43 protein-coding genes and 1 tRNA gene (2 of these 44 only partly in view) are annotated in these 57,671 nt (G+C 66.0%); 25 read left to right on the forward strand and 19 right to left on the reverse strand.

Going from position 1 to position 57,671, the window contains the following annotated elements; genetic code table 11:
• Window positions 1-453 carry the 3' portion of an efflux RND transporter permease subunit gene (locus tag HS053_RS15205; protein ID WP_174212116.1) on the forward strand. It extends 2,625 nt beyond the left edge of the window, so 453 of the gene's 3,078 nt are visible here — the last part of the coding sequence; its start codon lies off the left edge, out of view; it ends in the stop codon at window positions 451-453.
• 51 nt (window positions 454-504) lie between these two features.
• Here HS053_RS15205 and HS053_RS15210 read toward each other — a convergent pair whose 3' ends face one another.
• From HS053_RS15210 to HS053_RS15235, 6 genes are all read right to left on the reverse strand, one after another.
• The gene (locus HS053_RS15210) at window positions 505-2,703 is read right to left on the reverse strand and encodes a M10 family metallopeptidase C-terminal domain-containing protein (protein ID WP_174212117.1); all 2,199 of its coding nucleotides are present in this window, start codon (window positions 2,701-2,703) and stop codon (window positions 505-507) included.
• 43 nt (window positions 2,704-2,746) lie between these two features.
• Complete coding sequence (locus HS053_RS15215) at window positions 2,747-3,172, reverse strand: hypothetical protein (RefSeq protein ID WP_174212118.1); 426 nt, start codon at window positions 3,170-3,172, stop codon at window positions 2,747-2,749.
• Between the two features lie 90 nt (window positions 3,173-3,262).
• Window positions 3,263-6,046 (reverse strand): beta strand repeat-containing protein, encoded by a 2,784-nt coding sequence (locus tag HS053_RS15220; RefSeq protein ID WP_174212119.1) that lies wholly within the window; start codon window positions 6,044-6,046, stop codon window positions 3,263-3,265.
• A 75-nt stretch (window positions 6,047-6,121) separates the two neighbouring features.
• Window positions 6,122-7,234 (reverse strand): hypothetical protein, encoded by a 1,113-nt coding sequence (locus HS053_RS15225; protein WP_174212120.1) that lies wholly within the window; start codon window positions 7,232-7,234, stop codon window positions 6,122-6,124.
• Window positions 7,231-8,214, reverse strand: a complete 984-nt coding sequence (locus HS053_RS15230; RefSeq protein ID WP_174212121.1) for a hypothetical protein — start codon at window positions 8,212-8,214, stop codon at window positions 7,231-7,233. Before HS053_RS15230 ends, HS053_RS15225 begins: the two co-directional genes overlap by 4 nt.
• A 54-nt stretch (window positions 8,215-8,268) precedes the next feature.
• On the reverse strand, window positions 8,269-9,393 hold the full coding sequence (locus tag HS053_RS15235; protein WP_174212122.1) for a rhamnan synthesis F family protein: 1,125 nt from the start codon (window positions 9,391-9,393) through the stop codon (window positions 8,269-8,271).
• A gap of 349 nt (window positions 9,394-9,742) precedes the next feature.
• Here HS053_RS15235 and HS053_RS15240 point away from each other — a divergent pair, with 349 nt between their 5' ends.
• Together HS053_RS15240 and HS053_RS15245 are read left to right on the forward strand one after the other, a co-directional pair.
• Window positions 9,743-12,658, forward strand: coding sequence for a glycosyltransferase (locus HS053_RS15240; RefSeq protein WP_174212123.1), 2,916 nt, complete (start codon window positions 9,743-9,745; stop codon window positions 12,656-12,658).
• Window positions 12,659-12,749: 91 nt separating this feature from the next.
• Complete coding sequence (locus HS053_RS15245; RefSeq protein ID WP_174212124.1) at window positions 12,750-14,609, forward strand: coiled-coil domain-containing protein; 1,860 nt, start codon at window positions 12,750-12,752, stop codon at window positions 14,607-14,609.
• Window positions 14,610-14,640: 31 nt separating this feature from the next.
• On the opposite strand, the gene HS053_RS15250 is transcribed toward HS053_RS15245, so the two are convergent.
• Window positions 14,641-19,086, reverse strand: a complete 4,446-nt coding sequence (locus tag HS053_RS15250; protein ID WP_174212125.1) for a heparin lyase I family protein — start codon at window positions 19,084-19,086, stop codon at window positions 14,641-14,643.
• Window positions 19,087-19,419: 333 nt separating this feature from the next.
• Here HS053_RS15250 and HS053_RS15255 point away from each other — a divergent pair, with 333 nt between their 5' ends.
• Window positions 19,420-20,529, forward strand: coding sequence for a polysaccharide biosynthesis/export family protein (locus HS053_RS15255; protein ID WP_241699885.1), 1,110 nt, complete (start codon window positions 19,420-19,422; stop codon window positions 20,527-20,529).
• Between the two features lie 54 nt (window positions 20,530-20,583).
• Here HS053_RS15255 and HS053_RS15260 read toward each other — a convergent pair whose 3' ends face one another.
• The 4 genes from HS053_RS15260 to HS053_RS15275 are packed head-to-tail and all read right to left on the reverse strand — an operon-like array spanning window position 20,584 to window position 25,580.
• Window positions 20,584-21,249, reverse strand: a complete 666-nt coding sequence (locus HS053_RS15260) for a class I SAM-dependent methyltransferase (protein WP_174212126.1) — start codon at window positions 21,247-21,249, stop codon at window positions 20,584-20,586.
• Between the two features lie 10 nt (window positions 21,250-21,259).
• Window positions 21,260-23,410, reverse strand: coding sequence for a glycosyltransferase family 4 protein (locus HS053_RS15265; RefSeq protein ID WP_174212127.1), 2,151 nt, complete (start codon window positions 23,408-23,410; stop codon window positions 21,260-21,262).
• The gene (locus HS053_RS15270) at window positions 23,407-25,143 is read right to left on the reverse strand and encodes a glycosyltransferase (protein ID WP_174212128.1); all 1,737 of its coding nucleotides are present in this window, start codon (window positions 25,141-25,143) and stop codon (window positions 23,407-23,409) included. Before HS053_RS15270 ends, HS053_RS15265 begins: the two co-directional genes overlap by 4 nt.
• Window positions 25,140-25,580 carry a hypothetical protein gene (locus HS053_RS15275; RefSeq protein ID WP_174212129.1) on the reverse strand — a complete coding sequence of 147 codons (441 nt, stop codon included), beginning with the start codon at window positions 25,578-25,580 and terminating at the stop codon, window positions 25,140-25,142. Before HS053_RS15275 ends, HS053_RS15270 begins: the two co-directional genes overlap by 4 nt.
• A gap of 275 nt (window positions 25,581-25,855) precedes the next feature.
• Here HS053_RS15275 and HS053_RS15280 point away from each other — a divergent pair, with 275 nt between their 5' ends.
• The 10 genes from HS053_RS15280 to galE all read left to right on the forward strand — a co-directional run bounded on the left by HS053_RS15280 (window position 25,856) and on the right by galE (window position 37,337).
• A complete protein-coding gene (locus HS053_RS15280; RefSeq protein WP_174212130.1) occupies window positions 25,856-27,298 on the forward strand; it encodes a glycosyltransferase family 2 protein in 1,443 nt (480 codons plus the stop codon).
• On the forward strand, window positions 27,295-28,734 hold the full coding sequence (locus HS053_RS15285; protein ID WP_174212131.1) for a glycosyltransferase family 4 protein: 1,440 nt from the start codon (window positions 27,295-27,297) through the stop codon (window positions 28,732-28,734). Before HS053_RS15280 ends, HS053_RS15285 begins: the two co-directional genes overlap by 4 nt.
• A 91-nt stretch (window positions 28,735-28,825) precedes the next feature.
• Window positions 28,826-29,953 carry a non-hydrolyzing UDP-N-acetylglucosamine 2-epimerase gene (wecB, locus tag HS053_RS15290; protein WP_347233336.1) on the forward strand — a complete coding sequence of 376 codons (1,128 nt, stop codon included), beginning with the start codon at window positions 28,826-28,828 and terminating at the stop codon, window positions 29,951-29,953.
• Between the two features lie 12 nt (window positions 29,954-29,965).
• Window positions 29,966-31,225 carry a UDP-N-acetyl-D-mannosamine dehydrogenase gene (wecC, locus tag HS053_RS15295; protein WP_347233337.1) on the forward strand — a complete coding sequence of 420 codons (1,260 nt, stop codon included), beginning with the start codon at window positions 29,966-29,968 and terminating at the stop codon, window positions 31,223-31,225.
• Between the two features lie 198 nt (window positions 31,226-31,423).
• Window positions 31,424-31,987 carry a dTDP-4-dehydrorhamnose 3,5-epimerase gene (gene rfbC, locus HS053_RS15300; protein WP_174212133.1) on the forward strand — a complete coding sequence of 188 codons (564 nt, stop codon included), beginning with the start codon at window positions 31,424-31,426 and terminating at the stop codon, window positions 31,985-31,987.
• Between the two features lie 3 nt (window positions 31,988-31,990).
• Window positions 31,991-33,040: a dTDP-glucose 4,6-dehydratase gene (gene rfbB / locus HS053_RS15305; protein WP_174212134.1), complete on the forward strand. Its 1,050-nt coding sequence runs from the start codon at window positions 31,991-31,993 to the stop codon at window positions 33,038-33,040.
• Window positions 33,037-33,891 (forward strand): dTDP-4-dehydrorhamnose reductase, encoded by an 855-nt coding sequence (gene rfbD / locus HS053_RS15310; RefSeq protein WP_174212135.1) that lies wholly within the window; start codon window positions 33,037-33,039, stop codon window positions 33,889-33,891. The genes rfbB and rfbD overlap by 4 nt, the downstream gene beginning before the upstream one ends.
• Window positions 33,888-34,766: a glucose-1-phosphate thymidylyltransferase RfbA gene (gene rfbA / locus HS053_RS15315; RefSeq protein ID WP_174212136.1), complete on the forward strand. Its 879-nt coding sequence runs from the start codon at window positions 33,888-33,890 to the stop codon at window positions 34,764-34,766. The genes rfbD and rfbA overlap by 4 nt, the downstream gene beginning before the upstream one ends.
• Before the next feature lie 147 nt (window positions 34,767-34,913).
• Window positions 34,914-36,332: a mannose-1-phosphate guanylyltransferase/mannose-6-phosphate isomerase gene (locus HS053_RS15320; protein WP_174212137.1), complete on the forward strand. Its 1,419-nt coding sequence runs from the start codon at window positions 34,914-34,916 to the stop codon at window positions 36,330-36,332.
• A 21-nt stretch (window positions 36,333-36,353) separates the two neighbouring features.
• The gene (gene galE, locus HS053_RS15325; RefSeq protein WP_174212138.1) at window positions 36,354-37,337 is read left to right on the forward strand and encodes a UDP-glucose 4-epimerase GalE; all 984 of its coding nucleotides are present in this window, start codon (window positions 36,354-36,356) and stop codon (window positions 37,335-37,337) included.
• On the opposite strand, the gene HS053_RS15330 is transcribed toward galE, so the two are convergent.
• The 6 genes from HS053_RS15330 to HS053_RS15355 all read right to left on the reverse strand — a co-directional run bounded on the left by HS053_RS15330 (window position 37,325) and on the right by HS053_RS15355 (window position 43,162).
• Complete coding sequence (locus HS053_RS15330; RefSeq protein WP_174212139.1) at window positions 37,325-38,920, reverse strand: hypothetical protein; 1,596 nt, start codon at window positions 38,918-38,920, stop codon at window positions 37,325-37,327. The genes galE and HS053_RS15330 overlap by 13 nt on opposite strands.
• 84 nt (window positions 38,921-39,004) lie before the next feature.
• On the reverse strand, window positions 39,005-39,943 hold the full coding sequence (locus HS053_RS15335) for a glycosyltransferase family 2 protein (protein WP_347233338.1): 939 nt from the start codon (window positions 39,941-39,943) through the stop codon (window positions 39,005-39,007).
• Window positions 39,944-40,107: 164 nt separating this feature from the next.
• Window positions 40,108-40,365 (reverse strand): hypothetical protein, encoded by a 258-nt coding sequence (locus HS053_RS15340; protein WP_174212140.1) that lies wholly within the window; start codon window positions 40,363-40,365, stop codon window positions 40,108-40,110.
• Window positions 40,352-40,678, reverse strand: a complete 327-nt coding sequence (locus HS053_RS15345) for a hypothetical protein (RefSeq protein ID WP_174212141.1) — start codon at window positions 40,676-40,678, stop codon at window positions 40,352-40,354. The genes HS053_RS15340 and HS053_RS15345 overlap by 14 nt, the downstream gene beginning before the upstream one ends.
• Window positions 40,679-40,689: 11 nt before the next feature.
• Window positions 40,690-42,279 carry a DUF2793 domain-containing protein gene (locus HS053_RS15350; RefSeq protein ID WP_174212142.1) on the reverse strand — a complete coding sequence of 530 codons (1,590 nt, stop codon included), beginning with the start codon at window positions 42,277-42,279 and terminating at the stop codon, window positions 40,690-40,692.
• Window positions 42,280-42,391: 112 nt separating this feature from the next.
• Complete coding sequence (locus tag HS053_RS15355; protein ID WP_347233339.1) at window positions 42,392-43,162, reverse strand: ABC transporter permease; 771 nt, start codon at window positions 43,160-43,162, stop codon at window positions 42,392-42,394.
• Between the two features lie 238 nt (window positions 43,163-43,400).
• Here HS053_RS15355 and HS053_RS15360 point away from each other — a divergent pair, with 238 nt between their 5' ends.
• From HS053_RS15360 to HS053_RS15380, 5 genes are all read left to right on the forward strand, one after another.
• A complete protein-coding gene (locus HS053_RS15360; protein ID WP_347233340.1) occupies window positions 43,401-44,534 on the forward strand; it encodes a sugar transporter in 1,134 nt (377 codons plus the stop codon).
• A 33-nt stretch (window positions 44,535-44,567) separates the two neighbouring features.
• On the forward strand, window positions 44,568-45,239 hold the full coding sequence (locus tag HS053_RS15365; RefSeq protein ID WP_174212144.1) for an ABC transporter ATP-binding protein: 672 nt from the start codon (window positions 44,568-44,570) through the stop codon (window positions 45,237-45,239).
• A gap of 145 nt (window positions 45,240-45,384) precedes the next feature.
• Complete coding sequence (gene cysD / locus HS053_RS15370) at window positions 45,385-46,311, forward strand: sulfate adenylyltransferase subunit CysD (protein WP_174212145.1); 927 nt, start codon at window positions 45,385-45,387, stop codon at window positions 46,309-46,311.
• The gene (gene cysN, locus HS053_RS15375; RefSeq protein ID WP_174212146.1) at window positions 46,311-48,227 is read left to right on the forward strand and encodes a sulfate adenylyltransferase subunit CysN; all 1,917 of its coding nucleotides are present in this window, start codon (window positions 46,311-46,313) and stop codon (window positions 48,225-48,227) included. The genes cysD and cysN overlap by 1 nt, the downstream gene beginning before the upstream one ends.
• A gap of 61 nt (window positions 48,228-48,288) precedes the next feature.
• The gene (locus HS053_RS15380; protein ID WP_174212147.1) at window positions 48,289-49,677 is read left to right on the forward strand and encodes a phosphohexomutase domain-containing protein; all 1,389 of its coding nucleotides are present in this window, start codon (window positions 48,289-48,291) and stop codon (window positions 49,675-49,677) included.
• Between the two features lie 28 nt (window positions 49,678-49,705).
• On the opposite strand, the gene HS053_RS15385 is transcribed toward HS053_RS15380, so the two are convergent.
• Both HS053_RS15385 and HS053_RS15390 read right to left on the reverse strand, forming a co-directional pair.
• Window positions 49,706-49,782, reverse strand: a tRNA-Met gene (locus HS053_RS15385).
• A gap of 251 nt (window positions 49,783-50,033) precedes the next feature.
• Entirely contained in the window at window positions 50,034-50,996 is a 963-nt protein-coding gene (locus HS053_RS15390) for a helix-turn-helix domain-containing protein (protein WP_174212148.1), read from the reverse strand.
• Between the two features lie 165 nt (window positions 50,997-51,161).
• Between HS053_RS15390 and HS053_RS15395 the strand changes: the two genes are divergently transcribed.
• The 6 genes in view from HS053_RS15395 to HS053_RS15420 are tightly spaced (at most 52 nt apart) and all read left to right on the forward strand, a layout consistent with a single transcriptional unit that may run on beyond the window.
• Window positions 51,162-52,568 (forward strand): aldehyde dehydrogenase family protein, encoded by a 1,407-nt coding sequence (locus HS053_RS15395; protein WP_174212149.1) that lies wholly within the window; start codon window positions 51,162-51,164, stop codon window positions 52,566-52,568.
• Between the two features lie 12 nt (window positions 52,569-52,580).
• A complete protein-coding gene (locus tag HS053_RS15400; protein WP_174212150.1) occupies window positions 52,581-54,182 on the forward strand; it encodes a GMC family oxidoreductase in 1,602 nt (533 codons plus the stop codon).
• Window positions 54,183-54,219: 37 nt separating this feature from the next.
• Window positions 54,220-55,470 (forward strand): ABC transporter substrate-binding protein, encoded by a 1,251-nt coding sequence (locus tag HS053_RS15405; RefSeq protein ID WP_174212151.1) that lies wholly within the window; start codon window positions 54,220-54,222, stop codon window positions 55,468-55,470.
• Between the two features lie 52 nt (window positions 55,471-55,522).
• On the forward strand, window positions 55,523-56,476 hold the full coding sequence (locus tag HS053_RS15410) for a branched-chain amino acid ABC transporter permease (protein WP_174212152.1): 954 nt from the start codon (window positions 55,523-55,525) through the stop codon (window positions 56,474-56,476).
• Complete coding sequence (locus tag HS053_RS15415; protein ID WP_174212153.1) at window positions 56,476-57,441, forward strand: branched-chain amino acid ABC transporter permease; 966 nt, start codon at window positions 56,476-56,478, stop codon at window positions 57,439-57,441. The genes HS053_RS15410 and HS053_RS15415 overlap by 1 nt, the downstream gene beginning before the upstream one ends.
• Window positions 57,428-57,671, forward strand: the 5' end (the start) of a protein-coding gene (locus tag HS053_RS15420; RefSeq protein ID WP_174212154.1) for an ABC transporter ATP-binding protein. 470 nt of this gene lie beyond the right edge of the window; 244 of the gene's 714 nt are visible here — the first part of the coding sequence; its start codon is at window positions 57,428-57,430; its stop codon lies beyond the right edge, outside the window. The genes HS053_RS15415 and HS053_RS15420 overlap by 14 nt, the downstream gene beginning before the upstream one ends.

Raw genomic sequence — 57,671 nt, forward strand, 5'->3', positions numbered from 1 at the left:
ATCATGATGTCGGTGCCGCTGTCGATCTTTGGCGCCATGCTGCCCTTGTATCTGGGGGCCAGCACGCTGAACATCTACACGCAAGTCGGGCTGATCACGCTGATCGGGCTGATCACCAAGCACGGCATCCTGATGGTGGAGTTTGCCAATCAGCAGCGCGACGACCGCGGCTTGTCCCGGCGCGAGGCCATCGTGGCCGCCGCCAAGACCCGCCTGCGCCCGATCCTGATGACCACTGCCGCCATGGCGCTGGCCGTGGTGCCGCTGATCATCGCCGAGGGCGCCGGGGCCGCCGCGCGGCAGGCGATGGGTCTGGTGATCTTTACCGGGCTGATCATCGGCACGATCTTCACGCTTTTCGTGGTGCCGATGTTCTACACGCTGATCTCGCGCAGCGACAGTTCCTATGTCCTGCACCGCCGTCAGGTGGAAAAGACCTTCGGCGCAAGCTGATCTGGGCTTGAAGCCCCCCGGCGGCCCCCCTCGCGGGGGCCGCAGCCATGGTCAGAGGTAAATCCGGCCGTCCGCGAATTCCAGCACTTCGACATTCAACACGATGTCGAGACCATCCGGCCCGGCCGAAAGGTTCAGCACGCTGAACCGGCCATCGGCCAGATTGGTGACGGTATATTGCGCCCGCGTGCCAGTATAGAGCGCGGTATCCCAGCCCGCCCCGCCGTCGATCGTGTCATTGCCGCGCCCGCCGATGATGCGGTCATTGCCCAGACCGCCGTCGATGCTGTCACGCCCGGCGCCGCCGTCGATCGTATCGGCACCGTTCAGGCCGAAGATGAAATCATCCCCCGCCAGGCCGCGCAGGATATTGGCGGCATTGTTGCCGGTCAGCCGGTCCACATAGCTGGAGCCGGTCAGGTTCTCGACGTCGATATAGCTGTCGCCCGTCGCCTGCCCGCCGGTGCCGGTGCCTGCCAGCAGGCTGGCGATCACCCCCGAGGCGGCCGAGGAATAGGCGACGGTATCGCGCCCGGTCCCCCCCTCGAACGTGTCATTGCCGCCCGAGCCGACCAGCCAGTCATAATCGCCCAGCGCGCGGATGCGGTTGGCGCCGCCGTCGCCGGTGATCAGGTCGCCGTAAATGGTGCCGGTCACATTCTCGATGCCGGAAAGGCTGTCGGTCTCGCCCAGAATGGTCGCGGTTCCGGCGACAAGGTCCAGAACCACCCGGGCCCGCGCATCGACGTAAGACACCATATCGGTGCCGGTGCCGCCGACCACGCTGTCAACCCCCGCCCCCGGCGTCAGCCAGTCGCCGCCCGCGCCGCCGTCAATCGTGTCATTGCCCGCGCCGCCGTCGATATTGTCGCCGCCGTTGTTGCCGAGAATGCGGTTAGCGGCATCGTTGCCCGTCAGCGTGTCATTGCCGCTGCCTGCCAGCAGCCCCTCGATCACGGTGCCACGCGCGATGCTCAGGGTGCCAAGATCGCCATAGACATCGGAAACCGAGCCGGGCCGCAGATCAATCCGCTGATTTGCGCTGTCCGAGCGGAAGTCGAGCGTGTCATTCCCACCCTGATCGACGATGGTCATGGCAAGCGTGATGTCGTCGGTCCGGTTGGCATTATAGGTCGAGAACATCGCATAATTGGCACCGGCATTGGAGTTTTCGCCATAGGTCGTGTCGCCGGTGCGCAGCGTCGCCACTGTGCCATAGAGATTGGCGATGGCGATGACATCGGCCATCATCGGGGTGATGGTATAGGCGTAAGTATCACTGATATAAGTATTTTCGCTTTGGCTGAAATAGGACATGACAGAAATCTGCCAACTGTCGTTGCGCGCATCGTTGCTGGTGCCGTAGATCGCGGTGCCGTTGTAATTGCCCGCATGACCCAGACCCAGCGCATGGCCGATTTCATGGATGAAGGTCTGATAGCCATAGCTGGTCAGGGTGCTGCCCTCGCTGTCCAGCCATTCCTGATCAATGTTCACGGTCGAGCTGAGGATATTGCCATCACCGTCCACGATGCTGTCGGCATAAGCCTCGCCGCCGGTCCGTTCGCTCAGACGGGTAAAGGTGATATCGGCGCTGCCGTTCACCTGCCGGAACGTCAGGCCGGTGGCATCGGTCCAGGCACTCAGCGCGCGCAGGGCCAGGGTGCGCATGGTATCGGTCAGGGCGGTGAGGTTGACGGTGAGTTCCCCGCCCGCCGCAATGTCAAAGCTGCGCCGTTCCCGGTCGCTGCGTTCCCAGTAGCCATCGGTCAGTTGCTCGGCCATCTCGTCAACGGTCCAGACCGGTGCGGGGGCCAAGGCGGCATAGGTCAGCGTATAGCTCCCGGTCGGCCCGGAACCGCCTTCGTTCACCTCATACCGCGTTGCGCCGATGTAATAGGTGCCGGTCGTCTCCACGGAATAGGTGATCTGCGAGTCGGTGCTGCCGCTGTCGTCGTTCCAGGCAATCAGGCCACCCGCCGCGTTGAACAGGTAAAGGTAGGTGTCGGCGGCCTGTGACTGCAGGCTGAAGCGATAGGTTTCGCCGGCGGTCAGTTGCACCCGGACCCAATCGACATCCGTCCCGGTGCCATACTGGCCGTTGAACGTATCGCCCGCTCCCAAGGAATAGGTGGTGGCCGCACTGGCCACGGCATCGGTGGTTTCCGTCAGCACCGCGTTTTCGCGGGCGGCATCAGTCAGGTCATAGTCGCAGTCGGTGGACCACGGGCGCAGCGAAGAGCAGATCATGCACAAGGAGACATCTCCTGAAAATACGGATGGAGGCGAGGGGTCAGGGTGCGGGCATCAGCCCCGCAAAAGGTTCGGCATCAATCAGATGGTCGGCCAGCCGGGCAATGGCCGACGGGGCCAGACTGGCCCGGTCGCTTTGTTGCAATTCAAGGGGCGCGCCGGCCTGATCCACCCCGTTCGCCCGCAGCACAAGCTGCGCCGACAGGCGGGTCGGGCCAACGTCGATCACATTGACCAGCAGCTGCGCCTGATCCTGCGCCAGCCGCTGCGACAGGGCCGGTCGCGCCGCAACCGCGCGGCTGAGGTCGGCGCAGAGGCGGGCAACACTCTCCGGCAGGTCCGCCTCTGCCTGAAGGGCCGGCGTAGCGGGGTCGGAAAATTCCAGCCGACAGGCCGGATCGGCCGCGGCCTGCGCCAACCCGGTTCCAATCGCCAAAAATCCACAGGTCACAGCAATCACTTTCATGCCGCCACTTTGACCGAACTGCCCTGCGGCGTCAAAGTTTTCGTCACGTTTGCCGCGCAGGGGCACCACAGCCAGGCCCTTGGTCTGAAATCACAAAAGCAAGGTGCCATCGGCAAAGACCAGCACTTCGATCCCGAGAAGCAGGTCAAGCCCGTCGCCGCCGGCGGCAAGGGCCTGCACGGTTGCCCGGGTGGAATTTCCGGTGATGCTGTAATCCGCCTGATTGCCGGAAAAGACCGCATAGTCCCAGCCATCGGCCCCGTCGAGCGTGTCATTGCCGCCACCGCCCGTCATCCGGTCGAACCCGGCGCCGCCATAGAGATAGTCCGCCCCCAGCCCGCCATCCAGCGTGTCATTGCCGCCATTGCCGAACAGGATGTCGTCGCCCGTCAGCCCTTGCAGCAGATTGGCGATGTTGTCGCCCGTCAGCGCATCGCCAAAGGCCGAGCCGGTGAGATTCTCGATCGAGGTGTAAAGATCGCGGGCCGCTTGCCCCGCCGTCCCCCGCCCCAAGAGGAGAGAGGCCGCCACCCCCGCCGTCGCGGCGCTATAAGCAACCGTGTCAATCCCGTTGCCGCCGTCATAGCGGTCGCGCCCGGCGGAACCGATGAAAAGGTCATAACCGCCCATGCCGCGAAAATCATCCTCGCCCGACGAGCCATAGAAAGTATCGCCGTAGATCGAGCCGGTCACCCGCTCGACCGAGATATAGACCTGCCCCGCAGCCATCCCCGCCAGACCGCGCCCTGTGCCCAGATTGACGGTCACCGCCCCCGGCGCGGTGATATAGGAGATCATGTCGCGCCCGGTGCCGCCGTCGATGGTATCGGCGCCCGGTGTGGCGTTGAACCAGTCGTAATCGCCCAGACCACGCAGCAGATTGGCACCGTCATTGCCGGTGATATTGTCGGAAAAGATGCTGCCGGTCAGGTTTTCAAGGTTCAGCAGCCGGTCCACCTCATTGCCGGAACGGGCGATTCCGGTGGTAAGGTTGATCTCGAAGGCCAGCAGCGCATCGACAAAGCTGACCATATCCACCCCGTCGCCGCCGTCCACCGTGTCATTGCCGGCCCCCGGCGTCAGCCAGTCATTGCCGCCGCGTCCCTCAAGGCTGTCATTGCCCGCCCCGCCCGAAAAGGTGTTCGCGGTGGATGATCCCAGAAGGCGGTCGTCAAAAGCGGTGCCGTCGATGATCTCGATCGAGCGCAGGTCATGGCCCGCCGCCGCCCCTGCATTCAGCGCCTGCGCCTGCAGGTCGATCACCAGACCAAAGGGGGCGGCGGCATAGCTGATCTTGTCATTGCCGCCGCCGCCATCGAAAATCCGCGCGCCCGCAGACCAGTAAAAGACATCGGCCTCGGCGCTGCCGCCGGAATAGGTGCTGCTGGGCGGCGCGGTGGTGATCAGCGTGCGGTCGCCGGAAAATTGCAGCGCCGCCGCCACTTCACCGGCGGTCAGGCTGCGCCCGGCGATCAGGGTGATTTCGGCGGTGCCGATGCGGATCACCGCGCCGGTGGTATTGGGCAGGATGGTCAGCCCGTCCAGACCGCGCAGCGCCGGATAGCCGGACAGGTCGATGCGGTCTTCCGCGGGATCAAAGCCTTGCAGCGTATCACGGCCCGCCGCATCGGGCGTCAGCACATAAAGGTCAGCGCCCGCGCCCCCCTCCAGCGTGTCGCGCCCCGCGCCGCCAACGAGGGTGTCATCCCCCGCACCCGCCCGGACCCAGGCACCACTTGCGGGGGCTGTCAGCACGTCATTGCCGGGGGTGCCGGTGGCGGTGGTGGCGCTGATCCCGGCCAAACTGCCACCATAGCGCGCCGGGTCCACCAGAATCCGCGTCACGCCCTGATCCCCGGCGGCAAGGGCGTAAAGCTCTATCCGGCCGCCGACCATGACAAAGCTCAGATCCTGAATGTTCTGCAGCGCGGTATCGGTGCCGTCGATCAGCGTGTCGAGGATCACCAGCCGCCCCGAGGGCAAAAGCTGAAACAGCGTCACCCCGCCGTCGCCCCCCGCCGCCGCGATCAGAACCTGCCCGCCGACCGTCAGCACATCCATCGCCGATACCCCGCCGAACCGGGTGTCGAGGCTGTCGGCAAGCTGGTCAGTGAAGGTCAGGCTGCCATCGTCACCCAGCCGCATGACAGTCAGCGAGCTGGTGCCGAAGGCGCCCAGCAGAACGAAATTCTGCCCGTTCAGCGTGGCCACCGCCACCTGCGACGGCAGGTTGACCGGCAAGAAGTTGGCCGCGCCAAGCTGGGCCACCGGCGTCAGCAAGCCGTTATCGTCGATGCGCAGCACGCTGACCGTGTTCTGGGTCTGCGAAGCGGTGATCAGATAGCGCCCCGCTGCGGTCGTCGCGCTGGCCATGGCGGCAATGCCTTCCAGCGCCAGCGCAGAGGTATCGGCAAGGCTGGAGAGCTTGGTCAGGCGGCCATCGCCCGCGGCCCGGTAGACCGAGATGCCGCCCGCCGCCCAAGAGGACAGAAAGACCAGATCGCCGCTGCGATGGGCCGCCACCGCATTGCCGGAAAAGCCGCTGCCATCCAGCCAGAGGGTGGTGCTGCCCTGCCCGCCCGGCGTGGCAAGGCCCGTCAGCGGGGCAAGGTCGATCCGCCGGTTGGCACCGTCAATATCCACCGTAACCGGACCGCGACCGGCGCCTGCCGATGTCGTGGAAACCGAAGCCGGATCAATCTGGCCCGTGGTCAGCGCAATTGTCGCCGTCTGCCCCTGCGCCGTGTTGTGGACCGACAGCAGCGGGCTGCCCGTGCCCGCCCCGGTTCCTGCCGTGATCACAAAACGCGCCGTCTCGCCGATGGTCGAAACCACCCCGGCCCAGAAGGTCTGGACAACCGCCAAAACCGCCATGACACCCACCCACGCATCCCCATGCAGGGCAGAGGATCGGCGGCGGCAGCGCCGATTCGGCGCCGCGAAGCGGGCTCAACCAAGGCAAATATCTAAAATGCGCCGCCAGATCCGCTTGGGCAGGTTGGGCGGCGGCGGGTCGGTCAGCCGCTCGACCGCGCGAGCGCGGCGGACCAGATCGGCGGCGATGCTCGCCCAGAGATCGGCGGTCATATCCTCGCGCCACAGCGCCGCGGGATCGGGCGGCGGCGGGGAAGCAAGGGAGAAACCGGGCTGCACCTGACGGACCCGCGCCTGAAACGCGGCGTTGAGCGGGGCAAATACCGCATCAAGCGCGCGATCTTCGGCCCGGGTCAGCAACTGGCTGGCAAAGCCACCGGGGGTCGCACGGCCCAGCCCGGCGGCAATGCGCAGCGCCAGTTCGGCCCGGGGCGGCGCCGGCGCGCAAATCCGCGCCGCCGCAAGAACGGCCAGAGGATGGCCGGCATCGCCGGTCGGGTCGGGGTCGGTATCGTCCGGCGGCCCATCGCCGCCGCCAAGCCCCGCCAGTTCCGCCATCCGTTCCGGCGCCGCAATCTGCAACAGCGCGGCCCATGCCCCCCCCGGGGCGGCATGGAGCGTGTCATGATCCAGAACCGTGATTTCGTCAGGCGCGAAACCTTGCAGCAGGTGGTCATAGAGCCGGTTGAAATCCAGCCAGACCCCGGCGGCGACATGGTCGCGCAGCGCGCGGGCGATGAAGGGGCCGGGCGCGGGCGGCACCTGATGCCGCGCCAGTTCCAGCCAGAGCGCAGGCAGCAGGCTGGCCTGCGCGCGGACGGTCAGCACGACCTGCACCGCATCGCCCAGCGCCCGCAGCCGCGCCGCCAGCGCGGGCATGTCCACCGGCTGCGGTCCGGCACGCGAAAACGCCTCGGCCGACAGAAACACATCGGCTTGCGGGGCCGCCGCCAGTTCCGCCCGCAACCGCCGCCAAGGCGCCTCGGCGCCTTCGGGGCCGAAATGTTCCTCGGACAGGCCCGGCAGCGTCATCCAGGCTGCGGCAAGCGCATGGTGGGCGTGGTTCTGCCCCAGATCGGGGTAAAGCACCCCCGCCCGCGCGAGCGCGGCCCGCTGGGCGAAAAGCCGGTCCTGCAAGCCCCGCATTCCGGTCCGATGCACCCCCAGATGCAGCACGACCCGCCTCATGCCGCGCCCCGTTCCAGCAGGCGGCAGGTGGTGATCCAGAACTCTTCGGTCAGGTCTTCGCGCCAGACCGCCGCACCGCTGCCCAACATCGGCCCCATGGCAAAGCCCGGCTGATAGAGCGCCACCCGCGCCGACAGCGCAGCATTCATCGGGGCAAAAACCTCTTCCAGACGCGCCACCTCGTCCCGGGTGAAAAGGGTGCTGCGCCGGTCGGGGCCGAAACTCTGCCGCAGCGCCTCTTGCATCAGGCTGACCAGCGTCCCGGTCAGCAGCCCGGGTTGGCTGAGGCTGGCGGCGGTGAAGGTCGCCAGCGGCTCGGCCGAGATGTTCGCATCCTCGTCGCGCACCGGCACCAGATCGGCGGGGGAAAGCGGCAGGTCCAGTTCCCGCAGCCAGGTGCCGATGATGCCCCCCTCTGCGCGCGTGGCGTGGTCATAAGAGATCAGCCGGATCTGCGACCGGGAAAAGCCGGTCAGAAGATGGCTGTAAAAGCGGTTGTAATCCAGCGTCAGCCCATCGGCCATGCGGATTTCGATCACCCGGTCGAAATAGGCCGGCCAATCGGCAGGCGGGCGGCTTGAGGCGATCTGCTGATAGACCGATTGCAGGAAACTGGCCTGATTGCGTAGCACGCAGATCAGTTGCACCTCATCAAAGGGCGCGGCAAGGGCGGCGAGTTCCGCCATATCCACCCGCCTTGCATTCATCCGGCAGAATTCTTCGCTTGAGATGAACACCGTCTTGTCGCCACCCGCATAGCGTGCCGCCAGATCGGCCCAGGCGGCACGGGCGTCATAATCGGGCGTCGGGCGCATGAATTCGTTCCACATACCCACCAGCGCATGATGGGCGTCAACCGAAGGGCTGGGCGGATAGATCAGCCCATGCCGTTCAAGCAGGTCACGGTTGCGGTGGAACACCTTCTGCAACCGCGTCGTGGCGGTCTTGTGCGTTCCGATATGGATGATCAGCCGTGACACCTGGCCGGGCTCTCCTGTCCTGCGCGGTTCTTGTCGCTGTCTAGCGCGGATTGCCTACAAGGCAACAGCCCGGCCGTCCAAGGCCGTGGTTTGCACGATATGATAGCCCCGCCGCAGCGCCAGAAGCCCGAAAAGACGCTCAAGCGCATGGGCGGTGGTGCCATCCACCTGCCCCATCTCGGGTTCGAAATCGGCGGCGGTCAGGCCGGTTGCGGCAAGTTCGGCCAAAAGCCCCTGCGACACCCACCAGATAGACCCTGCGGCGAAGGCCAGATCGTCAAGCCCCGGCGCAAGGCCCAGCCGCGCCGCCAGTTCGGCCATCCGCGCGCCATTGGCGCCGATCCAGTCCCGCCCGCGGCAGACATGGCCATCGGCCACCCAGAACCCCGCTGCGGGATCGGCGGCAAAGGCCACAAGCCGGGCGGCGCTGCGCCCGGGTGGCGCCAGAATCCCCTCCACCAGCGCCTCGCGCCAGAGGGCGCCATCGGCCCGGTGCGGCGAGGCTTTGGTATGCAGCTTGCAGACCGCCGCATAGGGCGCCAGCCGCCCCGAACCCGCGATATGCAGGAAGGGCAGGATGTCGCGGCCCAGATTGGGAAAGCTCCAGATCTGCGCGGCGGGAAAATCCCGCAGGATCTGCGCCCGGATTGCCGCCTCTGCCGCGGGATCGCCGTCATCGGTCAGGCTGACAAAAAGATCAAAGGCAAAGGGTTGCTCACGCAGGCGGGCGGCGAAGGCCGGCCATTGGTCGCGGTAGAACAGATGCAGCAGCACCGCATGGGGCGCCGTCACACCCCCCGCCGCGGCAATCTGCGGCATCGCGGGGGCGCTGGCGCCCGAGGGCAGGTCATGCGCCGCCCGGCCTTCGGCCCGGCCCCGGGCGATGTAATGGGCAAAGGGCGGCGTGCCCTCGGCGGCCAGAGCCGGGTTGAGGTGCAGATAGGCGCGGGGCGAGAAATCCGGGCTGGGACAAAGGCCCACCGCCTCGCCGACCAGCACATAATGCCGCTCCGGCATCAGGCGGCAGATCAGCGGCATCCGGGGATAGCAGGCCAGATACCAGCCGCGGTCAAACAGCCCGCTGTCACGGATCGCCCGCAGATACCGGCGCTGCGACGGGGTCGGGAACAGAATCCGCGCCCCCAGCACCGCATAGCGAAGATAGCGGCCCAGCTTCATCAGGCGGTCATTTTTTCGGCTGTCCGGCGAATTTCCGGCACCTGCGCACCCTTTGTTCGGGGGCCGCCCTATACAGCCCCGGCTGCAGAACTTATAGACGGGGGCGCGCAGGTTTTTCTACCCCGGATGGCCCCAAAAGGCAGGGTTGCGGCAAGTGGGCAAAGACCGGCCGGAAAGGCATCTTGCCCTCCGCTTGCGGTTCGGTTCGGTTCGGTTGTGGCGGCGTCTTGTTGCCTTCACATCCGGCCGGCAAGCCTGCGCTGTAACGGGTCGGTCCGGTTTTTCGGTCCGATTCGCGTATGAGTTGTTGATCCGGTCCGATTCCAGAACCTTACAAAAGCAGGCTGCCATGATGCTGACACCGCCGATGCAGACACCCGACAACGGGTATGTCGCGCAACTGCGCCGTCATCCCCGCAACGTCTGGAGCCGGTTCCGGGTGGCCTTGCAGCGGGTCGAGGCCGGCGATTTTTATGCGGCGCGCCAGATTCTGGAGGGGATGCGCCACAATCCCGAGATCAGCGAAGACATCCTGTCGATCTACCGCTCGCAGTTGCAGGCAGCCGAACGCCGCGCCGGTGCGCCGGCCAAGTTCAACATTCCCGCCGATTATACCGGGGCCGAGGATACGCGCCTGCTGCGCCCGTTCCGCAAGCTGGATACCGAGCGCACGGTGCCGAAACCCTACCCCTGGGCCATGGCGCTGCCCGGCTTTACCGGCGCGGGCAACAGCACGCGCTTTCTGCAAGAAGCCGCAACGGCGCTTGCCGGCCGCTTCACCCCCTCTATCAACCGGGTTCAGGTGGTGATCAGCGCGCCCGAAGGGACGCAGGCGCAGATCATCGCCGATCTGGCGGCCCTGCGCTTTGCCGGGCGGATCGAGGCGACGCTGTTCGGGCAGACCGACCTTGCCGAACACCCCCTGCCCGGCGGTGGCCGGCTGACCGGCTGCCCGCATCCCTTGACCAGCGAGGGGGGGCTGGCCGAGGTCGGGCGGCACCTGCGCGAAACCGATCTTGTGGTCTTCCTCTCCGGCCCGGTGCGGCTGGACCCGATGCTGCTGCAACGTGCGCTGCAAATTGCCGAGATTTCGGACCGGGTGGTGCAGCCGCTGATCGAACTGCCCGCCAGCGAGGGGTTCACCACGCTTTACGCCGACGAGGTGCATCGCGCCCGCTTCAACAGCCGCTATCCCTTCCGCGAGATGGCCGGGCTTAACCTGATCATCCCGGCACGCCTGTTGCAGGAAATCGGCCTGCCCGACCCGCGCCTGACCAACGGCCTTCTGGCGGCGCGTGAACTGGCCTACCGCGCCTTTGTGCGCGGGGCGTGGTTCCATCCGCTCAGTGTGCCGCAATTGCCGCCCGGCCCGGCGCCGACCCCCGCCGAAAACGAGGTTTACAAGGCACTCTGCCCGAACCACTGGGACCGCAAGCGCGATGTCTGGCATGAGGTGCCCAAGGTCGCGGTCTATATCCCGGCCTATAACGCCGCGAAGTATATCGAGCGGGCGGTGGACAGCGTGCTGTCGCAGGACGTGGCCGATCTTGAGGTTTGCATAGCCAATGACGGCTCGCGCGACGGGACGCTGGCGCTCTTGCAACAGCGCTATGGCGACGAGCGGCGGGTGCGGGTGCTGGACAATCCCAACGGCGGGATCGGCTTTGCCTCGAACTCGGCAATCCGCATGTCGAATTCGCTCTATATCGGCCAGCTTGACAGCGACGATTGCCTGAAACCGGGGGCGGTGCGGCGGCTGATGGAGGTGCTGGACGAAAATCCGGCCCTCGCCTGCGCCTATGGCTCCTGCGAGCGGATCGACGCCAAGGGCGACTACCTGCAGGACGAATATGCCTGGCCGGTCTTCAGCCGCGAAAAGATGATGATCACCTCGATTGCGCATCACTTCCGCATGTTCCGCCGTCAGGCATGGGAACGCACCAGCCGCTTCCGCGAGGATATCGTCAACGGGGTGGATTATGACATCTTCCTCAAGATGTCCGAGGTCGGGCAGTTCCGCCATATCGAGGAAAAGCTGTATCAGCGCCGCTGGCACGGCGAAAATACCAGCCATGTGAACGAACATCACCAGACCGCCAACACCTGGCGCGTCCAGCGCGAGGCGCTGCGCCGTCAGGGCCTGTCGCGGTTCTGGGACGTGCATGTGCCCGACCCGGAAAAACCGCGCGCCGTCAGTTACCGGCGCCGCGAAGGTTGCCCGATGGTCATTTTCTGGCCCGACTATTCGCAGGGCAACCCCTATCAGCGGCTGCTTTACGCCGGGACCGATGCCGAATTCGTGGCGGGTGACATCGACGCCGCCCTTCAGGCGCTGGCAAGCGGCACGGTCCGGCCGGCCGATCTGGTGTTCCACCTGCACTGGCTGAACGCGCTCTTTCGCAACACCAAGACCGAAGATGCCGCCCGCACCTTGGCCGATGCATTCGTGATCAAGCTGGAGCGTCTGCGTGCGGCGGGGGCGCGGCTGATCTGGACCATCCACAACAGCCTGTCGCATGACACGCCCTTCCCGCATATCGAGGTTGACCTGTCGGCCCGCATTGCCCAACTGGCCGATGTGATCCACCTGCACAGCGCCGGTTCCGCCGAAGAGGTGGCCCGCCATTTCGCCGTGCCGCGCGACAAGGTGCGGGTGGCGCGGCATGGCCATTACATCGGTGCCTATCCCGATTTCATCGACCGCGATCAGGCCCGCGCCGCGCTGGGTATCGGTGCCGAAGATGATGTGATCCTGTTCACCGGGCTGGTGCGCCCCTACAAGGGGGTGGAAAATCTGGTCAGCGCCTTCCGCAACATCCTTGCCGAACGTCCGCGTGCGCGGCTGCTGATTGCCGGTCAGCAATGGTTCGACCCGCTGGAGAGCCCCGGCCTGACCGCGGCCGAACGTGCCCGCATCCTGACCACGAACCGCTTTGTCGAGAACGGCGAATTGCAACTGTTCTTCCGCGCCGCTGACATTGCCGCCTATCCCTATCAGAACATCCTGACCTCAGGCTCGGTCCTGCTGGCGCTGAGTTTCGGGGTGCCGGTGGTGGTGCCGCGCGTGGCCATGACCGCCGATGTGCTGGAGGGGGCCGAAGCCGGCGCACTTTACGATGGCGACGGCGGGCAAGAGGCGCTGGAGGCGGCGCTGCGCAGCCTGCTGGCACAGAAGGACAGCGGCCAGCTCGCCCTTGCGGCGCAGAACGCGCGCCGCCGCGCCGAAAGTCAGGGCTGGACCGATTTCGCTGCGGTGCTGGCCTGACGGCCCCGAACCGCAGCACAATCACGCGACGGCTTCACCCCCGGCGGGACCGCCGCTAGGATGGCGGCAGACAAACAGGAATATGTGATCCATGGCTCAGGAAATCGGCAGCACGAAACACGCGGTCCCGCAGGTGGCGGGGTTCGATGTGGTCGCCCCGCTGTCTTCGCGCACCCTGTTCTGGCGCCCGCGCTTCCTGCGCGACTCGGCCGCGCTCGGCCATCTGCCGTTTCTGTTCTGGCTGATCGACACGCTGCGCCCGAAATCCTTCGTCACCCTTGGCGGCGATGACGGGGTGATGCATTTCGCCCTGTGTCAGGCGGTCGAAAAGCTTGATCTGGATGCGCGGGGCTATGGCTTCGGCCCCTGGTCGTCCGATGCCGATGCGGCGGCGACCGTCCCCGGCGATCTGCACGCCTATAACGACGAACACTACCCCGAGCTGTCGCGCCTGTCGGCCAGCCATCCGCAGGCGGCCACGGCAAGTTTTCCGCAGGGGTCGGTCGATCTTCTGGCGCTGCGGCTGGACGGGAATGTGCCCGTCGCCGAATTGGGCGACTGGTTGCAGCGCGACTGGCTGCCCCGCATGTCGGACCGCGGCGTTCTGGTGCTGCACGGGGTCAACCGCGCGCTGGAACGGGGCGGCAGCGACGGAGTGGTCGCGCGCCTCATGGCCGCCCATCCCAATTTCCTGTTCGATGCCGGTGAGGGGCTGCTTTTGCTGCTGATCGGCAGCCAGCAGGATGAGCGGCTGGCCCGGCTGTGCCTGATCAGTCTGGGGGATGCCGGCTATGCCGGTGCCTTGCAGATCTTCGGGCGGCTTGGCGGGGCGATCCGGTCGGAAATGGCCGCGCGGGCCGCGAATGAACGGGCCGCACAGCTTGGCCGCCAGTTGGAGCGCAGCGGCACCGAACTGGCCGACAGCCAGCGCAGGGTGCAGGCCGTGATGGCCGAACGCGACGACCTGGCCCGGCAAGCAGCCCTGCGCGAGACCGAGGCGCAGGCGCAGGCCGCGCGGCTCACGCTGGAGGCCAAGGCGGCCACCGCCCGCGAACAGGCCCTCAGCCGCCGGCTTGAAGACATGACGGCCGATCTGGACGCCCATGCGCAGCGCCAGCACGATCTTGCCACGCAAGAGGCCGAGGTGCAGGCCCTGACGGCCCTGCTGGAAGACCAGCAACGCCTTGCCCGCGCCTTTGCCGCCGAGCGTGATGCCCTTGCCGCCCAACTGGACGAGGCCGAGGCCACCGCCACCCGGCTGGAAGCCGAGCTTGCCGGGCGCGGCGCCGCAACCAGCGCGCAGGATCAGGCCCGGCTGGCCACGCTTGAGGCCGAACTTGCAACCGCCCTTGCCCATGCGCGGGCGCAGGACAGCGCGCTGCAACAGTTGCAGGCCACCGCCGAGGCGCAGCAGGCCGAAGCCGCCCGCGCTCTGGCAAGTCTTGCCGCCGAACGCGATGCTGCCATCGCCGCCCAGCACGGCCGGCTTGGCCAGATCACCGCCGCCTCCGAGGCCCGTCAGGTCGAGGCCGACCAGCTCCACGCCCTGCAACTGCAAGAACTGCAAAGCCGCTGCGATGCCCTGACGGCCGAGCGTGACAGCCTGCGCGCCGAAGCCGCCACGCATCAGGCCGATCTGGACCGCCGTCTGAAAGAGATGGAAAGCCGCTTGCAGGCGCAGGACCGCGCTTTCGTGCAGGAACGCACGCTGCAAGAGGATGAGGTCGAAAACGTCAAGGCGATGCTGCGCGAACAGCTTGCCGCCGCCGAAGAGTTGCGCAAGACGCTCAAGCAGCGGCAGGACGAACTTTCATCGCTGCGGCGCGAGCGGGACCGGCTGGCGACCCATGCCCATGCGCTGGATGATACGGTGCAGCAACTGCTCAACAGCCGGTCTTGGAAGCTGACGGCACCGATGCGCAAGATGCTGGAAAGCGTGCGCCGGCATTAGGGGGCGGGCCCGCAGGCCCGCGCCCCCTGCGCTACAAGGCCCAGATGTTGGTCTGGCCATCGTCAAAGCGGAAATATTCGACGTCGATCAACAGGTCGGTGCCGTCGATCCCGGTCACGATCACCTGATTGCTGGCCGTTTTTGTCAGGGTGTAATCGGCAAGGTTGCCGGTGAAGATCGCGTAATCCGACCCCGCGCCACCGTCGAGCGTGTCATTGCCCGCCCCGCCCATAAGCTGGTCGATCCCGGCCATGCCGAACAGAAAATCATCGCCGTCCAGCCCCATCAGCGTATTGCGCCCGCTGTTGCCGGTCAGGTTGTCGGCAAAATTGGTGCCGACCAGATTTTCGATCTCGATGTAAAGATCCAGCGCGGCATCGCCCCGCGTGCCGCTGCCGGTTTCCAGACCGTTCACCCGGGCACCGTTCGAAAGCGAAGCCGTCACCCCCGAGGTTGAGCGGAAATAGGTGACCGTATCCACGCCATCGCCGCCGATATACCGCTCGCGCCCGCCGGTAGAGCCGACGAACCAGTCATAATCGCCCAGGCCCCTGAATTCATTCTCGTTGCCATCGCCCCAGAACACATCCGCCCGCCCGGTGCCGGTGATCCGCTCGATCGAAGTATAGGTATCTCCGGCGGCCAGATTGGTGTTGTTCGCGGTATTGCCCAGATCGACGACGACACCCGTGGTCACCGCCCCCGAAGGCGGGCGGCCGTTGCTCAGAAGCGGATCAACCGAAACACCCGGCGCGCTGTTGGTCCATTCGACATAGGACACAACATCAAGCCCGGTGCCACCGTCATAGGTATCGGCGCCGGTGGTGGCCACGAACCAGTCGTAATCCCCCAAGCCGCGCAATTCATCCGACCCGGCCGATCCCTTGATTCGGTCGGCATAGATGGTGCCGGTCACCCGCTCGATATTGCTGATCAGATAGCTGTCCGGGCCAGAGGTGCGGGCCGTGCCCGCCGTCAGGTCAAGGTCAAGACGGTATTGCGCATTGGTGCGCCCGGGCGTGTCGGGCAGGCCCGCAAAGCTGACCATGTCGCGCCCGTCGCCGCCGTCGATGGTGTCCGATCCGGTGCCGGGGTTGATCCAGTCATTGCCGCCCAGACCGTCGATCTGGTCGGCCCCGGCGCTGCCCGACATGTTCTCGGCCCCAGTGGTGCCCCGGATGATCTTTGGCCCCTCGGCGACGACAAGCGCCGCAACCTCTGCATAGGTCAGGGTCGCATTGTTGAAGACAACATATTCGACATCGTTCGAGATCAGGTCCACGCCTTCGGCAGAGGTCAGCACCAGCGAGGTTGCCCCCGCCACCACGGAAACCGCCGCGGTGGAGACATTCAGCACCGCCCGGTCGGTTCCCGCCCCGCCATAAAGCGTGTCATTGCCGGCCAGCCCCGCCAGCGTATCATCGCCGTCGCCGCCCGACAGCCGGTTCGCCCCGGCATCGCCCCGGATGTCATTGGCCAGAAGGTTTCCGGTCAGGCTCAACCCTGCGGTCGCGGTGGCATCGGCGGCCCACAGGTTTTCGACAAACACGGTCGAACCAAGGCTCAGGCTGATCGAGGCAAGGATCGTGTCATTGCCTTCGCCCGTCGCCTCGAACACGCGGTCGCCGGCGCTGTCCACGATATAGGTGTCGTCGCCCAGAAAGCCGCGCAGGCTGTCTTCGCCGCCGCCGCCGTTCAGGATGTTGTTGCCATTGTTGCCGCGCAGCTCGTTCGCGCTGGCCGAGCCGGTAAGGTTCAGCGCGCCGGTGGTGGTCTGGTCATCCACCCGCAGCACTTCCACCTCGGCATCGGCATCCAGCGCAAGGCTGACCGTGGTGCGCACGGTGTCAAAACCGCCGCCCGCCGCCTCGACAATGCGCGTGGCGGCGTTCACCACATAATAGGTGTCGGCATCGGCGCCGCCCGCCATTGTATCGGCCCCGCCGCCGCCGCGCAGCGTGTCATTGCCCGCCCCGCCCGAGAGGCTGGAGGCGAGGGTGGCGGCATAAAGCACGTCATGGCCATCGCCGCCGTCCAGCGTGTCGGCCCCCTCGCCGCCGCGCAGGGTGTCATTGCCGTCTTCGCCCCACAGAACATCATTGCCAACACCGCCCAGCAGGCTGTCATCGCCAAGGCCACCGCGCAGCACATCGTCGCCCGCTTCGCCGTTCAGCGTGTCCTGTCCCGTGCCACCTTCAAGGCTGTCGTCGCCCTCGCCGCCGGCAAGGCTGTCTTGCCCGTCGCCGCCATAGATCGTATCGGCGGCGCCGTAACCGAAGATGCGGTCGTCCCCGCCGCGCCCTTCCAGCCGGTTCAGGCCGTTGTTGCCGCGCATTTCATTGGCGCTGTCATCGCCCGCAAGGTTGATCGCGGTGAGGCCCGCCTGATCGGTGGTGAAGATGAATTCGATCTCGTTCAGCGCGCCCGCGTCAAAGCTGACCGCGGCCCGCACCGTATCGGCGCCTTCGCCCGCAAGCTCCAGAATGGTGCTGCCCAGACCGCCGACCAGATATTGATCATTGCCCGCGCCGCCCATCATCGTATCGGCGCCGGTGCCGCCGTCGAGCGTGTCGTTGCCGCCCTCGCCGCTCATCAGGTCGTCGTCGCTGCCGCCATAAAGCAGGTTGTCCCCCGCCCCGCCTTCCAGCGTGTCAAAGCCGGTGCCGCCGAACAGACGGTCGCCGTCGCCCTCGCCGCGCAGGAAATCATTGCCCGCGCCGCCCTCGATCAGGTCAATGCCCGCGCCGCCGTAAAGGTCGTCATCGCCATCGCCGCCGAACAGGCTGTCATTGCCCAGACCACCCAGCAGGATGTCATTGCCCGCCTCGCCCATAAGCTGATCGTCGTCATCGCCGCCCAGCAGGCTGTCATGCCCGTTACCGCCAAAAAGCGAGTCGTTGCCGCCGCCGCCGTCCAGCGTGTCATCGCCGCCAAAACCAAAGATCTGGTCATGGCCCAACCGGCCCGACAGCAGGTTCAGGCCGTTGTTGCCGCGGATTTCATTGGCGATATCGCTGCCCGTCAGGTTGATCGCGGTGGTGGCCTCCTGATTGTTGGTGTTGAGGATTTCGACCTGACCGGCAGCGCCTATGTCATAGCTGACAGAGGCGCGCACCGTGTCGCGCCCGCCGCCCAGCACCTCGACCACGACATCGGCACTGTTGTCGATGGCATATTGGTCATCGCCCGCGCCGCCTTCCAGCGTGTTGTTGCCTGCCCCGCCTTCCAGCGTGTCATTGCCGTCGCCGCCGAACAGCCGGTCATTGCCCGCCTCGCCCAACAGACGGTCGGCATGGGCATCGCCGTAAATCCAGTCGTCGCCCTCGCCGCCCAGCAGGGTGTCAAGCCCGTCGCCGCCGCGGATCGTGTCGTCACCCGCATCGCCCAGAATGCTGTCGGCGCCGCCCAGACCACTGAGCAGGTTGCGCCCGGTGTTGCCCCGGATGGTGTTGTTGCCATCATTGCCGGTGCCCGCCAGATGTGCCGCCCCCCAGAGCGTCAGATCCTCGACATAGATCGGCAGGGTGTAATCGACATAGCTCTGAACAAGGTCGCGCCCGCCGGCATCCGCCCCTGTCAGCGGATTGCCCAGCCGCTCGTTCACCACATCGCCGATGTGGTTCACGATGTAGAAATCGTTCCCGGCGCCGCCATACATGGTGTCGGCGCCCCAGCCACCGTTCAGCGTGTCATTGCCGCCGTGGCCGAAAAGCTGCTCCGGCTCCAGAAAGCCGATCTGGTCGGCCTCGATGTCATCGGCGCCATCGGTGCCGTTGATCGGCGGGGCCGGGTCGGGCGAGGTCAGCGATACATCACGGAACTGCACCGCGATGGTTTCGGGCGCCTGCTCGCGGTAGACACCGAACTGCGCATAGGCGCCGATCACGTCATTATAGCCAAGCGGCCCCGTATAATCGACGATCAGCACATTATCGAGGTAGACCCGCAGCATCCCCGCGCCGTCCGCCGCATCGTCGAAGACCACTTCAAAACGAATGCTGTAATACTGCCCGCGCACGATGGGATCGGTCGCCAGATACATCGACATATTGGCAGGGGAGGCCGTCGTCTGCGCATTGGGGTCGGTGCGGCCGACGATCTCAAGCCGCTCGCCGCGCAATTGCAGGGCAAGGGGCGGGCTGGCCGCGGCGTCCAGCACCGTGCCATCCGGCGCGATATCCTCGGTCTGGTGGAACTGCGCCAAGAGCAGCCAATCGGCGGTGTTCGCCGCCCCCGGTTCCACCATGAATTCGAATTCAAAGACGAAGGCCCGGCCTTCCTGCAACTTTTGCAGCGTGACGATCTCACTGCGGTTCTTGCCAAGGGCCAGATCGCTGTCGGCATCCGGCACGCCCGTGCCGCTGTAGTAATCGTCGGCGCGCACTTCAAAGCGAAAATTGCCATTCTCCAGAACAGACTGGCTCCAGGTCTCTTCAGCGGATTTGGAGAAGTAGGTTCCGTCGGTCAGAAAGCTCATCCGGTCCTCGCAGGCGCAGCGCCATCATTAGAATCAAATCAGGTTGATCGTCAGCATTCCAGAAACAATCCCGAATTGTGTGGCGGCTTCTGGTCAAAATCATGGTCATTGCCGTGCGAATCCATTGATTTGGGCAGAATGACAAGGCGGCAAAGCCCATGGCAGGCAAGGTGCCGCAGCGCCCGACACTTGGGCAGGGGGCCGACGCGCGGCAAAGATGTTGTGGACAACTCCGCCGATCCCGGGCGGCCCGGGCTTTTTTACCTGTCACCAACCGGAACCGGCTTGTAGACAGAACCCGTCCTGACTGTGCCACCGCCTGGGGAGGTTGACTTGCACCGGATTATGTCCTCCTCGCTCTTGCTTGCCGGGGCGCTGGCACTTTCGTCCTGTGCGCCCCCGCGTGGCGCCGCCCTCTCGACCGAGGTTTTGCACGCCCAGGACGACAAGGATGCCAATTATCAGGTGGTGCCGGTTTCGCGGGAAAATGTCGGCGGGCTGGCAAGTTGGCCCGCGACGGGCGGGGCTGGCGGCTATGGCTGGCTGGCGGCACGCCAAGGCCCGGAAACCCCGGTGATCCGCAGCGGCGACCACATCAGCCTTGTCATCTGGGACAGCCAGGAAAACTCGCTTCTGGCGGCCGAGTCGGAAAAGGCGGTGGCGATTCCCAATCTGGTCGTCTCCAGCTCCGGCTCGATCTTCGTGCCCTATCTGGATGAGGTCGTGGTCAACGGCCAGACCCCCGAACAGGCCCGCAAACAAATCCAGGAGGCGCTGGCGCCTATCGTGCCATCGGCGCAGGTGCAGCTTTCGGTGGTCGCGGGGCGGCAGAACTCGGTCGATCTGGTCAGCGGCGTGCCAAAGCCTGGCAGCTATCCGCTGCCCGACCGCAATTACACCATCCTCAGCCTGCTGGCACAGGGCGGCGGCATCGCGCCGTCGCTGCGCAACCCGGTGGTGCGGCTGATGCGCGATGGCAAGCGGTATGAAATTCCCGCCGCACGGCTGTTTGCCGAACCGGCGGCAAACACGCTTTTGCGCGGCGGCGACCAGATTCTGGTCGAGGCGGATCAGCGTTACTTCACCTCGCTGGGCGCCACCGGCACCCAGAACCTGATCCATTTCGAGAAGGATGAGATCACCGCCTTGGAAACCCTGTCGATGATCGGCGGGCTTGAGGCCAGCCGCGCCGATCCCAAGGGCGTGCTGGTCTTGCGGGAATACCCCGCCTCGGCGGTGCGGGGCGATGGTGCCGGTCCGTCACAGCGCGATGTGGTCTTCACCTTCGATCTGACCTCGGCGGACGGGCTTTTCGCGGCGCGCAGCTTCAAGGTGCATCCGCTGGACACGGTTCTGGTGACCGAAGCGCCCTTGGTCAGCACCCGCAGCGTGCTGGGCCTTCTGGGCAGCCTGATCGGCGTGGCAAACTCGGTCTCGAACTGAAAGCAAAGGGGCAACCGGCGACGGTTGCCCCTTTGCGCGCGGTCAGGCGCCGTTTCAGGCCCTGACCAGCATCACATCGTTATACATCATGCTTTGCAGCGCGAGGTAGCGGAACTTCCACGGGTTGTCTCGGCAGAACTCATGCACCGCGCGGGCGACGCCGCAATGGAACATCCCCACCGGCGACCAGACCGAATAATCGTTGAAGATCAGCGCACCCTCCGGCTTGAGCTTGGGCACAGCCGCCTCGATATCGCGTTTGACCCCCTCATAATCATGGTCGCCGTCGATATAGATCACGTCAAAGTAACCATCCGGCACCTTGCGCATGTTGGTCGAACTGTCACCGGCATGGGTCTTGACCGGACTGCCGCGCTGCGCAACCGCCGCCAACACCGCCTTGTTGGTCAGCCGCGTCATGTCGATGTCGAACAGATGCAGCTTGGACGGCTGGCAGCGGTTCAGGATTTCAAGCGAAAAATCGCCGCGATCCACCCCCACCTCGGCAATCGCGCCACCCTTGGGCAGCCGGTCCAAGAGCGCCAGCCGGTTCGGCAGCACCTCGCAGCCGGCCAGCTTATCTGCCGAAAGCTCGGGCGCGGGGTGGTGATAGCGGCCCTTCTGGGCGGTGAATTCCTTCAGCGCCGCCGCAAAGGCGCGGCGCTTCTGTTCAACCTCTTCAAAGGTGACCTTCGGCTTCTTGGTGGGCAGCAACGACATGGGTTTGACCTCAGAGGTGGAAGAAGGTTCGGGTGAAGGCGTCGATGTCATGCGGTTTCATCGAACGCGACAGGGCCTCGCGCTGCGACAGGATATCGCCGGCATCGGCAAAGGCGATCACCGCGTCAATCGCCGTGGTGATATCGGCATGAACATGCGGCGAAAACAGCGACCGCGCGCCGGGCCAGTCATGGACGACCGGATAGCAGCCCGAGGCGATCCCCTCCATCACCGACGTATGGCAGCCCTCGCTGTCGGAGGTGGACAGGATGGTGCCAACACCGCGATACCATTCCTCCATATCCGTGCCGGCCGGATCAAAGCGGATTGCCCCGGCGACGGCGGGGTCGGAATAGACGCGGGCAAAGGTCTGGGTAAAGCGGGCGCGCTCTTCGGCATCCTTGTTCCACACCCAGTCGATCTGCCACGGCATGACCGAACGCACCGCCAGCCCAAAGCGCGGGTCACGGGCCCGCAGCGCCGCCAGAAAGTCGATGGCGCGGTCAAACCGCTTGTGCGCAAAGGGGTTGATGCCGACAAGGCCCAGCGTGAACCGCGCTTGCGGCAGCTTCGGGCGACGCAGTTGCGGCCAGTCGATGAACTGCGGCAGCACATGGATGCGCGCGGGGTCCATCCCGAATTGCCGCACCATGAGATCGCGGAAATGATCCGAGACCACGATCAGCGCATCGACCGCAGCCCAGTTCACCCGGGCCGGAAAATCGCGGTAGGCTTCAAAGCGGTGCAGCCGCACGATCAGCTTGCTGCCGGGCCGCTTGTTATGGCTGTGCCAGACCGCATTTTCGCAGGCCCATTCGCAAAAGACCGTGTCGACATCGGCGGGCACATGCGGCTTGCCCGCAGGTTTCGTCGTGCTGGCCCAGCGTTCATGGCTGATCCGCACCATGGGTTCGGCCTGCACCCGGTCAAGGAAGGGGCGCAGGAACTTGGCGTCATGCGTCGCCACCAGCACATGACGCGGGACTACCGTCAGCGGGGTTGCGGCAAGCCCGTCATGGCCGCGGATCGCCCGGCCCAACGCCCCGGCCAGCCGCCGGGCGGAAAAGCGCGAGGCCACCTGCGCGATGCGGGCAAGGGCATGGTCATGCGCGGGGCTACCCTTGCTGCGCAGCATGGCAATCACCCGGGCCTGAACATCCTCGGCCAGAATATCGACCAGATAGGGGTATTCATCCCCGAACAGGGCGCGGTTCAGCGCGGTATCGTTCAGGATCGGCACCACGCCGGCCGTGCAGAACTCGACGATCTTGGTGGAAATCTCGATCACGTCGTCATAGCGGGCATGGCGCAGGCACCAGGCGAAATCGGCTTCGGCCATCTTGGCCTTGGCCTGCGCATGCGGCAGGCCGGTGGCCAGCGCGACATGCGGCTGCCGCCCGGCGGCGATTTCGGCGCGGAAGGCGTCCATCTCGCGGAAGAACTCGGGATAACGCGGCCGCCATGTGTCCTTGCCCGCAATCAGGCTGAGACGCAGGCCCGGCTCGCCCGCCATGCGCCGGGCAAGGTTGATCAGCCAGTCGATGCCGTAGTGCAGGTCGATCTTGCCGGAATAACACAGCACCGACAGCGCCGGATCGCGGGCCGGCGGAGCTTCGGTTCCGTCATGAAAGACGATGGGGGGCACGACATGAACGACATGCGCCGGATAATCGAAAAGACTTTCCATCGCGTGTTTCGCAGGCTCGCTCTGCACCACGAAAGGCGTGCGGGCGGCGCGGCCCAGCGTCAACCACTCCGGCTCATCCTCGGCAAGGTCGGGAATGGCGCCGGGCGCATAGCCGACGATACGCGGACAGAACCCCGGATCGGCCAGCAGAGCCGAAAGATAGGCCGCCCCCCGCACAAAGATGCGGTCAAAGCGGCCCTCGCCCGCCTCCCAGTCGCGCAGGGTGCGGGTCAGGGTCGCGGCCTCAAGCCGCTCTGCCACCATGCCGGTGGCGCGGGCAATCTCGGCGGCATCGACCAGCCGCAGCCGCGCGGGCACCTCATCGGCCAGAATACGGTCGGTCAGCGGATGACTGAGCAGCACCGTCACCTGCAAATCCGGCAACAGCGCCATCAGCTTGCAGACGTTCAGGAGCCAGATCGTCGAACCGTCGATCAGGTTGAAATTCTGCTCTGCAAGAATGGCCACCTTCATGCGGCGCCCTCCGCTGGCGGGCGCTGTCCGGGTGGCAGGATTTCCTCCATCACCGAAGCGACCGTGCGGAACAGCGGCGCCTGCGAGCGGGGAACCGGCCCCAGCACCTGCAACCGCCAGCCCCGTTGCAGCGCGATGCGGGCGGCATCCATGATCTGCCGGTTCAGGCGCATGTCGTCGATCGACCACAGGCCCGCCCATTCACCGGGGTCGTCCGCCGCCTTCAGCCCGGCCCAGTCGATCACAAAGCGCCCCGGCTCAGCGGTGGCCAGCACCTCAAGCAGATTGGCGCGGGTCAGCCGGGTGATACGCTGATCGGTGTCACCGGCCGCTGCGGGCGGGCCGATCCGCGCTTCATGCGGGGCGCCCAGCATGCCCTGCAACCCCACCCGCGGCAGCGCGGCCAGATCAAAGCGCTGCGGCTGCGGTGCAGCATGGGCAGGCGTTTCGGCAGCGCCGGGCGCGAACATCTGGTGATTGCGGGCGCGCTCGGCCTCGGTCACGGCATCAAGATGGCGCGACAGGGGCAGGATGCGCCGCGCCCAACCAAGGTTGGGGTCGAGCGGCGCCATGCGCGCCGGATGCCCGCCGGTCAGGGCGGAATGCACCATATCGGCAAGCCCGGCAAGGTCGCCCTCGGCAAACAGGCTGGCGCCGATTTCGGCGGCAATCTCGGCCAGAGGCGGCAGGTCCGACATGAAGACCGGCAGACCATAGGCCGCCGCGGCATAGGGTTTGATCGGCGGCACCAATTCGGTGACGGGGGTGCGGCGGCGGGGCATCACCATGGCGTCGCACAGCGTGTAATAGCTGGCCACCTCGCCCTCGGGCAGTTGTGGCAGGAAATGGATATGCCCACCAACCGACAGGCGCGCCGCCTGCGCCCGCAGCGCCGCTTCGGCCGGCCCCTGTGTGCCGGCGAGACCGCCGATCAGCCCCTTCGGCGCATCGGAGCCCAGGATCAGCGCATCGACATCCAGCGCTGCGCGCCCGGCCGCACCCCGCCGCAGCAACGCGATCAGCTCCACCAGATCGCCCACGCCTTCGTAATCCGACAGCGACCCGATGTAGCACAGCAGATATTGCGCCCGGCACCCCAGGCTCTCGCGCGTGACCTTGCGGTCGATCCGCCCCGGTTCCGGCACGCCATTGGGCACCAGATGCACCCGGCCCGCCGGAATGCCCCGGCGCAGCAATTCGTCCCGCATCAGGGCGTTAAGGGTGAAGACCGCCCGCGCCCCAAGGGCGGTTTCGGTTTCCTGCGCGCGCTCGGCCTCTTCGGCGGCGGGGTCGGCGCCCATCTGCCAGAAACCACGCTGTTCATAGAAGAACGCCGCGCCGACACGCCCGGCGGCCCGTCGCGCAGGTTCCGCCGTCTCCCAGTTCGAGGCGCCCAGCACCGCCGCCGGGCGAAAGACCTCAAACGCCTTGGTCAGGGCGTCGGCCATGGCGTGCAGGCGTTGGGTCGGACGGGCGCCGGGCAGCGGCGGCAGCGGCAGGCTGATATGACGCACCCCGTCGATGCTCTGGTCCAGGTCCACCGGCTGATCGGCAGGAAAATCCTCGATGTCCCAAGGCCGTCCGGGACGGGTGAAAACGATCACCTCATGGCCCGCCGCCGTCAGAGCGCTGGCCATGGCATGGGTGCGCGCTGCATAGCCGTTTGACGACCACGGCCGGGCATGGCTGACCACATAGGCCAGCCGGCGCGGCAGGCGCCAGGCGCCGCTCATATCCGCGTCTCCGGCATCAGGGGATGGATCGAGCGCCGTTCCTCCCAGCCTGCCACCAGATAATGCACAAGGGGGTTGATCCCGGCGGCCTTCACATCGGGATAAAGCGCCAGATAATGCGCGGTGGAAAAGCCCGGCCCCGGATCACGCCCGTCCGCTGCGCCATGCAGCAGATAATGCAGCGCCGGATCGGCACCCGCAGCCGCGACATCGGGGTTTTGCGCCAGATACCATCCGGCATCGAACAGCCCGCAATCGCGCAACGCCCGCACCTGCCAGCGCCGCCCCAGCCGCGGCAAGAGCCGCATGATCCCGCGATAAAGCGCATTGGCCCGGCGCGGACGCACAAAGGGCTGCGGCGCCTGCCCGCGCAGCCGATGCGCGGCCTGTTCCTGCGTTTTCAGGGTGATGAACAACGCCTCGGTCCGGCGCTGCATCTCCAGAACCCGGGGGGGGATACCATCCGCCAGAGGGTCGCGGCTGCGCGAAGACAGATCAGAACTTGGCAAGCGGGTTCCCGGCTGGTGTATCACAAAAAGGGATTGGATCGGGCTGGTATCTGGCGGTAAATGGCCTTGATCCGGTCCAAAGTAAAGGGACTTTGCGCCCCCGTGGCGGCCCCTTGCCCAGCCGGAACGGACCGCCGCCCTGCAATGGAACCCCCCGCCATGCCCCCAGATCAGCCCGGTTTCCGCCTTGTCGCCGGTGCGGCATGACGCGGAGCAAGGGTCTGATCCGGCATCTGATGGCGGCGCTGCCCCCCCGGCGCTGGCGGCTGCCGGCCGGTTTCGACGCAGCAGGCTACCGCAGGACATCGCCCGATCTTGCCCCCCTGTCCGATCTGCGGCTGATGCTGCATTTCCTGCGTCACGGGCGGCGCGAGGGGCGGTTGCCCTGCGCCTTGCGGGCCGCCCGGCTTGAGGCAGAGGTCTGGGCCGGGCAGGACGCCGCCCGCGCCGCCCTTGCCCAGCCCATGACGGGGGATGAGGCGCTCTGGGCGCGGGTGGCTCTGGCCCGGCTGGCCGGGGCAGCGGGCGACTGGCCGCAGGTGGCGGCGCTGCTGGCGGGACAGGCGCAGGCTTTGGCCGACCGTCTGGGCCTTGCGGCGCCCTTCTGGCTGATGGCCGAGGCGGCGCTGCATCTGGGCGACAGGGACGGCGCGGCGCAGGCGCTGCGGTGGGGCGCAACCCTTGCCCGCCGCGACCCCGCCGCGCCCTTGCTGCGCGCCGCCTTGGCCGGTTGGCAGGATGGGGCGGGGTGGCATTCGGCACTGCAACCGCTTTACCATGCCACTGGGCTGGCCGCACCGGAGCTGCGCCCTGCCCTGCCCGGGGTCACGCCGTTTGACAGGCTGACCACGCCCGGCGGCCCGGCAATCCACGAAGGCCCGCTGGTCAGCGTGATCTTGCCCGCGCGCAACGCCGGGGCGACGATCGACACCGCGCTGGCCGGGCTGGTGGCGCAAAGCTGGCAGATGCTTGAGGTCTTGGTGATCGACAACGGATCGACCGACGACACTGCCCGCCGCGCGGCGGGCTGGGCCATGCGGGAGCCGCGTATCCGCCTTCTGGACGGCAGGCAGGCCCGCGGCGCCTATGAGGCGCGCAATCTGGGGCTGGCAGCGGCCAGCGGAGAGGTGATCGCGCTGCATGACGCCGATGACTGGTCACACCCCGACCGGATCGCGCGACAGATGCAGGCGATGGCCGCCGCCCCCGCCAGCCTGTCGCATTGGGCAAGGATGAGTGCGGGGCTGATCCCCGGCTGCTGGCGCCCCGATCTGCCGGTGGTGCATCCGAACCTGTCGTCGCTGATGATCCGGCGCGCGGTGGTGGCACGGATCGGCGCGTGGGACCGGGTGCGCGCGGGGGCGGACAGCGAATTCATCGCGCGGCTGCGGCAGGTCTTTGGTGCAGGCGCGGTCGCAGAGGTGATGCCCGGGGTGCCGCTTGCCTTCGGACGGCAGCGCGCAGGTTCCCTCAGCCGCGACGGGGCGACGGGGCTATTGGGTGCAGGCGCTGCGGCGCGGGCGGACTATCTGGCGGCGGCGGCAGAATGGCACCGTCAGGCCGGGCAACCCTGCCTGCCGCCATATGGCCCCCGTCCGTTTGCCGCCCCCGCCGCCCTCATCCCCGATGCAGAGGGCACGCCATGACGATCACCGGGCGCCTGCGGGCCTTGCTTGCGCGCCCGGCGCTGCGGCGGACGGCGCTGTTCGATGCCGAATGGTATCTGGCCAGCTATCCCGACCTTTGCCCGCCCGGCAAACCACCCGCCGACCCGGCGCTGCATTATCTGGCCCATGGCGCGACAGAGGGGCGCGACCCGGGGCCCCTGTTCTCGACCAGCGGTTATCGGTTGCAGGGCGGTCCGGCACGGGGCAATCCGCTTTTGAACCACCTGAGCGGGGCGGGCGGGCAGGCGCTGCCGGTCTTTGCCGGAACCGGCGGCGCCGCCCCGCCGGGCGCCCCGGTGGTTCTGTTCTTCGGCCATCAGGCACAGGGCCAGCAATTCGGCGCCGAGCGCAGCCTGCTGACGATGCTAGAGCGTGCGGGCCGCGCCGGGCTGGCCGTCGAACTGGTGCTGCCGCATTGCCAGAGCGCCGATTACCTGAACGCCTGCCGGGCGCGGGCGCGGGCGGTGCATCTCTTGCCCTATCCGTGGCGCCGGGCCGGGGTGCCGCCGCATCCCGCCACCCTTGCCGCGATGGAGGCGCTGATCCGCCGCAGCGGCGCGGTGGAGGTGCATCAGAACACCGCGGTTCTTGACGCGCCGCTGGTCGCAGCGCGGGCGGCGGGGGTGGCATCGGTCGTGCATCTGCGTGAATTGCCTGCCGAGGACGAGGCACTTTGCGCCCGGCTGGGCCTGCCGGCCGAGGCGCTGCGGCACGCCCTGCTGACACAGGCCGACCGTTTCGTCGCCAATTCCGAAGCCGTGGCGCGCTGGCTGGACCCGGCCGGGCAGATGCCGCAGGGGCGAATGGTGATCCTGCCCAATGTGGTGGACTCGGGCCTGTCGGCCCTGCCCTTTGCCCCGGCCGACCCGCCCCGGGTGGCGCTGATCAGTTCGAACACTGCAAAGAAGGGCATCGCGGATATGGTCGCCACCGCCCGCGCCTTTGCCGCACTGGGCGGGCGGGCCGAGTTCCGCTTCATCGGGCCGGCAAGCGCCGATCTGGCGGCCCTTGGCCCGCTGCCGTCCAATCTGCGGCATTGGGGCTATGCCGCAACCCCGGTGGCGGCGCTGGCCGAGGCGGATGTCGTCCTTTGCCTGTCGCATTTCGCCGAAAGCTTTGGCCGCAGCGTGCTTGAGGCGATGGCGGCGGGGCGCCCGGTGGTTACTTATGACCGGGGCACCCCCCCGGCGCTGCTGGCCGGGTCGGGGGCCGGGCTGGTGGTGCCTGCCGACGATCCGGCGGCGGTGGCGCAGGCGCTGGGGACGCTGCTGTCAGACCCCGCGGCATTGCGGGCCGCTTCACAAGCCGGGCGGGTCCGGGCTGCGGTTCTGGCCGAAGCCGCCGCTGCGGTTCCCGATGCGCTGATCTTTGCCCAAGCTTTGGGCAATGCCCATAACTTGGGCGGGAAATCCTGACCTGCCACCCAAAGCGGCAGCCTGTCGGGTTGCAATTCCGCAGCGGACGGGTATTCAGAGGCCGCATTTCATCACGGGGCAGGTTCATAGGGTGAAAATCCTGATCGTTTTCGGAACCCGGCCCGAAGCCATCAAGATGGCGCCCGTCGTCAAACGCCTGACATCCACGCCCGGCCTGCAAGTGCAGGTCTGCGTTACGGGCCAGCACCGCCAGATGCTGGATCAGGTGTTGGACCTGTTCGGCATCGTGCCCGACATCGACCTGAACATCATGCGCCCCGGTCAGGATCTGACCGACATCACCGCCGCCGTGCTGACCGCGCTGCGCGATGTGCTGGCGGCGGGCAAATATGACCGGCTGCTGGTGCATGGCGACACCACCACAACGATGGCCGCCACGCTGGCCGCCTTTTATGCCCGGGTGCCGGTGGCGCATGTCGAGGCGGGCCTGCGCACCGGCAACCTTGCCGCCCCCTGGCCCGAAGAGATGAACCGCGCCGTGGTGGGCCGCATCGCCGATCTGCATTTCGCCCCGACCGAAACGGCCCGCTCCAGCCTTCTGGCCGAGAATGTCGCGGCAGACAGCATCCATGTCACCGGCAACACCGTGATCGACGCCCTGCAAGAGGTGGTGGCCCGGCTTGAGGCCGACCCGGCCTTGGGCAGCGGCATCGCGGCGAGTTTTCCCTTTCTCGACCCGACACGGCGGATGATTCTGGTCACCGGCCACCGGCGCGAGAATTTCGGCGCCGGGTTCGAGCAGATTTGCCACGCGCTGAAGCAGATCGCGGCGGCGCGCGATGTGCAGGTGGTCTATCCGGTCCACCTCAACCCCAATGTGCAGGAACCCGTGCGGCGGATTCTGGGCGATGCCCCTTCGGTCCATCTGATCGCGCCGCAGGACTACCTGCCCTTCGTCTGGCTGATGAACCGGGCGCATCTGATCATCACCGATTCCGGCGGAGTGCAGGAAGAGGCGCCGGCGCTGGGTAAACCCGTGCTGGTGCTGCGCGACACGACCGAACGGCCCGAGGCGCTGGCGGCGGGCACCGTGCGGCTGGTGGGCACCGATGCCACCCGGATCGAGGCCGAGGCGCTGCAGCTTCTGGACAGCCCTGCAGCCTATGCCGCAATGGCCCGCGCCCTTAACCCATATGGCGACGGGCGGGCGGCAGAGCGGATTGCCGCCGTGCTGGCCCCCGTTCTGGCGCCCGGCTGAGTGGAGGAACAAGTGCCCATTTTCAAAACGATTTCTGTTATCGGCCTTGGCTATATCGGCCTGCCCACCGCCGCGCTGTTCGCGGCGCGGGGGGTGAATGTGATCGGGGTCGATGTCTCGCCCCGGGTGGTCGAGACGATCAATGCCGGCCGAATCCACATCGTCGAGCCGGAACTGGCCGGCATCGTCCATCTGGCGGTGACGGCGCAGAAACTGCGCGCAACGCGGGTGCCCGAACCCGCCGATGCCTTTATCATCGCGGTGCCGACCCCCTTCACCGAGGGTCATGCCCCCGACCTCAGCTTCATCCGCGCCGCCTGCGAGAATGTGGCGCCGGTGCTGGCGCCCGGCAATCTGGTGATCCTTGAAAGCACCTCTCCCGTGGGGGCCACCGAACAGATGGCGGCATGGCTGGCCGAATTGCGCCCCGACCTCAGCTTTCCGCAAGACGCGGGCGAAGCGGCCGATGTGCAAGTCGCCCATTGCCCCGAGCGGGTGCTGCCGGGGCAGGTGGTGCGCGAACTGGTCGAGAATGACCGCATCATCGGCGGCATGACCCGCCGTGCCAGCAACATGTCGGTGGCGCTTTACAAGATCGTGGTGCGCGGCGACTGCGTGGTGACCGATGCCCGCACCGCCGAAATGTGCAAGCTGACCGAGAATTCCTCGCGCGATGTGCAGATCGCCTTTGCCAATGAATTGTCGATGATCTGCGACCGGCTGGGCATCGACGTGTGGGAGCTGATCCGGCTGGCCAACCGGCACCCGCGGGTGAACATCCTGCAACCCGGCGCCGGGGTGGGCGGGCATTGCATTGCGGTGGACCCTTGGTTCATCGTCGCCTCGGCCCCGCAGGACGCGCAACTGATCCGCGCCGCCCGGCTGCGCAACGATTCCAAGCCGGGCTGGGTGCTGGACAAAGGCAAGGCCGCCCTGTTCGACGCGCTTGCGGCCGCGCCGGGCCGCAGCCTGTCGGATATGACGGTCGCCTGTCTGGGGTTGGCCTTCAAACCCAACATCGACGACCTGCGCGAAAGCCCGGCGCTGGAGATCACCCGCAGCTTTGGCGCATTGGGCTGTCAGGTGCTGGCGGTCGAACCGCATGTGACCGAACTGCCCCCCGAACTGGAGGGGCTGCCGGTGCGGCTGGCCGATCTGGAGGCGGCACTGGCAGCGGATGTGATCTGCGTGCTGGTCCGGCATGATGCCTTTGCCGGGCTGCGCGCCCGCCTGCCCGCCGGGGCGCGGCTGATCGACGTGGTGGGTCTGTGAACTGCCCGGCCCGCCAGCGTGAAAATGCCTGCTCCTTTGGCGCCCGGAGCGTCAGAATGCTGCAATGCGGCAGAAATTTCGCCAAGGGGCCGCGCGGCGGTCGCCAAGGCGCGCGGCTTGCCATAAAATCCTTCCAATTTCATATTAACCGCCAAGCCTGCCGGCCTCTGGCGGATCAGCAGAACACGGGAGTTGCCTTTGCAGATTGACGAAACCGCCCTTCCCGGGGTGCTTATCCTGACGCCGCGGCGCTTTGCCGATGACCGCGGCTTCTTCTCCGAGGTCTGGAACCGCGAATCGCTGCGCAAGCTGGGCATCGACATCGACTTCGTTCAGGACAACCATTCCCTCAGCCGCCCGGTCGGCACGGTGCGCGGCCTGCATTACCAGTCCCCCCCCCATGCGCAGGACAAGCTGGTGCGCTGCGGCGCGGGCGTGGTCTTTGACGTGGCGGTGGATGCGCGGGTCGGCTCGCCCACCTATGGCAAATGGGTAGGGGTCGAGCTTTCGGCGGAAAACGGGCGGCAATTGCTGATCCCCAAAGGGTTCCTGCACGGCTTCGTGACGCGGGCGCCCAATTCCGAGCTGCTTTACAAATGCTCGGACGTTTATGCGCCCGATTGTGACGGCGCGGTGCATTTCGCCGACCCCGATCTGGGCATCGACTGGGGCATTGCGGCGGATCAGGCGGTTCTGTCGCCCAAGGATGCGGCGGCGCCCCGCTTTGCCGACTTCCGCTCTCCGTTCAAGTTCGGGGGATAAGCCGTGAAAATCCTGATTACGGGCGGTGCTGGGTTCATCGGGTCTGCCGTCGTGCGCCGTGCGATCCGCGACGGGCATTCGGTGGTGAATGTCGATGCGCTGACCTATGCCGCCTGCCTTGAGAATGTCGCCTCGGTGGCGGACTCCCCCGGCTATGCCTTTGAGCAGGCCGATATCCGCGACCGCGCCGCGCTGGACCGCATCTTTGCCGCCCATGACCCCGACGCGGTGATGCATCTGGCCGCCGAAAGCCATGTGGATCGTTCAATCGACGGGCCGGGCACCTTCATTGAGACCAACATCACCGGCACGTTCAACATGCTTGAGGCCGCCCGCGCGCATTGGACGCGCAAGGGCAAGCCGGCCGGGTTCCGTTTTCACCACATCTCGACCGATGAGGTGTTCGGCTCGCTGCCCGCCGATCCTGCGGTGCGCTTCACCGAAGACACGCCCTATGACCCGCGCAGCCCCTATTCGGCCTCCAAGGCCGCGTCCGACCATCTGGTGCGCGCCTGGCACGAAACCTATGGGCTGCCGGTGGTGCTGACCAATTGTTCCAACAATTACGGCCCCTTCCACTTCCCCGAAAAGCTGGTTCCGGTGATCATCCTGAACGCGCTGGCGGGCAAGCCGCTGCCGATCTATGGCAACGGCGCGAATATCCGCGACTGGCTTTATGTCGAGGATCACGCCGAGGCGCTGCTTGTGGTGCTGCAAAAGGGCAAGCTGGGCCGCAGCTACAACATCGGTGGCGAGAATGAGCGGACCAATCTTGAGCTGGTGCGCACGCTCTGCACGATTCTGGACGAGAAACGGCCGCTGAACACCGGCTCCTATGCCGATCAGATCACCTTTGTCGCCGACCGCCCCGGCCATGATGCGCGCTATGCCATCGACCCGGGCCGTATCCGCGCCGAACTGGGCTGGCGCCCCTCGGTCACGGTCGAAGAGGGGCTGGCCCTGACGGTGCAATGGTATCTCGACAATGCCGACTGGTGGCAGCCGCTGCTGGCACGGACCGGCGTGGGCGAACGGCTGGGGGTCAAGGCATGAAGCTGCTGGTTTTCGGCCAGACCGGGCAGGTCGCACGCGAATTGCAGCGCCGCGCCCCCGGGGCCAGCTATCTGGGCCGCGCCGCCGCCGATCTGACAGACCCTGCGGCCTGTGCTGCCGCGCTGCGTGCCGCGCGCCCGGATGCGGTGATCAACGCCGCCGCCTGGACCGCCGTTGACCGCGCCGAAACCGAAGAGGCCGAGGCGACCGTGGTGAACGGCGATGCCCCCGGCGCGATGGCCCTTGCGGCGGCCGATCTGGGCATTCCGCTGGTGCATATCTCGACCGATTACGTCTTTGACGGCGCGGGCACCAAACCTTGGCAACCGAACGATCCTGTTGCCCCCTTGGGCGCCTATGGCCGCAGCAAGCTGGCGGGTGAGGTGGCGGTGCGCGCGGCAGGTGGCGCGCATGTGATCCTGCGCACCTCCTGGGTGTTTTCGGCCCATGGCGCGAATTTCGTCAAGACCATGCTGCGGCTGGGCGCCGACCGCCCGGCCCTGCGGGTGGTGGCCGACCAGATCGGCGGCCCGACCCCGGCAGGCGACATCGCGGCGACCTGCCTGACCTTGGCCACCGCGCTGCGCGATGGTGCGGAAGGCGGCACGCATCATTACGGCGGGGCGCCCGCCACCAGTTGGGCCGGCTTTGCGCGCGAGATTTTCGCCCTTGCCGGGCTGGCGGTGACGGTCGAAGACATCCCGACCGAAGCCTTCCCCACCCCGGCCCGGCGCCCAGCGAATTCGCGGCTGGACGGCAGCACGTTGCAGACGGCTTTCGGTATCGCGCCGCCCGACTGGAAAGCCGGACTGGCCGAGGTGATTGCAGAACTCAAAGGAGCGGGCGCATGACCACCCAGCGCAAGGGCATCATCCTGGCCGGCGGCTCTGGCACGCGGCTGTATCCGATCACCATCGGCGTCTCCAAGCAGCTTATGCCGATCTATGACAAACCGATGATCTATTATCCGCTGTCGGTGCTGATGCTCAGTGGCATTCGTGAAATTGCCATCATCACCACCCCGCAGGATCAGGAGCAGTTCCGCCGCGTGCTGGGCGATGGCAGCAACTGGGGGATCACGCTGACCTATGTGGTGCAGCCGCATCCGGGCGGTCTGGCGCAAGCCTATACCCTGACCGAAGATTTCCTGGCCGGAGCGCCATCCTGCATGGTCTTGGGCGACAACATCTTTTTCGGCCATGGCCTGCCCGAACTTCTGGCCGAGGCGGATGCCAAACCTTCGGGCGGCACGGTTTTCGGCTATCACGTCGCCGACCCGGAACGCTATGGCGTGGTGGCGATGGATGCCACGGGCCGCGTGACGCAGATCATCGAAAAGCCCAAGGTGCCGCCGTCCAGCTATGCCGTGACCGGGCTTTACTTCCTGGACGGGCAGGCGTCCGAGCGGGCGCATCGCGTCAAACCTTCGGAGCGCGGCGAGGTCGAGATCACCAGCCTGCTGGAAATGTATCTTGAGGAAGGCTCGCTTGAGGTCAAGCGCATGGGCCGCGGTTTCGCCTGGCTGGATACCGGCACCCATGGCAGCCTTCTGGACGCGGGCAACTTCGTGCGCACCCTGCAACACCGTCAGGGCCTGCAAACCGGCTGTCTTGAGGAAATCGCCTGGCGGCAGGGCTGGATCGACAGCGAACAACTGGCGGCCCATGCCAAACTGCTGGGCAAGAACGATTATGGCCGCTATCTCGCGGGGTTGCTGCACGGCTAAAGCGTGTCCGGTTCGATCGGTTTGGTTCAAGGTGACCCGGACACGCTCTGGGTCCGCGGCCCCGCTGGACCGGCGCGGCCCATCTGCTAGAAACGGGCAAGCCGGTGGCATCATGCCGCCGGGACAGGCAAAGACGAGGGCCGCGCAATGATCACTCCCGTCCTTCTGTGCGGTGGCTCGGGCACGAGGCTGTGGCCCCTGTCGCGCAAGTCCTATCCCAAGCAGTTCACCCGGCTGACCGGCGATACCTCGTTGTTTCAGGCGTCGGCGCAGCGGCTGGCGGGGCCGGGATTTGCCGCGCCGCTGATCGTGACCAACAGCGATTTCCGCTTTGTGGTGACCGAACAACTGGCTGAGGCCGGGGTAGACCCCGGCGCCATCCTGATCGAACCGGAGGGGCGCAACACCGCCCCGGCAGTTCTGGCGGCAGCGCTGCATCTGGCCGCAATTGACCCCGAAGCGGTGATGCTGGTTGCCCCTTCCGATCACGTCATTCCCGATGCGGCCGCCTTCCGCGCCGCGATTGCCGCCGGGCTGGCCGCGGTGGAGGCGGGGCGGATCGTCACCTTCGGCATCACGCCCGACCGGCCGGAAACCGGCTATGGCTATCTGGAACTGTCGGCGCAGCCCGACGGTTCGGGGGCCCCGGTCGCGCTGACGCGCTTTGTCGAAAAGCCCGACGCCGCGCGGGCGGCAGCGATGCTGGCGGCGGGGTCATATCTGTGGAACTCGGGGATTTTCCTGTTCCGCGTCAAAGACATCCTGACGGCGTTTCAGACCCATGCCCCGGGCCTTGTCGCACCGGTTCAGGCGGCGGTTGCCGAAGCCCGGGTGGATCTGGGTTTTCTGCGGCTGGCGCCCGGCCCCTGGGCACAGGCACAAGACATCTCGATCGACTTTGCGATAATGGAGAAATCCGACCGGCTTTCGGTGGTGCCCTTTGCGGCGGGCTGGTCCGATCTGGGCGGCTGGGATGCGGTCTGGCGCGAGGCCGGGCCGGATGCCGCCGGGGTGGTCACCTCGGCCCATGCCACAGCCATCGACTGCGCCGATACGCTCTTGCGCTCCGAAGCGGAGGGGCTGGAACTGGTGGGCATCGGCCTGCGCGACATCATCGCGGTGGCGATGCCGGATGCGGTTCTGGTGGCCCATATGGACCGGGCGCAGGACGTGAAACGCGCGGTCGAGGTGCTGAAGGCGGCCAAGGCGAAACAGGCGCAGATCTTTCCGCGCGATTTCCGGCCTTGGGGCTGGTTTGAAAGCCTTGTCGTGGGGCGGCGGTTTCAGGTCAAGCGGATCGTGGTGCATCCGGGTGCCGCCCTGAGCCTGCAAAGCCATGTCCACCGCGCCGAACACTGGATCGTGGTGCAGGGCACGGCCAAGGTGACGGTAGATGACGAGGTGCGGCTGGTGACGGAAAACCAGTCGGTCTATATCCCGCTGGGGGCCATCCACCGGATGGAAAACCCCGGCAAGCTGCCGATGGAGCTGATCGAGGTGCAGACCGGCAGCTATCTGGGCGAGGATGACATCATCCGCTACGAAGACATCTACGCCCGCAACTGACGCGGCTTGGGGAGTGTGCGTTTGGACAGGGTTCTTGTCACCGGGGGCGCGGGCTATATCGGCTCGCATGCCTGCAAGGCTTTGAAAGCCGCCGGTTTTCTGCCCGTGACCTTTGACAGTCTGGTGACGGGCTGGCGCGATGCCGTGCGGTTCGGCCCGTTTGAAGAGGGCGACCTTCTGGACCGCGCCCGGCTGGATCAGGTCTTTGCCACCCATCGGCCGGTGGCGGTGATGCATTTCGCCGCCCTCTCTCAGGTCGGCGAAAGCATGAGCGACCCGGGCAGATACTGGCGCAACAATGTTGCCGGTTCGCTGACCCTGATCGAGGCGGCCTGCGCCGCGGGCTGCATGGATTTCGTCTTTTCCTCGACCTGCGCCACCTATGGCGATCAGGACGGCGTGGTGCTGACCGAAGACAGCCCGCAACACCCGATCAACGCCTATGGCGCCTCGAAACGCGCCATCGAGGAAATGCTGCGCGATTTTGAGGTGGCCCATGGGCTGCGCCATGTGATCTTTCGCTATTTCAACGTCGCGGGCGCCGATCCCGAGGCTGAGGTGGGCGAGTTTCATCAGCCGGAAACCCATCTCATCCCGCTGATGCTGGATGCAATCGACGGCAGGCGGGCGGGGCTGACCATCTTCGGCACCGATTACGACACGCCCGACGGCACCTGCATCCGCGACTATGTGCATGTGATGGATCTGGTCGAGGCGCATGTGCTGGGGCTGAACTGGCTGCGCGGCGGCAAGGGCAGCCGGGTGTTCAACCTGGGCACCGGCCACGGCTTTTCGGTGCGCGAGGTCATCGCGCAAAGCGGCGCCGTCACCAACCGCGAAGTGCCCTTCACCGAAGGCGGGCGCCGGGCGGGCGATTGCACAAGACTGGTGTCAGGATCGTCGCGGGCCGAGGCCGAACTGGGCTGGCGCCCGACCCGTTCGACCATGGGGCAGATGATTGCCGATGCCTGGCGCTGGCATCAGAACGGCCATTACGACCGCTGAGGCGGCAGATCGGCGATCAAAAGCGGATTGCGCCGCGCGGTCAGCGCCTCGGGGTTGGCGACGAACCATGCCAGCGTGACGAAATCGGGGCCGGGATTGCGCCCCTCGAACAGACCATGGCGCAGGAAATGTTCGGCCGGGGGCAGCGGGCTGTCGCGCAGGTCGGGATAGGTGGCGCGATACCAGTCGGCGTTGAACAGCGGGTGGCCTGCAACCGCAGCAATCTCTTGCGCCAGCGCCCCGCCCGAGGGGCCATTCCGCCGCCCCAGCCGCCCGCCCTGCGCCAAAAGCCATTCCACCTGCCAGCCGCGCAACTTGACCTGCACAAGGCGCTGGGCATCGCGCCGCGCCGTTTCCGCTTTGAGCTTGTCCAGTTGCGCCCGCGCAGCTTCGGCCGCCTTGGCCTCGGCGGCAAGCCGGGCGGTCAGGCGGGTCTGCTCGGCGATGGCCTGATCGGCCCGGGCGGTGGCTTCGGCTTCGGCCTGACGGGCGGTGTCAAGGGCGCGGGCAGTCCAGTCCACCTCATCGCGCAGGTCGTGAAGCTCGTCAAAATGGCGGATGCGCAGCGCGGCCAGTTCGGCTTCGGCGGCCTGCGCTGCGGCGCGGGCTTCATCTGCGGCGGCCACCTGATCGACGCGGCTGTGCAGATTGGCCGCCTCGGCCCGCGACAGGTGCAGCTCTTCGGTCAGCCGCTCCAGCTCAACCGTCAGGATCTGCGTCTCGCGCAGGCGCAGGAGGTGCCCGTCATCCAGCGCGGTGCGCAGGCGGTCCACCTCGGCGGTGGCCGGATCGCGGGCGGGGGAAGCGGGTTCCACGGGGGCTGCGGCGACCCGCGCCTGCGCCAGATCGCCCTCAAGCCGGTGCAACCGTGCGGCCTGCTCCGCCCCCTCGCCCAGCCGGGCCAACAGTGCCTCCAGCCCCCGCAGCTTCGGCGCGGCGGCAGCGCTGGCCAGTTCCGCCAGAACCGGCGGCGGCTTGGCCCCGGTCAAAACCACGGCAAGCCCACCATGCGCCGCAAAGCGCAGCATGGGAAAGCGCGCCGCCAGCGCCGCATGAAGCGCCCCCTCGGGCCCTTGCAGCAGCAGCACGCCCCGCGGCGAGGTGGCCTGCGCCAGCGTATCGGCCAGCGCCGCAGGCGCCTCATCCGCCGCGGCACTGTCGAGCAGGATCAGATCGAACATATCCGGCGCAAACCGCTTCAATGCCAGCGCCGGATCGGGCACCCGGGCCAGACGCGACATCTCGGCATGGTCGCGGGCATTGCGGGCGCGCAGCGCCTCGGGCACCGACAGGCCGCCGCCCTCATCCTCCCAGCCGCCGAACCCCCAGGCGCGGGCGGACAGGTTCAGCGCATCGCAGGTCCGGCACAGCGTGAAATACTCCGCGGCAGAGCGCAGGCCCAAACCCAGGATCATGCCCGGACGACAGACCTGCACCAGCCAGGACACGAGCGGCCCCTGCCCCGCAAATGCGGTCTTTTCGGCTGCATCCGGCGGCCCGAGCAGCGCCGCGCCAAGCGGGATGCCCTCAAACGAAAATCCGTCCAAAGCAATCTGACCAAAGGCTTCATCGCGGCTGATCATCGGCGTTTCCCGCGGCGTTCAATGACAGAACTTAACGCGGATCGCCGCGCCAGACCAGCCAATAGGCCCTGTGCCCGCCACATCTCACAACCGGCCAAAGAGGCACACCAGATAGAGCGCAACCGTCCCCAACCGCCCCTGCCGGTAGACGCCCGACGCTCGCAGCGCCCGCAGCCGTGCCAGCGCCCCGCCACGGCGGGCGGCAGCGTAATGGTCCATCACCGCCAGCGCCTCATCCGTAAAGCGGTGGCGCGAGGCATCCAGCGCGCGCAGGTTCACATCGTTCCATGCCGCAAAACGCCGCCCCAGGATAAAGCGGATACGAAACAGCCGCCCCCGCATCGAGGTATTCGCCCCGATCGCATTGCCGCCATGCTGACGGTAATGCAGCACTGGCTCGGGGTCGCGCAGGATGCTGCCGCCACAGGCGCTGAGAATCTGATAAAGCCACCAGTCATGCGAGGCGGAATCCTCGGCCTCATCCAGCGCCGCCCGCACCAGCCGCAGCGCGGCGGCATTCATCACCATGGTATTGCCCCCGCCCACCGACTGCACCAGCGCATTGCGAAAGCTCACCGGCCGCTGCAACAGCGGCGAGACGCGCAGGGGTTGCAGCGCCTCGTCGCAGACAAGGCTGCGGGCGCAGTAAAGGCCCGGCTGCCCCTCGGGCAGGGCGGCAAGCGCCGTCAGCGCCCGCTCCAGCTTGTCGGGGAACCAGACATCATCCTGATCGGACAGGGCGGCAAAGGGTGCTTCTTCGGGCACCTGACGCAAAAGGTGAAAGAAGTTGCGCACAAAACCCAGACGCGGCCCGGCCAGAACCGTGACCTCATGGCGCTGCGGCATCTCGCACCAGCGACGGGCAAAGGCCGACAGCAGATCAAGGCTGCCATCGGTCGAACCGTCATCGGAAACGATCAGATCCCAGTCGCCCCGGGTTTGCGCCTCAAAGCTCTGCAATTGTTCGGCAAGATGGGCTGCGCCGTTGTAAACCGCCATCAGCACAAGGCCCCGGCGCGCCACGTCTGCAACCGGCGGTCCGGCCACAGGACGCGCCCGGTGCGTCAAGACTGCACCCTGATCCGCCGCCACCGCTGCCACCCGCCCTTACACTCTGCCTGTTTCGGACCTAGCATTGAAGGGGCCGAAAGAAAACCACCCCAAAAGACAGCCTGGGGGGCTTCCGCCTATCCGGGCTGAGGCGCGGGCAGTTCTGCATCAAAAAGCGCCGCTCGCAGCAGGCTGACATCGGCGCGCGCAGCCTTGCGCGCCGTGCGCACCTCCTCGGCCACCGCTGGGCCACCCTCCGCCTCACGAATGACCATCCAGTCGGTTTCGGCCAGACGGGCAAGTGCTGCGGCAAGCGCCGCTTCGGTGGCTGCGCGCCGCTCGGCCTCGGCCCGGGCCTCGGCGGTGATCAGGCGGGCGAAGTCAATTCTGGGCATCGGCGGTCTCCTTGGCATGGGCGCTGCCCGGCAGGGTCACCGGACCATCGGCGGTCAGCAGAAGAGGCGCGGGAAACACCGCCTCGGGTGGCGCATCGGCGCCGTGCGGCAGGATCAGCGTCAGCCGCAATTGCCCGCCCTCGCGCGTCACATCCGAGGCAAGCCAGACACAGTCCACCGCGTCCCGCGGCAGGATCGCGCCTTCGGGCAGCGGGGCAAAATCATAGTCAAGACCGTTGATGGTCAGAACATCGCCACGGCGCGACAGGATCAGCCCGTCATCGCGGCGCATCGGGGTCAGGGTAATGTGCATCTGTCTTGTCCTCAGAACCAGCGACCGACCGCGACAATCGCGGCGGTGCGGGCCGTGCCATCCGTTGTTGCCGAGAAGTTCCGCACCACGACATCCAGCGTCGTGGGCGCCGACACCCCCAGCCATTGAACGCCCCATGTGACCGACCCCATGACATAGGGCGCCGCCACGAATTCCGAAGGAAAGGTCCATGTCGCGCTGGCATTGCCCCGGAAAATCGAGCCGGTCGCTTGATTTGCTGCGGCAAGGGCCACGGTGCCGGTGCAGATCAGCGTGCCATCGGCAAGGCGCAGGTATTCGCCATTGGCGTTGCTGCCCCGCTCGATCACGGCTCCGGTGGGAATGCCCGCCGATTGGGTGACCGGCCCAAGGATATTGCCCTTGCGATAAAGGGTGGCATCCAGTTGCGCCGCCCCGGCACCGACCACCAGCGCCCGGCCCGCCGTGGTATCGCTGGCGCCCGTGACAAGGGTTGCTGTGGCGGCATTCCCAAGACCAAGGGTGCCGCGGGCGGTGGTGGCGTCGGCATCATCCATCAGCGACCGGGCAAAGCCGGTGAACGCCGCCAGCCCCGCCGTTCCCGACCCGGTGAAATAGGGCAGTTGGTCCGCCGCCGAGACCAGCCCGGCAAGGGCCGCCAGCTCGGCATCCTGCGCCTGCACATGGGTTCCGATCACAAGGCCCAGATTGTTGCGCGCCGTGGCCGCATCCGTGCCGCCCGTGCCGCCGCGATTGACCGGCAGCGCGCCGGTCGTGGCATTGGCCTGCGCCAGATTGACCGCCCCAAAGGCCAGCGCCGTGCCCGAACGGCGCAACACCTGATGATCGGCCCCGGCGGCGATATCGTCCAGCGCACCCGCCGCATTGCCGGCCCGGCCCAGCACGCTCAGACCCGCGCCATTGGCCAGCGCCGCCTTCGGCACCGAAGCCGCCGGCAGGCTCAGGGAACCGCCAACGCTCAAGCCCCCCGCCAGCGTGACCACCCCGGTCGCCCCGGCGATGTCGAGGGCGGTGGCCCAGACCACACCATCGGCGCTGACCTTGAGCGCGAAATTATCGGTGCCGGCCAGCCCCATTTCCGCCCGGCCGGACCAGTTCGACTGAAACAGCAGGCTCGCGGTGGCGGCGGAGGCGGCCTTGTTCACCGTCAGGCGATGATCGCTGCCCGCATGACTAAGCAGCGTGGCACCGGCCGAGACCGACAGGCGGTTGGTGGCATCCGATGTTGTGCCCACACCCAGCCCGGCAAGATTTTGCAACAAGGGCTGCCACTGTCCGGCCCGCAGCAGCCGGAATTGGTCAGCCGCCGCATCATGAGTCAGCCAGCCGGTCCTTGGCGTCACGAAAAGCCAGCCCCCGGCGCGAAACACCGCCAGCTTGCCCCCCTGCCCGGCCCATGCGCCGGTCGGGGCCGCCCCCAGCGCATAGATCGCCCCCTCGGCCGGACTGCCCGGCGGGGTCAGCGCCTCGAACGCCAGCACCGACATCTGCACGATGCCATCGAGAATCTGCAGCGCTTCGTTATGGGTGACATGCTTTTGTGCTTGGGCGGGCATCAGATAGGGCAGGTCGAGACGGCTCGATCGCTCCAAGTCCGGCATCGGTTGATCCTTTCGCCACGGAAGACTGGTCGGCCCTGTCTTAGAACCGCCCGGATAACCGAGACTGAAAGGCGCGCACGCGCCGCTTGGGATCTGTTAACCCGGCAACAACTTATTTCAGAACGATATCCTTGTGATACCGGCGCAGGAACAACAGCCCCAGAAGCGACAGCCCGATGGACAGCCCAAAGACGTAAAGCGGGCTGACATAAACCGCGTCATAGGTCGAAAACAGACCCTTGCGCATCTCGCTGGTGCAATGCAGCACCGGGTTCCACAACAGATATTCCCTGATCTGCCACGGCAGCGACTCGGGAATGAACATGACGCCCGACAGGATGAACATCGGCCGGTTCAGCACGGCCCAGGCCCGTTCCCACAAGGGATAGCTGGTGATCAGAAAACAGTTCATCAGCCCGACGCCCAGGCCGATGGCAATGGTCATCGACACCGCCAGAAAGATCGAGGGCCAGCGGATGATCGGGTTCAGGTGATAGCCATAGATCACCCCGGCAAAGATCAGGATCATGATCAGAAGCTGCGTCATCGCGTTCAGCACGAACCGCGCCGCCAGCGTGTCGATATAGGTCACCGCCGGATATTCCAGCAGCGCCTTCGAGAAGCGCACGGACGAGGCTGTCACCCCGCTCACGATATTGTAAAGTTGCAGCGGCAACAGGCCGCCGGCAAAGTAATACATGAAATTGGTGCCCAGCGCGGGTGTCCGGCTCAGAAAGCCGAAAATCACGCTCAGCAGCGCAAGCCCCGCAATCGGCTCGACAATCGCCCAGATGTATCCCCCGGGAGAGCGGCCGTAGGTCGTGGTCATCTCGCGCAGGATCAGGGCGGAAAATGAGCGTAGAAAGCGGAATCTCGGCCCCACCGGGCGTTGAGCTGCCGGAATTTGCATGTTTGGCGCACTTCGTATTGCATCTGGAACAGAAGCGTTCCACTCGCTATGAGAGAATACAGTTTGACGCCGGAATTGAAAGGCAGTGGTTATCTTGTCCTCCGAGCCCGACAAACCCGCGGCACCCGTCCCACCGGCTGCCGCAGCCGTCTCCCCGCCACCCGCTGCCCCCGCCGTGCCCCCCCGCCCCGCGGCTGCTGCCAAGCCACGCGTGCCCAAGATCCCCAAACCGGCCGGTCTGGCCCGACTGAAAACCCGTCACAAGCTGGCCATGCTCAGTTTCGCCGGCTTCGTCGGGCTGCCGGTTCTGCTGATGACGGCCTATCTCTATATTTTTGCCGCCGATCAGTATGCTTCGACCGTTGGCTTTACCGTGCGCACCGAAGAATCCGGCTCGGCCATGGAGATTCTGGGCGGCCTGACCAAGCTTTCGACGGCCAGTTCATCCGACACCGACATCCTCTACAAATTCATCCAGAGTCAGGAACTGGTTCTGGCGATGGACGAGTCGCTGGACCTGCACAAGCTTTATGGCAAGCCGCGCTTCGATCCGGTCTTCCGTCTGTCCGAGAATGCCAGCATCGAAGAAACCGTGTCTTACTGGAAAAAGATGGTGCGGATTTACTACGATCCCGGCATCGGCCTGATGGAGATCGAGGTGCGCGCCTTTGATCCCGCCGATGCCAAGGCCATTGCGGTTGACATTTTTGCCCGTTCGACCGCGCGGATCAACGAGCTTTCCGCCATCGCCCGCGCCGACACCATGCGCTATGCCCGCGACGAGCTGGACACCGCCGTCGAACGGCTGAAAGAGGCGCGGCAGGCGCTGACATTGTTCCGCAACGAAACCCAGATCGTCGATCCAAGCGCCGACATTCAGGGCCAGATGGGGTTGCTGACCTCGCTCAACACCCAGCTTGCGACGGCGCTGATCGAATTGGACATCCTGATCGAGACCACCCGCGAAACCGATCCGCGGATGGAACAGACGCGGCGCAAGATCGCCGTGATCGAACGCCGCATCGCGGACGAGCGCGAAAAGCTGGGCGTGGGTCAGGGCCGCGACGGCAAGGCTTATGCCGATCTGGTCGGCACCTTTGAAAGCCTGCAAGTCGATCTGAACTTTGCAGAAAAGGCATATATATCCGCGCTTTCTGCCTATGACACCGCCGTCGCCGAAGCCCGCCGGCAAAGCCGATATCTGGCCGCCTATGTCGAACCGACGCTGGCCCAGACCCCGCTTTACCCGCAACGCATGGTCATCATTCTGGTCGGCGGCTTTGTGATCTTTGGCCTGTGGTCCATCTGCCTGCTGATCTACTACAGCCTGCACGACAGACGCTGATCGGGCACGGCGGCGAAAGACGGGAACGGCCGGATGATCAAACTCGAGAATGTCTGGAAGACCTTCTACGTTCAGGGCAACGCGCGTGTCGTGGCGCGCGATATCTCGGTCACCTTTCCCAAAGGCCGGTCCATCGGCCTTCTGGGCCGCAACGGCGCCGGGAAATCGACGCTGTTGCGCCTGATCTCGGGGGCGATGGACCCGGACCGGGGCAAGATCACCATCGACGGCACCCTGTCCTGGCCCGTCGGTTTCTCGGGCAGTTTCCACCGAGACCTGACGGGGGCACAGAACGCGCGCTTCGTTGCACGGGTCTACGGAGTGGATACCGACGAATTGCTGGCCTTCGTCGCGGATTTCTCGGAACTGGGCAAACAGTTCTACCAGCCGGTCAACACCTATTCCTCGGGCATGAAATCACGGCTGGCCTTTGGCATTTCCATGGGCATCCACTTTGACATGTATCTGATCGACGAGGTGACCGCCGTCGGCGACGCCGCCTTTCAGGCCAAAAGCGAAGCCATCCTGCAGGACCGGATGAAGACCAGCGGCTCGATCTTCATCACCCATTCGCTCGACTCGGTGCGGCGCATCTGTTCGGGCGTGGGCATACTTGAGGACGGCAAACTGACCTATTTCGACGATGTGAACGAGGGGCTGGAGTTCCACAAGGAAAACATGAAGCGCCGCAGCGACGAGGTCTGACGCCCGGCGACGCGCCCGTAATCCAAGCAACGCCGCCGCAGTCACACATAGTTTTGCCAAAGGCGGTGTGCGAAAGGCCGCTCGGTTCTTGGATTCCGCCGGAAAACCTGCAAAAGGTGCCCGCGTAACAGGAAAGCCCGCCACGATGCCCCAATCCTTACCCGCCTTCGATTCCGCGACCCTGACCCACCTGCAGCGGCTTGAGGCCGAGAGCATCCACATCATGCGCGAAGTGGTTGCCAATGCCGAGAACCCGGTGATGCTCTATTCGGTGGGCAAGGACAGCGCCACCATGCTGCATCTGGCCAAGAAGGCGTTTTACCCGGCGCCGCCGCCCTTTCCGCTCTTGCATGTCGATACAACGTGGAAGTTCCGCGCCATGTATGACCTGCGCGACAAGGCGGCCAAGGATGCCGGGATGGACCTTCTGGTGCATCACAATCCCGAAGCCATGGAAAAGGGCATCAACCCCTTCGACCATGGCGGCCTGCATACCGACATGTGGAAGACCGAGGGTCTGAAACAGGCGCTGACCAAATATAACTTCGACGTGGCCTTCGGCGGTGCCCGCCGGGACGAGGAGAAATCCCGTGCCAAGGAACGGGTCTTTTCCTTCCGCTCGGCCAATCACCGCTGGGATCCCAAGAACCAGCGGCCGGAATTGTGGAAGCTTTACAACACCCGCAAGGCCAAGACCGAAAGCATCCGCGTCTTCCCGATCTCCAACTGGACCGAGCTGGACATCTGGCAATACATCCATCTCGAAGGCATCGAAATCGTGCCGCTCTACTTCTCGGAACCGCGTCCGGTCGTGGAACGTGACGGGCTGCTGATCATGGTGGATGACGACCGCTTCCGCCTGCGGCCCGGCGAAGTGCCGCAGATGAAATCCATCCGCTTCCGCACGCTGGGCTGCTATCCCCTTACCGGCGCTGTCGAATCCGAGGCGACCACCCTGCCCGAGGTCATTCAGGAAATGCTCCTGACCACCACCTCGGAACGGCAGGGCCGGGCGATTGACCATGACCAGTCCGCCTCGATGGAGAAGAAGAAGCAAGAGGGGTATTTCTGATGACCGCCGAAACGAAAGATCCCGTCTACGTCACCGATGCCCTGATCGCCGAGGATATCGACGCCTATCTTCTGAAGCATCAGCACAAGACCATGCTGCGTTTCATCACCTGCGGCTCGGTCGATGACGGCAAGTCCACGCTGATCGGACGGCTGCTCTACGATACCAAGATGATCTTCGAAGATCAGCTTGCCAGCCTTGAACATGACAGCAAGGCGGTCGGCACCCAGGGCGGCGAAATCGACTTTGCCCTTCTGGTCGATGGTCTGGCGGCCGAGCGGGAACAGGGCATTACCATTGATGTGGCCTACCGTTTCTTTGCCACCGACAAGCGCAAGTTCATCGTGGCCGACACCCCCGGCCATGAACAATATACCCGCAACATGGTCACCGGCGCCTCGACCGCCGACCTTGCGGTGATCCTGATCGACGCGCGGCAGGGCGTGCTGACCCAGACCCGGCGGCACAGCTATCTGGTCAACCTTCTGGGCATCCGCAACATCGTGCTTGCGGTGAACAAGATGGACCTCGTGGGCTATTCGCAGGAACGCTTTTACGAGATCGTCAAGGATTATGCCCATTTCGCCAAGCAGATCGGCATGGAAAGCTTCCTGCCGATCCCGATTTCGGGGCTGCGCGGCGACAATATGGTGACCAAAAGCCCGGAAATGCCCTGGTATCAGGGGCCCAGCCTGCTGCAACATCTGGAAGAAGCGCCGATCAACGACAGCCGGATGATCGACAAACCCTTCCGCATGGCGGTGCAATGGGTCAACCGGCCCAATCTGGATTTCCGCGGCTTTGCCGGCCAGATCGGCGCTGGCGTGGTGCGCCCCGGCGATGCCATCCGCGTGCTGCCCTCGGGCAAGACCACCACGGTCAAATCCATCGTCACCTTCGACGGCGATTTGGAACAGGCGATTGCCGGCCAGTCCGTTACCCTGACCTTCGACGACGAAGTGGATTGCTCGCGCGGCGATGTCATCACCCGCGCCGATGCCCCCTGCGAAGTCGCCGACCAGTTCGAGGCCGCGCTGGTCTGGATGGACGAGCATGAAATGCTGCCGGGGCGGCCCTATCTCTTGAAGATCGGCACGCAGACGGTGACGGCGACCGTGACGGAACCCAAGTATGAGGTGAACGTCAACACGCTGGAACATCTGGCCTCGCGCACGCTGGGGCTGAATGCGATCGGCGTGGTCAACATCTCGACCGACCGGCCCATCCCGTTCGAAGCCTATGCCGACAACCCCGATCTGGGCGGTTTCATCCTGATCGACCGGATGAGCAATGCCACCGTGGCGGCGGGCCTGATCCATTTCGCCCTGCGCCGCAGCCAGAACATCCACTGGCAGGCCGTTGACATCAACCGCGAGGCCCATGCCGCGCAGAAGAACCAGACCGCCCGCGTGGTCTGGTTCACCGGGCTTTCTGGTTCGGGCAAATCCACCATCGCCAATCTGGTGGAGAAAAAGCTGCATGCCATGGGCAAGCACACTTTCCTGCTGGACGGCGACAACGTGCGTCATGGCCTCAACCGCGACCTCGGCTTTACCGATGCCGACCGGGTGGAGAACATCCGCCGCGTGGGCGAAGTGGCCCGCCTGATGACCGACGCCGGGCTGATCGTGCTGACCGCCTTCATCTCTCCCTTCCGGTCTGAACGGCGGATGGTGCGCGAGCTGATGGCGCCGGGCGAGTTCATCGAGGTGCATGTCAACACCCCGCTGGACGTGGCCGAGGCACGCGACGTGAAGGGTCTCTACAAAAAGGCGCGTTCGGGCCAGTTGAAGAACTTCACCGGCATCGACAGCCCCTATGAGGCGCCCGAAGCGGCCGAGATCACCGTGAACACGGTCGAGCTTTCCGCCGAAGACGCCGCCGATCAGGTCATCGCCGCGATCCTGTCGCGCTGAGTGCCGTCGCCGCCCGGGCCATTTGGCGCGGGCGGCGGCATGAACCCCGGGGAACGGCATCATGGCGCCCAAATTCGGCACAAGCGGGCTGCGCGGGCTGGTGGTGGAACTGACGCCCGATCTGGTGGCCGACCATATCCGCGCCTTCCTTGCCGCCTGCCCCACTGGCACCGGCCTCTGGGTTGGCCGCGACCTGCGGCCCTCTTCACCCGATCTTGCGGCAGTCGTGCTGCAAGCGGCCCGCGCCGCCGGGCTGACGACCGTCGATTGCGGCGCCGTGCCGACCCCTGCCCTTGCGCTGGCCGCGATGAATGCCGGGGCGGCGGCGGTCATGGTGACCGGCAGCCATATTCCCGCCGACCGCAACGGGTTGAAATTCTATCTGCCCGGCGGCGAGATCACCAAGGCGGATGAGGCTGCGATCCTTGCGGCACTTGGCACCCCGGTCGCACCGGCACCGCCGGGGCCGCCGACCCGGCTGCATTCCACCGCCGGCAGCGATTGGGTGGCGCGCTATGTCACCGCTTTTGGCACAAATGCGCTGGCCGGTCTGCGTCTGGGCATCTGGAGCCACAGCGCCGTCAGCCGCGACCTGCTCGTCGTCGCCGTCACCGCCATGGGGGCCGAAGCGGTCGAGCTCGGCCGGTCCGATATCTTCATTCCCGTCGATACCGAGGCCGTCCCTGCCGCCACCCGCGCCCAACTGGCGGCTTGGGCGGCGGCGTCCGGGCTGGACGCTGTTCTGTCTACCGATGGCGATGGCGACCGCCCGCTTTTGACCGATGCCACGGGGCGGGTGATTCCCGGCGATGTTCTGGGCCAGATCACCGCTGCCGTTCTGGGGGCCGATACGGTCGTCACGCCCGTCAGTTCAAACAGCGGGGTCGAGGTTTCGGGCCGCTTTGCCCGGGTGATCCGCACAAGGATCGGCTCTCCCTTCGTGATTGCCGCGATGGAGGCCGCCGCCCCGGCCCGGGTCGTGGGCTATGAGGCGAACGGTGGTTTCCTGCTCGGCTTTGCCGCAGAAGGCCCCGCCGGGCCGTTGCCCCCGCTGGCCACCCGCGACAGCCTGTTGCCGCTGCTGGCCCCCCTGTCGCGCGCTCGGGCCGCAGGCGGGCTTGCGGCGCTGGTCGCCGCCGAGCCGCCCCGCTTCACCGCCAGCGACCGGCTTGAGGATATTCCGGTCACCCGGTCACAGGCCCTGATCGCCGGGTTCGAGGCAGATGGAACCCGGCTTGACGGCTTTCTCGCCGCATTGGGCGAAGGTCTGGCCACCATCGACCACACCGACGGGCTGCGCGTGACGCTGCGATCGGGCCGCGTGGTGCATATGCGCCCCTCGGGCAACGCCCCCGAGTTCCGTCTCTATGCCGAAGCCGAAGCACCGGAACTGGCGGCGGGCCTTCTGGCGCAAGGGCTGACCCTGCTCCGCAGCCATTTGGCCGCCTGAGGCAAGTGTCAATCGACAGGTTGGGAAGTGGTGGCGAGGGGGGGACTCGAACCCCCGACCCCATGATTATGAGTCATGTGCTCTAACCAGCTGAGCTACCTAGCCACTGGCGCGGTGATTATGGCGGGCGCCCGGGGGCGTCAAGGGGAAAAGCGCGGGTTTGCTTGCGACAGGGACCGCCCTCGGGGGCATCGAGCCCCCTCGGCCGGGCTGCCGTCGAACACCGGCAAGGCACAGTTCCATGCCGATCATGGCCGCAAGGCAGATGCTGGCGCGGCAGGAGCGGCGGGCTGGTTTGCGCCTATGCCGCCATTCGGATCGGGCGCGGTGTATGTCAGACGGCGTAGGCCACGGGATCAGTCCTCACATTCGGCGCCAATTGCATAGCCGCGGGGGCTGGTCCCGAAAGCCTTGCGAAAGCAGCGCTGGAAATAGCTGAGGTCGGAAAAGCCGGCCTCATAGGCGATGGAGGAGATCAGATCGTCGCGCCGTCCGGCGCGGCGGTCGTCGATGCCGCGCCGGGCATGTTCGATCCGTTTCATCAACAAATACTTGGTTGGCGTAGAGCCGATGGCCGTGAAGCCGCGCTGCAACTGGCGCAGCGACATGCCGAGGTCGTCGGCAATATCCTGGATGGTCAGTTCGGGATTGCGGAAATGCGCGTCAATATAGGCTTGGCCCTGGGCAAGCGCATGCGCCCCGGAAAGGTCGCTGTCCACACCGGAAAAGCCATCGCTGCCGGAGCGTTCGTGCAGGGTCGCCCCGATCAAGCCGAACATCGCTTCCCGCAGGTGAAGATCGGCACTCGGGTTTCCGGTGCGGGCGAAGACCTTGCCCAGAACGGCGCAGAGCGCCAGCGTGGTCGGATCGTGCCGGGGCAGGCTGATGCCGCCGCGGATCAGGTCATAGCCAAAGCGGGCATGCATCTCGCCCCGCGGCAAATGCAGGGAAAGTTGCCGGTTGTAGCTGCCAAAGAAGGTGAACTCGGACGGACAGGCGCTGTCGATCAGCACCATGTCACCGGGGTTGAGCAAATAGGCGCTGTCGTTCTGGCTCATCAGCGCGCGACCCTCTTCCTGCAGGATCAGAAAGTAATTCTCGCTCGCGTCCTTCTGGATCTGTCGGCTGGTGCGGAAGACCTGCTGCAGGTCGCAGGCGACATGCGCGATTTCCAGACCGGCGCGCTCTTCGCGCAGAATGCCACCCCGCAGCCGCCGGCGCGTATCGGTCGGGCGGATGTCGAACGAACCGCAGATCCGGTGCAGATCGGCGTGGAACTGGTCAACCGGAAGGTCCGAGGTGTGCAGAGGGATCAGCATGGCGGCATCATGCGGCATCGGCCTGCCGTGCTGCAAATGCAAAAACTGAACATGTGAAATATTTCCGCTTCTGTCGCCTGAGTCCGCTTTTTCGGTCGTCCCAGTCCAAGAATGCTGCGGCCAACCTGCTGCAAGCTTTCGCCAAGGATAACGAGGGAGGAGACCATGCTGGATTTCAGCATGACCATCGGCGGCCGCAAGGTTGCCGGTATGGAACGCTTTGCCGTATACAACCCGGCGACGGGTGCGGTGGTGGGACATGCGCCCAATGCAAGCCCGGCTGATCTGGATGACGCCGTGGCCGCCGCCCGCGCGGCCTTTCCGGCCTGGGCCGCCCTTCCGGACGCGGCCCGCGCAGCGGCCTGCGCCGCCTTGGCGGCAAAGCTCGGGGAACAAGCCGAAGAGATCGCCCGGCTGATCACGCTTGAACAAGGCAAGCCGCTTGGCGCCTTGGGGTCGCGCTTCGAGATGGGCGGCGCGCAGGCTTGGGCCGGGTATACCGCTGGCCTGTCCTTGCCCGTCAAGGTGATCCAGGACGACAATACCGGCCGGGTGGAGCTGCACCGCAAACCGATCGGTGTGGTGGGCTCGATCACGCCGTGGAACTGGCCGGTGATGATCGCCATATGGCACATCCTGCCGGCATTGCGGGCGGGCAACACGGTGGTCATCAAGCCGTCGCCCTACACGCCGCTCTCGACGCTACGGGCGGTCGAGGTGATGAATGGCGTCCTGCCGGCCGGCGTGCTGAACGTGATCACCAGCGACGACCAACTGGCCAATATCGGCGCCGCCATGAGCGGGCATGAGGGGATCGGCAAGATCGTGTTCACCGGCTCCTGTGCGACCGGCGAGCGGGTCATGGCCACGGCCGCCCGCACGATGAAGCGGCTGACGCTGGAGCTGGGCGGCAACGACGCGGGCATCGTGCTGCCGGACTGTGACCCGGCGGTCCTAGCCGAAGGGCTGTTCTGGGGCGCCTTCATCAACAATGGTCAGACCTGCGCGGCGATGAAGCGGCTTTATGTCCATGACAGCATCCACGACGCGGTCTGCGACGCGCTGGTGGCCTTTGCCCGTGGCGTGAAGGTCGGCAACGGGATGGACGAAGCATCGGTGCTGGGGCCGGTGAACAACCGGATGCAGCATGACAAAGTCTCGCGTCTTGTGGCGGATGCGACGCAGACGGGGCGGGTTCTGCTGGGCGGCGCGCCAGATGATGGGCTGTTCTTCCCCATCACGCTGGTCGCGGACCTGCCGGAGGACGCGCCACTGATCCGCGAAGAGCAGTTCGGTCCGGCTTTGCCGATCATCCGCTATACCGAGGTCGAAGAGGCGATTGCCGCCGCCAATGCCAGCGAAAACGGGCTCGGCGGCTCGGTCTGGTCGCGCGACATCGGCCGGGCGAAAGAGATCGCGCTGAGGCTGGAATGCGGGTCCGCCTGGATCAACCGGCACGGCGCAATCCAGCCGAACGCACCGTTCGGCGGGGTCAAACGGTCAGGCATCGGCCGCGAATTCGGCGAAGAGGGCCTTGCCGAGATGACCGACATGCAAACGCTGTTCTGCTGAGGAGGACGCACGATGGGCGATTATGACTACATCGTCGTGGGCGGCGGTTCGTCGGGCTGCGTCATGGCCTCTCGACTGTCGGAAGATCCGACGCAGCGGGTGCTGCTGATCGAGAGCGGCCGCAAGGACAGCCATCCCTGGATCCATATCCCTGCGACCTTCTTCAAGGTCATCGAGAAGGGCCGCGACATCGTGGCCTATGTCGGCGAGAAGGACGCCAACGTCAACAACCGCGACAGCATCGTGCTTCAGGGCCATGTGATCGGCGGCGGTTCGTCGGTCAACGCGATGATCTACATCCGCGGCCAAGCCAACGACTACAACCAGTGGGCGCAATTGGGAAACCGCGGCTGGAGCTATGAGGACGTGTTGCCGGTCTTCCGATCGCTGGAAGACAATATGGTGCATTCCGACGCCTACCACGGCCAAGACGGCGAGTTGCATGTGTCGGAACCGCGCTTCAAGCATCCGCTCAGTCGTGCTTTCATCCGGGCGGCGCAGGAAGCCGGGCTGCCCTACAACCCGGATTTCAATGGCCAGGTCCAGCAAGGTGTGGGCTTCTACCAATCCACCACACATGACGGGCGGCGCTGGTCGGCGGCGCAAGCCTTCCTGCGCAAGGCCGAGGGCCGGGCAAACCTGACCATCCGCACCGAGACCCGGGTGGCGCGCGTCACTTTCGACGGCCGCCGGGCGAGCGGCGTGGTGCTGGAGGACGGCACCCGCATCGCCGCACGCCGCGAGGTGGTGCTGTGTGCGGGGGCGATCGAAACACCACGCCTGTTGCAGTTGTCAGGTGTTGGGCCCGGAGCGCATCTGCAGTCGCACGGGATTGCGGTGGTGGCCGACCTGCCGGGTGTGGGTGAGAATTATCAGGACCACCTGGAAAGCACCGTCCAGGGCGAGACGCATGGCCCGATCAGCCTGTTCGGCGAGGACAAGGGGCTGAAGGCGGCGCGGCATTTCCTGCAATACATAACCACGCGCACCGGGATCATGGCCTCGAACGTGGTGGAATCGGGCGGTTTCGCCGATGTTTCGGGCACGGGCCAGCCGGATGTCCAGTTTCATGTCCTGCCCTTCATGGTGGGTTGGGCCGACCGCGAGCCGATTCCCAAGCATGGCATCGCCATCGGACCCTGCTTCCTGCGGCCAAGATCGCGCGGCTCGGTGCGGCTGCGGTCTTCCAACCCGAAGGACCGGGCGCTGTTTGACGCGGCGAGCTTCCGCGACAGCGATGACCTTGAGGTGCTGGTGCGGGGGGTGCAACTGGGGATGAAGATCCTCGAACAACCATCGCTCGCCAAACTGATCAAGCGCCGGGCGCTGCCCGAACCGGGGATCGAGAAGGATATCGACGCGCTGCGCCATTATGTGCGCCAGACTGCCAAGACGGTGTTCCACCCCTGCGGCACCGCCAAGATGGGGCCGGAGAGCGACCGCATGGCGGTGGTGGACAGCGAATTGAGGGTCCGGGGGGTCGAAGGACTGCGGGTGGCAGATGCCTCGATCATGCCGACCCTGGTCTCGGGCAACACCAATGCGCCGACGATGATGATTGCCGAGCGCGCGGCCCGCTTCATCACGGCAGACCGAAAGGCAAAGGCGGCCTGAGTCCGCCGACCATTCAAACCACGAGGGAGGAACTACCATGACCAAACACGTCCTGCTGCCCGCAGGTTCCATCGCTTTTGCACTTCTGGCCAGCACGGCCATCGCAGCGCCGACCTGCGGGGCGAATACCGGCGCGGCTGCGACCGGGGCACCGATCAAGGTCGGCGGCATCCACGGCAATGCGGCTCCCGGCGATTTTTCCGCCTCGACCACGGCGGCGAAAGCCTATTTCGACTGCGTGAACGCCAATGGCGGGATCGGGGGCCGTCCGATCGAATATCTGGTCGAGAATGACCAGTGGAACCCCGAGATGGCGGCGCAGGCCGCGTCAAAGCTTCTGAAGGACGAAAAGGTCGTTGCCATCGTCGGTAACGGATCTTTCGTCGAGATGGCGGTGAACGCGCCGCTCTACAAGGAAGAGAACATCATGGCGATGGCTGCGGCCTGCGCCGTGTCGGAGTGCTTCGAAAGCTCGAATATCGTCTCGACCAACCAAGGGCCGCTGCCCTCGACCGTGGGTGCAGCGCAATACATAGTCGAAGAAAAGGACACGAAATCGGCGGTCTGTATTGGCCTGACCATACCGAATGTCGGCAATTGGTCCTGTGGCGCGATGGAAGGCTACATGACCTCAAAGGGCCTGACGGGCGCCTCGGTTCTGCTGAACCCGGCAAGCCCGGATGTGAACTCGGGCCTGCTGGAGGCCGTGGCGACCGGCGCCGATACGATCGTGGTGAACCTGCCGGCAGGGCTGGCCATCGCGTTCCTCAAGGCCGCCGAAGAGCAGGGGCTGGGCGACAGCTACAAATGGGCCTCTTCGACCCCGCTTTACGACCGCACGGTGCCAGAGGCGCTGGGGTCTTACTGGGATGGCAAGATGTTCATCAACGCCGAGCTGACCCCCTGGGACAAGGGCGGGCCGGACGCGACGAACTGGCTGGCGGTGCTGGATGCCTATGCCCCGAAGGACGCCGCGCGCGACACGTTCAGCCAATCGGGCTTCCTGTCGGCCAAGTATTTCGTCGATACGCTGATGAAGATGGACCCGGCCACGCTGGATGACCGCGCGGCAGTCACGACGGCGATCAAGGCGATTACGGGCTACACCTCCGATCTGACCTGCGGACCCTATTATGTGGGCGAGGCCGACCGCCACATGCCGAACCATGCCGGCACTATGGTCGTCGTCAAGGGCGGCACGTTTGAGACGGTGCGTGACTGCTATGAATACGACAGCCCGTATTTCGCGCCGATCATCGCGCAGGAAAAGGCGCTTGGGCTGCATTGAGCGATGATCACGGCGCCCGACATCCGGGCGCCCTTTTCGGGAGGGGATGAGAATGCGGGCTTTGCTCATATCGCTGGCGCTTTGGGGCGTGACCTGCCTTGTGCTGGCCGTCGGCCTCGGCTGGGGCAAGCCCGCACAAGTCGTCGGCATGTTCGTCGTCTCTGGGCTGGCCGTGGGTTCGCTTTACGCGCTCGGCGGCCTGGGACTGGTGGTTCTGTTCCGTGCGACGGGGGTGCTGAATCTGGCTGCGGGCGCCATCGGGATGTCGGGCGTGATGATCGCCTGGCAACTGGTGGAGTGGGGCATTCCGGCGCCGCTCTCGTGGATCGCGGGGATCCTTTTCTCATCTGCGCTCGCCACCGGCTACGGGCGCAGCATCGCGCCGCGCATGGCCTGGCGCGAGCCGGTGGTAAAGGCGGTGGCCAGCCTCGGTTTTGCCCTGATCCTCTTGGGCCTCGCCTCGTTCCTGTGGTCAGACGACCCCCGCAAGTTCGAACTGCCGACCGACAAGGCGGCGGTGATGATCCTTGGCCTGAGGGTCACCGTGACGCGGCTTCTGGTCGTGCTGATCGCACTCGCAGCGGTGGTGCTGATCTCTGTCGCGCTGCAACGCACGCGGCTGGGGTTGCAGATGCGGGCGCTGGCGAATGACCGGCGGCTTGCCGCGCTGATCGGGGTGCCGGTGGTCCGGGTCGAAACCATGGCCTGGGCGCTCTCGGGAGTGTTGTTCGGCTTTGCCGGCCTGATGTTCGGTGACCTCGTGCGGCTTCAGCCGGCGGTCATCACCTTTCTGGTGGTGCCCTGCATCGCGGCCGCCATCGCCGGGCGGCTGCAATCGCTGCCCGACGTGCTGATCGGGGGGCTGGCGATGGGCGTGATCGAAAGCCTGCTGACGCTCTCCGACATGTTCAAGTCGATCCGGCCCGTCGCGCCCTTCGTGATCGCCGCGCTGGTCCTGATTGCGATGAACCGCGGCCGCCGTCTGACCTTTGCCGGAGAAGATTGATGCGACATCGCGCCCTTGCCCCGATCCTTGTTGCCGTCCTTCTGGTCGGCCTTTTGCCCGGCATCGTCGGCGGGCAATGGGTGAAGATATTCACCTCGACCACCTGCTTTGCCCTGGCGGCGGCCGGCGCTGGGTTCATGTATGCCCGGCTCGGCATGGTCAGCCTTGCACAGGTCGCGCTGATGGGCGTGGGCGGCTGGGTGACGCTACGGCTGAATCATGCCACCGGACTGCCCTTCGAGGCGAACCTTCTGGTCGGCGCGCTGGCGGCTTCGGTCCTCGGGATGGTGCTGGCGCTGCCCGCCCTGCGGATGCGGGGGCTTTACCTCGCGCTGGTCACGCTGATGGTGGCGGGCGCTTTCGAGGTGATCTTCACCGCCTATCAGTTCCCGAACGGCGGCGCCGGCTTCTGGGGTGTCGGCACCTCGTTTTCCGCCCCGATGCGGCGCCCGCTGCTGGGCGAGAGCGACACGGCTTATCTGCGCTACTGCTTGGCCGTCGGTGTTCTTGGCTTTCTGCTGATTGAACTGCACCGCCGCACCGCACCCGGACGGGCTTGGGCGCTGATCCGTCGCTCCGAGGCGGCGGCTCTGGCCTCGGGCGTCAATGTCACGCTTTACAAGACCTGGGCATTCGGGCTGTCGGGCTTTCTGGCCGGTCTGGGAGGCGGCCTTCTGGCGGCGAGCCTCGGGCTTCTGGACGCGGCAACCTTCAAGGCCAGCGAAAGCGTGCTTCTCTTCGCGCTGGTCGTGGTGGGCGGCACTCGGTTCTGGTTCGGGGCGATCGTGACCGCGATCCTTTACCGGGTCGTGCCGGGGCTGCTGAACAACTGGGGCGTCGATGCCGACCTGGCGCTGGTCTTCTTCGGCGCGGCCCTGCTTCACGCCGTGATCACCGCACCGGATGGCATCGCAGGCCAGATCGCCGCGCTTTTCGCATGGAGGGCACCGCATGATCGTGCTTGAAAACCTGACCGTCCGCTTTGGCGGCCTGGTTGCGCTGGATGCGATCTCGGCCGGATTTGCCGCGCCGGTGTCGGGGATCATCGGGCCGAATGGCGCCGGCAAGACCACAACGATGAATGTGATCTCTGGCTTCCTGTCTCCGGCGGCGGGGCAGGTGCTGGTCGATGGCACTGACCTGCTGACCCTGCCGCCCCATCGCCGCACCCGCTGGGGTCTGCGGCGCAGCTTCC

It is taken from the genome of Tabrizicola fusiformis, assembly GCF_013328815.1.
Taxonomy (GTDB): Bacteria; Pseudomonadota; Alphaproteobacteria; order Rhodobacterales; family Rhodobacteraceae; genus Fuscibacter.

Coding starts and splice junctions, on each gene's coding strand:
- HS053_RS15340 (WP_174212140.1), bottom strand. CDS start 40,365: ATGCCCAGAATTGACTTCGCCCGCCTGATCACCGCCGAGGCCCGGGCC.
- HS053_RS15245 (WP_174212124.1), top strand. CDS start 12,750: ATGGCTCAGGAAATCGGCAGCACGAAACACGCGGTCCCGCAGGTGGCG.
- HS053_RS15330 (WP_174212139.1), bottom strand. CDS start 38,920: ATGATCAGCCGCGATGAAGCCTTTGGTCAGATTGCTTTGGACGGATTT.
- HS053_RS15400 (WP_174212150.1), top strand. CDS start 52,581: ATGGGCGATTATGACTACATCGTCGTGGGCGGCGGTTCGTCGGGCTGC.
- HS053_RS15215 (WP_174212118.1), bottom strand. CDS start 3,172: ATGAAAGTGATTGCTGTGACCTGTGGATTTTTGGCGATTGGAACCGGG.
- cysD (WP_174212145.1), top strand. CDS start 45,385: ATGCCCCAATCCTTACCCGCCTTCGATTCCGCGACCCTGACCCACCTG.
- HS053_RS15270 (WP_174212128.1), bottom strand. CDS start 25,143: ATGAGCGGCGCCTGGCGCCTGCCGCGCCGGCTGGCCTATGTGGTCAGC.
- HS053_RS15240 (WP_174212123.1), top strand. CDS start 9,743: ATGATGCTGACACCGCCGATGCAGACACCCGACAACGGGTATGTCGCG.
- HS053_RS15395 (WP_174212149.1), top strand. CDS start 51,162: ATGCTGGATTTCAGCATGACCATCGGCGGCCGCAAGGTTGCCGGTATG.
- HS053_RS15415 (WP_174212153.1), top strand. CDS start 56,476: ATGCGACATCGCGCCCTTGCCCCGATCCTTGTTGCCGTCCTTCTGGTC.
- HS053_RS15250 (WP_174212125.1), bottom strand. CDS start 19,086: ATGAGCTTTCTGACCGACGGAACCTACTTCTCCAAATCCGCTGAAGAG.
- HS053_RS15390 (WP_174212148.1), bottom strand. CDS start 50,996: ATGCTGATCCCTCTGCACACCTCGGACCTTCCGGTTGACCAGTTCCAC.
- cysN (WP_174212146.1), top strand. CDS start 46,311: ATGACCGCCGAAACGAAAGATCCCGTCTACGTCACCGATGCCCTGATC.
- HS053_RS15350 (WP_174212142.1), bottom strand. CDS start 42,279: ATGCCGGACTTGGAGCGATCGAGCCGTCTCGACCTGCCCTATCTGATG.
- HS053_RS15235 (WP_174212122.1), bottom strand. CDS start 9,393: ATGAAGCTGGGCCGCTATCTTCGCTATGCGGTGCTGGGGGCGCGGATT.
- HS053_RS15410 (WP_174212152.1), top strand. CDS start 55,523: ATGCGGGCTTTGCTCATATCGCTGGCGCTTTGGGGCGTGACCTGCCTT.
- HS053_RS15285 (WP_174212131.1), top strand. CDS start 27,295: ATGACGATCACCGGGCGCCTGCGGGCCTTGCTTGCGCGCCCGGCGCTG.
- HS053_RS15320 (WP_174212137.1), top strand. CDS start 34,914: ATGATCACTCCCGTCCTTCTGTGCGGTGGCTCGGGCACGAGGCTGTGG.
- rfbD (WP_174212135.1), top strand. CDS start 33,037: ATGAAGCTGCTGGTTTTCGGCCAGACCGGGCAGGTCGCACGCGAATTG.
- HS053_RS15280 (WP_174212130.1), top strand. CDS start 25,856: ATGACGCGGAGCAAGGGTCTGATCCGGCATCTGATGGCGGCGCTGCCC.
- HS053_RS15345 (WP_174212141.1), bottom strand. CDS start 40,678: ATGCACATTACCCTGACCCCGATGCGCCGCGATGACGGGCTGATCCTG.
- HS053_RS15380 (WP_174212147.1), top strand. CDS start 48,289: ATGGCGCCCAAATTCGGCACAAGCGGGCTGCGCGGGCTGGTGGTGGAA.
- rfbA (WP_174212136.1), top strand. CDS start 33,888: ATGACCACCCAGCGCAAGGGCATCATCCTGGCCGGCGGCTCTGGCACG.
- HS053_RS15260 (WP_174212126.1), bottom strand. CDS start 21,249: ATGTCGTTGCTGCCCACCAAGAAGCCGAAGGTCACCTTTGAAGAGGTT.
- HS053_RS15275 (WP_174212129.1), bottom strand. CDS start 25,580: ATGCAGCGCCGGACCGAGGCGTTGTTCATCACCCTGAAAACGCAGGAA.
- HS053_RS15220 (WP_174212119.1), bottom strand. CDS start 6,046: ATGGCGGTTTTGGCGGTTGTCCAGACCTTCTGGGCCGGGGTGGTTTCG.
- HS053_RS15365 (WP_174212144.1), top strand. CDS start 44,568: ATGATCAAACTCGAGAATGTCTGGAAGACCTTCTACGTTCAGGGCAAC.
- HS053_RS15225 (WP_174212120.1), bottom strand. CDS start 7,234: ATGAGGCGGGTCGTGCTGCATCTGGGGGTGCATCGGACCGGAATGCGG.
- HS053_RS15210 (WP_174212117.1), bottom strand. CDS start 2,703: ATGATCTGCTCTTCGCTGCGCCCGTGGTCCACCGACTGCGACTATGAC.
- HS053_RS15405 (WP_174212151.1), top strand. CDS start 54,220: ATGACCAAACACGTCCTGCTGCCCGCAGGTTCCATCGCTTTTGCACTT.
- HS053_RS15265 (WP_174212127.1), bottom strand. CDS start 23,410: ATGAAGGTGGCCATTCTTGCAGAGCAGAATTTCAACCTGATCGACGGT.